This is a genomic window from Sorangium sp. So ce406, from assembly GCF_051474675.1.
GTDB classification, from domain to species: Bacteria; Myxococcota_A; Polyangia; order Polyangiales; family Polyangiaceae; genus Sorangium; species Sorangium cellulosum_G.
This window is the reverse complement of sequence record NZ_CP150340.1, coordinates 1,960,829-2,017,940: the sequence shown is the minus strand read 5'-3', so window position 1 is coordinate 2,017,940 and position 57,112 is coordinate 1,960,829. Positions and strand designations below refer to the sequence as shown.

Sequence of the window (57,112 nt, the reverse complement as noted above, 5' to 3'; positions counted from 1 at the left end):
AGGCTCTCGATGTGCTGGACGTTGACGGTGGTGTAGACGTCGATCCCGGCCTCCAGGAGGTCCAGGACGTCCTGCCAGCGCTTCGGGTGCCTGAGCCCCGGCGCGTTCGTGTGCGCCAGCTCGTCGACGACGAGGAGCTTCGGACGGCGCTTCAGCGCGGCCTCGAGGTCGAAGTCCCGCAGCGTTCTGCCGCGGTGATCGACCTCGATCGCCGGCAGGCGCGGCAGCCGCGGGGGCTCCTCGAGGAGCGCCTCGGTCTCGGCGCGCCCGTGCGTCTCGACCCACCCGACGACGAGGTCGACGCCCTCGTCGCGGAGCGATCGCGCCGCCCTGAGCATCGCGTACGTCTTGCCGACCCCGGGCGCGGCGCCGAAGAAGATCTTGAGCTTGCCCTTCTGCTCGCGCTCCTCCTCCTCGCGTGCCGCGGCGAGCAGCGCCTCGGGATCCGGCCGGTCGTCGCCTGCGTCCACCACCGCGCGCGGCCTCCTCAGCGGGCGCCGTCGAGGGCGAGGTTCAGGAGGAGCACGTTCACGTGTGGCTCGCCGAGGAGCCCGAGCAGCCGCCCCTCGGTGTGCCGCGCGACGAGCCGGCGCACCTCGTCCTCGGGGAGGCCGCGCGCGCGCGCGACGCGCCGCACCTGGTACGCCGCCGCCGCGGGGCTGATGTGCGGATCGAGGCCGCTGCCGGAGGCGGTCACGAGGTCGACCGGCACCGGCGCGGCGCTCCCCGGATCCGCGGCGCGGAGCGCGTCGATCCTCGCCTTGACCGCCCCGGCCAGGGCGGGGTTCGTGGGCCCGAGGTGGCTCCCGGCGGAGGCCTGCCCGGCGTAGGGCACGGGGCTCGTCGCCGAGGGGCGCCCCCAGAAGTAGCGGGGATCGTCGAACGGCTGGCCGAGCAGGCTCGACCCGACCACGTGGCCGTCCTTCCGCACGAGGCTGCCGTTCGCCTGGTGGGGGAACGCGGCCTGGGCGATCGCGGTCGAGAGCAGCGGGTAGACGAACCCCGTGACGCCGGTGAGGGCGAGGAGCAGGACGAGGGCGGGTCGCAGGTGGGCGAGCATGGCGTTCTTTCCCTGGGTGATCAGGCGAGGCCGAGGGCGGAGAGGAGGAGATCGATGAGCTTGATCCCCACGAACGGCGCGAGGAGCCCGCCGAGGCCGTAGACGAGCAGGTTCCTGCGGAGCATGCGCTCCGCGCCGACGGACCGGTATCGGATGCCCCGGAGCGCGAGCGGGATCAGCGCCACGATGACGAGCGCGTTGAAGATCACGGCCGAGAGCACCGCGCGGCGCGGGGTGGAGAGCCCCATCACGTTGAGCCGCCCGAGCGCGGGGTACGTCGAGACGAAGGCCGCCGGGATGATGGCGAAGTACTTGGCCACGTCGTTCGCCAGGCTGAAGGTCGTCAGCGCGCCCCGCGTCATCAGGAGCTGCTTGCCGATCTCGACGATCTCGATGAGCTTGGTCGGGTTCGAGTCGAGATCCACCATGTTCCCGGCCTCCTTCGCGGCCTGGGTGCCCGTGTTCATGGCGACCGCGACGTCCGCCTGCGCCAGCGCGGGGGCGTCGTTCGTCCCGTCGCCGGTCATGGCGACGAGCCGCCCGCCCGCCTGGTACTCGCGGATCAGCGAGAGCTTGGCCTCGGGCGTGGCCTGCGCGAGGAAGTCGTCGACGCCGGCCTCGGCGGCGATGGCCGCGGCCGTGAGCGGGTTGTCGCCCGTGATCATCACGGTCTTGATCCCCATGCGCCGGAGGTCGCCGAAGCGCTCCCGGATGCCGCCCTTCACGATGTCCTTGAGGTGGATGACGCCGAGCACCGCGCCGCCCTCGGCGACCACGAGCGGCGTGCCGCCCTTCCGGGAGATGGCCTCGCTCACCGCGCGCACCGCGGCCGGGACCGCGCCACCCTTTTCCTTGACGTAGGCCTCGATCGCCTCGACGGCGCCCTTCCGGATCTCGCGCGCGCCGTGGTCGACGCCGCTCATCCGGATCTGCGCGGAGAAGGGGACGAAGCGGGCCCCGAGGGCCCCGAGGTCGCGCTCGCGCAGGCCGTGCTTCTCCTTCGCGAGCACGACGACGCTGCGCCCCTCGGGGGTCTCGTCGGCCAGCGACGCGAGCTGCGCGGCGTCGGCGAGCGCCCTCGCCTCGACGCCGTCCGCCGGGATGAGCTCCGTCGCCTGCCGGTTGCCGAGCGTGATCGTGCCGGTCTTGTCGAGCAGCAGCACGTCGACGTCGCCGGCGGCCTCGACGGCGCGGCCCGACGTGGCGATGACGTTCGCCTGGATCATCCGGTCCATGCCGGCGATGCCGATCGCCGAGAGCAGCCCGCCGATCGTGGTCGGGATCAGGCACACGAGCAGCGCCGTGAGCACGGTGATGCTGATCGGGGTCCCCTGCCCCGCCGCCCGGACGCCGTGGATCGAGTACGGCAGCAGCGTCGCGGTCGCGAGGAGGAACACGATGGTGAGCGCGGCGAGGAGGATGTCGAGCGCGATCTCGTTCGGCGTCTTCTTCCGCTTCGCCCCCTCCACCATCGCGATCATCCGGTCGAGGAACGCCTCGCCGGGGTTGGCCGAGACGCGGACGATGAGCCAGTCGGACAGGACGCGCGTCCCGCCGGTGACGGCGCTCCTGTCGCCGCCGCTCTCCCGCACGACGGGGGCGCTCTCGCCGGTGACGGCGCTCTCGTCGACCGACGCGACGCCGACGACGACGTCGCCGTCGCCCGGGATGATCGCGCCTGCCTCCACCAGCACGAGGTCCCCCTTCCGGAGGCTCGACGCGGACACCGTGGTCCGCGCCGCGTCGCGCTCGGGGGAGGCGAGCTTCACGGCCTCGACGTCGCGCCGCGCCTTGCGCAGCGTGTCCGCCTGCGCCTTGCCGCGCCCCTCGGCCACGGCCTCCGCGAAGCTCGCGAAGAGCACGGTGAACCAGAGCCAGAGGGAGATGGCGAGGATGAATCCGGGCGGCTCCTCGCCCTCGCCGAGCAGCGCGTGCACGGACAGGGCCGTGGTGAGGGCGCTCCCGGCGAGGACCACGAACATCACCGGGTTGCGCACCTGATGGCGCGGGTCGAGCTTGCGGAACGCGGCGGCGATCGCCGGCCTGAGGATCGCCGGGTCGAGGAGCGGCCTCGCCGCGGTCTTCTTCCCCTCGACGTCGCGGGACGGGTGGCGCGGCCTCGGCGGCGGCGACAGCGCGGGGGGCGGAGCGGCCGCGCCGCGCCTTTCGATCGCCTCGGCGGCGGCGCGGAGGTTCACGGTCATCGCGTCATCTCCAGGTGCTCGACGATGGGCCCGAGCGCGAGCGCGGGGACGAACGTGAGCGCGCCGACGAGCAGCACGGTGCCGGTCAGGAGCGCGACGAAGAGCGGCGTGTGCGTGGGCAGCGTGCCCGGGCCGGCCGGGACGAGCTTCTTTCGCGCGAGCGAGCCCGCGAGCGCGAGCACGGGGACGATCACCGCGTAGCGGCCGATGAGCATCGCGACGCCGATGGCGGTGTTGTAGAACGGGCTGTTCGCGCCGAGGCCGCCGAAGGCGCTGCCGTTGTTGTTCGCGCCGGAGGAGAACGCGTAGAGCACCTCGCTGAACCCGTGCGGTCCCGGGTTGAAGATGCCCTTCTGCCCTGCCTCGGTCATCACGGCGACGGCGGTGCCGGCGAGGACCGTGATCGCCGGGAAGAGCACGACCAGGGACGCCATCTTCATCTCGAACGCCTCGACCTTCTTGCCGAGGTACTCCGGCGTGCGCCCCACCATCAGGCCGGCCACGAAGACGGCGATGACGACGAACATCAGCATGCCGTAGAGGCCGGAGCCGACGCCGCCGAAGGCGACCTCGCCGAGCTGCATGAGCCAGAGGGGCACGAGCCCGCCGAGGGGCGTGAAGGAGTCGTGCATCGCGTTGACCGAGCCGTTCGAGGCCGCCGTGGTGGCCGTCGCCCAGAGGGCGGAGCTCGTGATGCCGAAGCGCGCCTCCTTGCCTTCCATGTTGCCGCCGGCCTGGAGCGCGCTCGCCGCCTGATCGACGCCCAGGCCGGAGAGCGCGGGGTTGCCCGCCTGCTCCCAGGCGACGCAGGGGACGAGGAGGACCACGAAGATGGCCGTCATCGCGGCGAGCACGGCCCAGCCCTGGCGCCTGTCGCCCACCATCCGGCCGAACGTGTGGCACAGGGCGGCGGGGATGAGCAGTATCGCGAGCATCTCGAGGAAGCTCGAGAGGGCGGTCGGGTTCTCGAAGGGGTGCGCCGAGTTCGCGCCGAAGAACCCGCCGCCGTTGGTCCCGAGCTGCTTGATCGCGATCTGCGAGGCCGCGGGTCCCATCGGGATCACCTGCTGGGCGACCACGTTGCCGCTCGGGTCCTTGACGACCTGGAGCAGCGACGCGCTCTGGTACGCGCCGAAGCCCTGGACGACCCCCTGGGACACGAGGAGGACGGCGAGCACGAGGGAGAGCGGCAGGAGGATGTAGAGGGTGCTCCGGACGAGATCGACCCAGAAGCTCCCGACGGTGTCCGCGGTCTTCCGCGTGATCCCGCGGATCAGCGCCACGAGCACGGCCATGCCGGTGGCGGCGGACACGAAGTTCTGCACCCCGAGCCCAACCATCTGCGTCAGGTAGCTGAGCGTCGACTCGCCGCCGTACGCCTGCCAGTTCGTGTTGGAGGCGAAGCTCGCGGCGGTGTTGAACGCGAGACCGGGCGGGACAGCGGCCATGCCCTCGGGGTTCAGCGGGAGGACGCCCTGGAGCCGCTGGAGGGCATAGAGGACGAGGAGCCCGGCCAGGTTGAACGCGAGCACCGCGAAGGCGTACTCCTGCCAGCGCATCTCCTGATCCGCCCGCACGCCCGCGGCGCGGTAGATGAGCCGCTCGACCGGCCCCAGGACTCTGGTCATGAGGCCACGCTCGCCCTGGTAGACCCGCGCCATGGTTGTGCCGAGCGGGACGGAGAGGCCGAGGAGGACGGCCACGTAGAGCGCTACCTGAAGCGCGCCGCTGGCGGTCATGACAGGCTCTCCGGCCTGAGGAGGGCGAAGATCAGGTAAACCAGGAGACCCAGCGCGATGGCGCCCGAGATCCAGGTGAACGCGGTCATGGCGCTCAGACCCTTTCACAGAGCTCAATGAGCCCTGCAAACAGAGAGAAACAGAGGACCGTCAGTCCCAGGTAGATCACGTCCATGGCGACCTCACCGGGCGCTCTAACGCCCGTGCCGACCGAGCGGGGAAGAGGGTAGTCCCCCTCAGGTCAAGAGGCTGTCAATCCAGAGCGGTGCGGCGTCAAGAAAGCATCAAGGCCGGTCATGGGGTCGGGCGATTCGAACGATCCCCGGCCCGCGCCTACCTCTACCTGTGCCGTCGCGGCCGTAACCAGTCTCTGAGCAGGCAGGGCACGAGGAGCGCGGCGAGCGCGGCCAGCGTGGTCCCGCCGCCGAACGTCTCGCCGCGCGCGACCGCCCCGATCGTCGTGAGCATGCAGGTGAGCCAGGTGAGCAGGAAGACGGGGGCGAGATCCGCGTCAGTCCGGGGGTCGTCCTCCGGGATCCGAGGGTGGTCCTCTGCTGGCACCCTGAAGGGAGCGGCGTCCACGGATCTGCTCGGCGACTTCATGGCGGCGGTCTGCGGATGGCGGTCGATCGGCGATACCGGCAAAAGATAACCCTCGCCGCGTCAAGATCGCCTCAGGGCGTGCCGTCCAGGCGTCAAGATCGCGTATCCCGACGCCCAGGCCCCCTCGACCGCGCCGCGGGGCCGCAGCTTCCGGCCAGCGCACGATCATGGCGCGGGCAACCGACGCGCGCGGCCGCACACAGCCGATGCAGCGCGACCGGGATCGGCGGGACGGGATGATCAGCCATGTGCTGCCGATTACCCGCCGCCGTGGGGCCCCGGGATCACCGGCCCGGGCGCGAGCAGGCGGCTGCCCTCCATCAGCCAGATGGCCATCTGGTTCGTTCCGTCGGCCTGCCACATCGCGTCCGCCATGCTGTCGAAGTTGGCGTCGCCGGCGGTGCGCACGGACCAGCCTTCGCCGAGCGGCCCCGGGATCACCGGCCCCGGCGCGAGCAGCCGGCTGCCATCCATCAGCCAGATGGCCATGAGGCCCTGCTCGGCGTGCGTCCAGAGCACGTCCGCCTCGCCGTCGCCGCTGAAGTCGTTCGCCGTGACAACGATCCAGCCATCGCCGATCGGCCCCGGGATCACCGGCCCGGGCGCGAGAAGCTGGCTTCCCTCCATCAACCAGACGGCCATCAGGTTCTGCTCCGGGTTGTTCCAGACGACATCCCCCATGCCGTCGAAGTTGGTGTCCCCCACCGCGACCGCCTTCCAGCCGTCGCCGGGCGGCCCCGGGATGAACGGCCCCGGCGCGAGGAGCTGGCTCCCCTCCATCAACCAGACGGCCATCAGGTTCTGTTCCGGGTTGTTCCAGACGACATCGACCATGTTGTCGCGATTGAGGTCGAACAGGTTCTGGACGGCGACCCAGCCGTCGCCGATCGGCCCCGGGATGAGCGGGCCCGGCGCGAGCAGCCGGCTGCCAGCCATGAGCCAGATCGACATCAGGTTCAGCTCGGGGCTGTTCCAGAGCACGTCCGCCATGCCGTCATGGTTGAAGTCGGCCGCAGAGGCGGCCACCCAGCCCTCGCCGACCGGCCCGGGGATCACCGGCCCCGGCGCGAGGAGCCGGCTGCCGTCCATCAGCCACACCGCCGCCAGGTTGTGCTCCGCGTGGTTCCAGAGCACATCGGCCATGCCGTCAAAGTTGAAGTCGGCCCCCTGCATGACCTTCCATCCGGCCCCGTTCGCGCGCGGAACCACGGCGCCGAGCGACGTCGCCGGGAGCTCCAGCGCGAGCCCTCCTCGCTCTCGCAGCTCGGCGTCCGCCGCGCAGCCCGAGGGCGCGACGCACCCCACGGCGACGGCACACAGACCCTTCAGCACCTCCACGAGCCTCCTCCTCTGCACGTCTCCTGCACCTGGCGCAGGCGCCGCGGTCACTCGCCGTCGAGGGGCCCCGGGATCACCGGCCCGGGCGCGAGCAGCTCGCTCCCCTCCATCAGCCACACCGCCATCTCGCTCGTCTCGCCCCTTTGCCAGACCACGTCCGCCATGCCGTCGAAGCTCAGATCGCCGGCGGTGCGCGCCACCCAGCCATCGCCGAGCGGCCCCGGGATGAACGGCCCGGGCGCCAGCAGGCGGGTCCCCTCCATCAGCCACACCGCCATCAGGTTCTGCTCCGCGTTGTTCCAGAGCACGTCGGCCATGCCATCGCCGTTGAAGTCGGCGCCCCAGGCGATCGCCCAGCCGTCGCCGATCGGCCCCGGGATGGGCGGCCCCGGCGCCAGCAGGCGAGTTCCCTCCATCAGCCACACCGCCATCAGGTTCTGCTCCGCATGGCGCCAGACCGCGTCCGACATGCCGTCGGCGTTGAAGTCGCCCACGGCGGCGACGTCCCAGCCGTCGCCGATCGGCCCCGGGATGAACGGCCCCGGCGCCAGCAGGCGGGTCCCCTCCATCAACCACACCGCCATCACCCCCTGTTCGCCGTTGCTCCAGAGCACGTCGGCCATGTTGTCGGCGTTGTAGTCGATCGCCCTGGCGAACCAGCCGCCGCCGCCCGGCGCGGGGAGGATCGGCCCGGGCGCCAGCAGGTGGGTTCCCTCCATCAACCACACCGCCATCGCGCCCTGCTCTTCGTGACGCCAGAGCACATCCGCCATGCCGTCGAAGTTGAAGTCGCTCGTCTTGGCGAACCAGCGACCGCCGGGCGGCCCCGGGATGAACGGCCCGGGCGCGAGCAGGCGGGTCCCCTCCATCAACCACACGGCCACAAGACCTCGCTCGGCGTCGTTCCAGAGCACATCGGCCATGCCGTCAGCGTTGAAGTCGAGCGCCTGGGTGATCACCCATCGTGGCTCGCCGAGCCGCTGCCCCGCGGCGCCGATCGACGAGGCCGGAGGCTCCATGGGCGGCGCGTCGCGCTGCGGATCGACGTCTTGCGCACAGGCGGCGGCGGTGAGGATCGCGCAGGCCGCGCTCGCGGCCCTCACGACGGTGGCAGGCTGTCTCATGCTGGCCTCGCTCGCGCGTGGTCATGACGTTCGCTCCGGCGGCGCCGAGCCGCGGCCGTGAGCGCGCCGGTCACGCGCGCGGGGAGAGCGGCAAGCGCCAGTCCATCGAATCATCCTTTGCGCCGGATCTCGGCGCGGCGCCCACATGCGAGCTAAACCTGGCATTCCCCGCTTCTTGCATGCCGGTTCATCGAGCAGGCCTCCTGTGCTCACCGAGGGGATCGCTCTCCAGAGATCCGGACGCGCGCGGCGTTTCATGAGCTGGCGTCCGATCCCGGATCGCCGGTGTCCCGAAAGAGAGGCCTCCCAGGAGACCCGGACGCCGCGGGAGACGGTCCTTCCCCCCCGGAGCCCTCGATGCCTGGCAGCTCAGATCAGCGCGGCACGGACGGCAACCCGAGGTTCACCGATGTTTGCACCCGACAGAAAGATCACGCCTGGCATGGCGATGGTTCTCGTTTCATCGCTCAGCTGCGCGGGCCCACGCGAGGCGCCGGGGCTCCCGGACAGCAGCGGTGTGCACACCGAGACCGGCGAGGCGCGCGGCGCCCTGTGTCACGGTCAGATGATCGCGAATGTGTTCGTCCTCCCGGAGACGTACCACTGGGAGGACGCCGCCCACGTGCTCAGCGTGGCGGAGGGGTTCGGCCCGCGGACGCTGGACATCGCCGTATCGGCGAGCGTCCAGCCCTCCGTGAGCCTCACCGGGACCGCCACCGCCACCGTCACACCCGCGGAATCGCAGCCCGCGACGGGCCTGCCGGGACTACCGGGCCTACCGGGACTACCGCCTTTCTTCGGGGCAGGCTTGCCCCCTTTCGGCGGCGCGCCGGGCATGGGCTTCGGCAACGGGCTGCCGGGGACGCCTGGCGCGCCGTTCGCGCCTGGCCCGGGGGGCACGCCGGGCTCCCGCGCGCCGACGGACTGCCTGCCCCCGTGGAGCATGTCCGACGACTGCAGGCCCTCGAACGGACAGCCATCGTGGAGCGGGAGCGCGCCGGGCAACGGCGCGCCGTCGAACGGACAGCCATCGTGGAGCGGGGGCGCGCCGGGCAACGGCGCGCCGTCGGGGAACGCCCCGCTCGTGGGGCCGGGCAACTGCCCGATATCTCTCTCGGATATCTCGTCGGCGGTCGGGTTCAGCGTGAGCGAGACCATCACGCTTCAAGCCAGCTCGACCTACTTCGTGCCCACGGCAGCTTATGCGCGGATCTCGGCTTATCCGGTGTTCCAGAAGATCACCTGGGACATCGTCAGTCTCGGCGGCTGGGCCTGGGGAGTCGGCCCGGCGGGGGGCGTCGTCGTGGGCTCCGGCTTCGTGCTCAAGCCGATCGGTGTTTATTTTGCGACGTACCGCGCCTATGACCTGGCCGCGATGGGAGGGGGCGTGGTCAGCCCAGGCCCCATCCTGGACCCCCCGGGCGCGGGCGGCGGTCCTGGCGCGGGCGGCGACGATGGCGCGGGCGGCGACGATGGCGAGGGCGGCGACGCTGGCGCGGGCGGTGACGCTGGCGCGGGCGGCGCCGGCGGCGACCCTGGCGCGGGCAGCGGCCCTGGCGCGGGCAGCGGCCCGGGCATCGGCAACCAGGGCACCGGCGGCGCTGGAGCCAGCGGCGGAGGCTGGTGGATCCCCGGAACGGGCGGCGCCGGCGGCTCGGGCGGACCGTGAGGCCGCGCCGCCCGCAGCTCGGCGCGCCGCGTCGGCCGGCGAGCATCGCGGGCCTGCCGCCCCTCGGGCGCCCGGATCAAGGGGTGACGAGATCGAGCGCAGGGAGGGACTCGCACACGGTCTGGCTCAGGACGCTGACGTCGGCGCCGCGCACGGCGAGGGCCACGCAGCGCGCGTGGGCGTAACGGCCTGGCCCCAGGCTTCGCCCGATCGTGACCTTGTATCGCGCTGTGTACCCGCGCCCGGGGAGCGGCATGGCTTCCTCGATCTTCACCACATCCATGCGGTACCGCCAGCCCACGAACTCCACGATGCGCTGGAGGCGATCGAAGCCGAAGAGCGGCGCGTCTCCGAACACGATCCCCCCCGGATCCAGGAGGTAGTCGTGCTGCTCGTTGTTGTCCCAGTACTCGCGCCCGGCGACGATGTACTGGATCGCGAACCGCGCCGGCTCCTGGTATCCGGCAGGATAGATGATCCCGGAGAAGACCCACCGCTCGGGAGAGCCCCAGGGCGGCGCGGAGTCATATCGCGCCGGGACGACGCGCCAGTTGCCGCCCGCGTCCCGGTAATGGACGAGCACCTTCTTCTCGGGGGCGATGTTGTCGACGAGCACCACGCCGGAGATCTCCGACATGGCAGGATCGCCGACGCGCTTGCGCGTCGCATGTTCAAGACGCACGACGTCGTTCGTACGTGTCATGGCCTTTCCGCGCAGCACCAGGCGGGCCGGCTGGTAGGTGGGCACCGCCAACACAAGGACCAGCCCGTCCGCGCTGCATGCTCCGAGGAGCGGCCGGCGCTCCATGCGCAGATAGGCTTCGTCGCGACGGGTCAGCTCACGGAGTACAAGCCGCCCGGCGAGGGCGCCCGCTGAGGGCCGCCCGCCGGGATCCTCCGCCGACCGCGCCTCAGCGCGCCGACCGCGCGACCTCGTCGGCCGCGCGCGCCCGCTCCTCCGCCGCCTGCGCCAGCGGCCCCGTCAGGAGCGCCTGCGCCTCGCGGAACCGCGCGGCCACGTCGGACCAGTAGCTCGCGTCCGCGCCCTGGGGCGCCGCGATCTGCTTGATCAGCGCCGCGTCGTACGCCGCGATGCCCGCGTGGGGCGACGCCGGCTTCACGCGGGCCACCCAGTCGAGCGCCGCGAGGTCGCCCAGGCCGAGCCCCGCGAGCGGCGCCCGCCGCATCATCAGCGCCGCGTCCTCGGGGCCGTTGCGCAGGCCGAGCGCGAGCGCGAGCAGCATCGTCGCCTCGGGCGGGCGCGGCGTCCCCTCGGGCCACGCCGTGAGCAGCGCGGTCGCCTGATCGAAGTCCACGGCCCGCCAGTACAGCCGGCCGAGCTCGATCCGCGCCCGCGCATAGAGCAGCCGCGCCTCGGGCGAGAGCTCGGCCGTACGCAGCGCCGCGCGGTGCTGCAGCGGGACGCCCCGGCCGAGCAGCGCGCGCAGGGTCTCCGGCCGCGCCGCCGCGTCGGCCGGGAGCAGGCGGCCGGCGTAGTACGTCGGCAGGCGGGCCGCGAGCCGCTCGACGGCCGTCGACGGCGTCGCCGCCGGGGGCGGCGGCAGCTCCAGCGCGTCCAGCGCGTCGACGCGCCGGCCGCCGTAGAGGCGGGAGAGCATCGCGCGCGCGCCGTCGACGCGGGCGTCGCGGAGCGCGCCGACCGACGAGAGCTCGCGCAGGCCGACGAGCGCGGCGTCGCGGCCGCGCGTCTTCCAGGGCTCCAGGAGCTGGTCGAGCTCGCCGTAGTAGACGTTGCTGAGCTCCGCGTCCTTCCGCATGGCGTCGGGCAGCGGCGCCGACCGGACCGCCTCGACGAGCCGCATGTCGGCGCGCCCGGACTCCACGGCGACGATGCCCTTCGCGTAGAACGGCAGCGCGACCCCGAGCCGCCCGAGGTCCTCGATCGCGCGGGCCTGATCGGTGACCCACGTGAAGAGCGGCCCCTTGGTGAACGCGACGACGCGCTGGGCGTCGTACGGCGGCCGGAGCGCGGGCGGCTCGGTCGCCGTGCGCGCGAGCCGGGCGGAGAGCGTGAGGCCGAGCAGCACCTGGTAGAGGTCGCCCTTGAGCGTCGCCGGCGGCGCCTCGAGGAACGGCGCGGCGATCGCGTCGCCGCAGGCGACGGGCGCGAGCTCGGCCCGGAGGGCGCGCGCGAGGCCCGCCTCGAGGCCGGCGCACGTCTCGACGCCCGCGAGCCGCGCGTCGCGCTTCGCGGGGTCGTCCTCGGCGAGCGCGGCGTCGAGCGCGTCGAGGGCGCCCTGCGCGTCGCCGCAGGCGCGCGCGGGCGCGGCGGGGGCGCGCCGCGCGAACGCCTCGCAGGCGGCCGGCGGGGCGGGCACCCCGGCCGGCGTCGGGGGGACCAGCGCGGACTTCGGGTCGAAGGGCGCCTGCTTGAGGAGCGGCAGCCACTCGTCCTTGAGCGTCCCGTGGACGGCGAACGCCTCGTTCTCGGGGAGCGGAGGCGGCGGCGGGGTCGCCGCGCGGCCGTCGCCCTGCGGGACGGGCGCTTGCGCCGCGGGCGGAGGAGCTGCAGCGCAGGCCGCGAGGGAGAGCCCCATCGCGGCGGCGAGGGCGGTGAAGACGGAGCGGGGGATCGAGCGCATCAGGTTTCCTTGGACACGGGCGGCCCGCGAAGGTTTCGCCGAAGACCGGCGGGCGGCCGTCGGGACCCGAGCCGGGCGGTCGTGGATACCACCGGAGAGCCGGGCGCGGGGGGACGGCGCTCGTGAGGGGCCGAGGGGAAGCCGCGATCCAGAATCGGCAAAATTTTACATCGATGTTCAGCTCACGACCTGGGGCACCGTGTGCCGACGGGTGGCTGGCTGCGGCATCGGGTATCTTCCGGCACATGCAGTCTGTCCCGACGAACGCCGCACCCGAGGCCGAGCGACCTCGGCCCGGCCACGAGGAGAGCGACCAGCACGTCATCCTCCACGGGATGACGTGGAAGGATTACGAGATCCTCCTCGCCGTGCGGGGAGACCGGGCTGGTGTACGCATGTACTACCTGAACGGAGCGATCGAGCTGATGAGCCCGGCCCGCGATCACGAAAGGGTCAAAACGACCATCGCGCGGCTCCTGGAGGCCTATTGCGATGAGCGCGGCGTCGAGCTCAGCGGGTACGGTGCGTGGACGCTCCGCAATGCTCTGAGGGAGCGCGGTGCCGAGCCCGACGAATGCTACATCGTCGGCGACACGAACAAGGAGATTCCGGATCTGGCGATCGAGGTCGCCTGGACGCACGGCGGCTTCGACAAGCTGGAGATCTACAGGGGCCTCGGCGTCGCCGAGGTCTGGATGTGGGATCGCGAGGAGGGACTCGGCATCTTCGCGCTCTCGGGCGACCGGTACGAGCTCCGGGCGCGAAGCACGCTCCTTCCCGAGCTGGACCCTGCGTGGCTCGCCAGCTTCCTCGATCAGCCGACGCAGAGCCAGGCGGTCCGCGCGCTGCGAGCAGCCCTGCGCTGAGCCCGCGCCGGTGCGCGACTCACAGCCTGCCGGCGATGTCGTCGCAGGTAGAGTCCTCCACGTCCCGGCAATTGGTGACGTCCCAGGGCGTCCAGAAGCATTGATTGGCAACGTTGCCCTCGCACGCTTCCTGCACGGACGAAGAGACCTCCAGATCGCAGAGCTGATGCCGGGACGAGGCCTCCCAGGGCGGATCGGTGTCACACAGCCCGTCGTCGCGAAGGCAGTGCCTCTCGCGGGTCTGCACCAGTCCGGTGCCGTCGCCGAGGACAATGACGAGCGTCTCTGTTTCATCGATGAACGGGCCGGGGGCGTCGAGCGACGTGATGACGCCCGTGCCACCGCCGAGCACGAGCCTGGCCGCACACTCGGTCGCAGCCAGCGGTTCCACGCCGAGATGCCGCACCATCAGATCGCAGCTCGGCTCGAGGTCGCAAGCAAACAGGTCCACCGCGGTCTCGGGCGCGGGCGCGCCGCCGCCTGGTGTGCCGGAGGAGGTGGACTCCTCGGCCTCTGTGCCAGGGTCCGTGTTGCTACCTGAATCCTCGATCGTTGCCGAACACGCGGTGACGAGCGAAACCTGCGCAACGACAAGAAGTACCGCGCCTCGGACGCGTTGCTCTGCTCTCATGATCGTGACCTTTCGAAGGATCGAAAGAACTCCGTACGTGGACATGGGCACAACAAGAGCAAGCAGCGCGCCAGACGCACGCTCCGCGTTCAGCGCGTCGCGGTGACTCGGTGCGTGCGCGAGATCCGCCGCGGCCGCCCATCCAACGATGCGCAGCGGCAGCGGCGGTCGACGGAGCAGGGTGAGCCTCCGGCGCCTCCCGCCGCGCAGATCGGCTCACCGTGGCTCATCGTGACACACACGAACCGATCTCGACGAGAGCGGACAGGTCCGCCGGTCCAGCGCAGGGCTGTCCTGACCTCGGCCCAGGATGAGCCATCCTGCTCTCGTCCTTCCGTGACAGCCACGCGCCGTGGGACCGCGACGTCACCTTCGGAGCGCGGCGCGCGAGACCGGAGCCTGATGCGCGAGGCCCGCGCGCCTCAGTACCACTCTCCGCCGAGCCCGATGGTGAACGTGAACGTCGTGGCCTCGGGCATGAACACCGGGTGGAGCTCCGCGGCGAGGGCGAAGCCGCTGCGCCGCGGGCCGTCGCCGGACAGGCCGCCGAGGATGAGGCCGCCGCGCGCGTGCGCCCCGAAATACCAGCCCGAGGTGCTGGCGCAGCCCGCGTCCGACTCGATGCCCGCGTACTCCGCGGAGCAGCTCGCGACGGCCACGTAGTCCATCGAGGGGCCTGCCCCGAAATCGAGGACGTGGAACAGGGTGAGGCTCGCGAGGAGCGAGTTGTAATCGATGAATCCCGCGTCGAAGCCCGCGCTGTTGGACGTGCTCTCGGGCGTGAGCGTCAGCATCGGGGTGTTCTGGTAGTAGAGCCCGAGCGTGTGGTTGATCTGGAGGCCGACCCTGCCGGTCCACGCGAAGACACCGCCGGTCCCCGTCGGCGACTTGATGATCCCGCCGCCCAGCGTGCTGCCATACCGGAGCCGGACGCCGTCCCGCTCCTCGTCCTCGTCCTCGGGCTTCTCCCGCTCCTGCGCAGGCTCGACCGGCGCAGACGACGCCTCGGGGTCGACCGTCGTCTCCACCGGGCCCCCGATCGGCGGCGGCGCATCGCTCCGCGGCGCCGGCTGGGTCCGGGAAGGAGGCGGCGAGGACGGCGCGCCCGGCGAAGGCCGCGCCGGCGACGCCGGCGGCGCGGGCGCGTAGGGCGGCGCAGGCGACACCGGCGGCGGCGCCGGCGCGTACGGCTGCGCGGGCCGGTACGGCTGCGCCGGCGCGTGGGGCGGCGCAGGCGACACCGGCGGCGCGGGCGCAGCGGGCGGCAGCGGCGGCGGCGCGGGCGCCGGAGGCACGGGCGTGGGCGCCGGCGCCGGCGCGGGCGGCACCGGCGTGGGCGGCGGCGCGGGCGACACGGGCGGCGGCAACGGCGCGGGCGAGGGCGCCGGCGCGGGCGGCACGGGCGGCGGCAACGGCGCGGGCGAGGGCGCCGGCGCGGGCGGCACGGGCGGCGGCAACGGCGCGGGCGAGGGAGGTGGCGCAGGCGGCACAGGCGGCTGCGCCGAGGCCGATGGGATCGGCCCGGAGGGCGGAGGCGGAAGGGGCGCGTCGTCCTGCGCAAGGCCGGTCGCCGGGATCGCAAGGGGAACGGTGATCGCCGCCAGCGCGGCAAGCCAACGAACGATGGTCATCCGGTTTTCCTCGGCGCGCTCGTCGCGGCCGTCAAGCGCGCGGAGGTGCGAGCTGTCAGCCACGGTGCGACGATAGCAGAGGATCCGCCCGCGAGCCGAGGAACGCCAGCCCACGGGCCACCGCGCGACGCACCGCGTATCCCCGCCCTCACTTTCCGTCACGGAACGCGACGGCTCCGGTCACCAGACCCCTCGAGCCATGCGTCGAGACCTCAAAGCCCTTCTCTGCGGCATCAGCCCCCTGCTGGGGCTCCTCCTGTCCGCCGCCTGCATGGGAGAAAGTTTCCACGGAGACGCGATCGGAGACGGTGGCGCCGGAAACGTCCAAGGGACGACCGGTGCGGGCAACGGCGGCAGCGCCAGCACGGGCGACGCCGGCAGCGCCAGCACGGGCGATGGCGGCAGCGACGGTGATGGCGGCAGCGACGGTGACGGCGGCAGCGACGGTGATGGCGGCAGCGACGGTGACGGCGGCAGCGACGGTGACGGCGGCAGCGACGGCGGCGGCGGCGCAGCTCCGGCGGGGCGCTCCTGCAAGCGCGGCATCGCGTACGGCCATCACTCGGTCGCGGACCTCTCGGCCCTCTCGGCCAGCGTCGGCTGGTGGTACAACTGGGCGAGCCTCCCCGACGAGGAGCTCCGGGGCGGCGACCACGTCGCGCTCGGCGTCGAGTTCGTACCGATGGTCTGGGGCGGCCGCTTCGACGCCGACCAGGTGAAGGCGGCGATCCCGGCCGGGGCGAAGTACCTGCTCGCGTTCAACGAGCCGAACTTCTTCTCTCAGGCCAACCTCTCCGCCGCGGAGGCCGCCGCGCTGTGGCCGCAGATCGAGGAGATCGCCGACGAGAAGGGGCTCCAGATCGTCTCGCCGGCCGTGAACTTCTGCGGCGGAGGCTGCCACGAGACCGACCCCTTCGCGTACCTCGACGCCTTCTTCGCCGCCTGCGAGGGCTGCCGCGTCGATTTCATCGCGGCGCACTGGTACGCTTGCGACAGGCCGGCGCTCGAGTGGTACCTCGGCGAGCTCAAACGCTACCGGCGCCCGATCTGGCTGACCGAGTTCTCGTGCGGAGACGGCGCGGATCGGTCGCCCGAAGCGCAGGCCGCCTACATGCGAGAAGCGGTGCCCCTCCTCGAATCGGACCCCGACGTCTTCCGGTACGCGTGGTTCTCCGGGCGGACCGAGGCGATCCCCAACGTGGACCTGCTCGGCGAGAGCGGTGAGCTCACCGCGCTCGGCGCGCTCTACGTCTCGCTCCCCCACGCGGAGAGGTGCAGCCCGTGACCGCCCGCGCGGCGGTCGAACCGTCGATGCCTCCCGCCGGCGGCGCGGCGCCCGCCGTCCCCACGGCCGGCATCCAGGCCGCGCCGCTCGACTTCGCCGAGGTGTACGAGGAGGTCTTTCCCTTCGTCTGGCGGACCGTGCGTCGCCTCGGCGTGGACGCCTCGGCGCACGAGGACGTGTGCCAGGAGGTGTTCGTCGTCGTGCACCGGCGGCTCCCGGAGTTCCAGGGCCGCTCGTCGCTGAAGACGTGGGTCTTCGGGATCGTGGTCAACGTCGTGCAGGCGCACCGGCGGTCGCTGCGCCGCAAGAGCCCGGCCCACCGCGGAACGGGAGAGACCGTGGACCCGGAGCTGCTCGCAGGGCCGAGCAACCTCAGCCCCTACGAGGCCATGACAAGGGCGGAGGCCGCGCGCGTGGCGCACGACCTCCTCGCGTCGCTCGACGAGGAGAAGCGCGTGGTGCTCCTCCTCGCCGAGCTGGAAGAGATGCCGGTGACGGAGATCGCGCAGGGTATCGGGGTGAACATCAACACCGTGTATGCGCGGCTGAGGGCCGCTCGACAGGCGTTTTCCGACGCGGTGCAACGCCACCACGCCAGGATCCGAGGAGGCCGCAATGGATGAGCTGGAGGCTGGCGAGCGGGCGCTCCTGGACGCCCTTCGCGACACGGACGAGCCGACCGACGACGACCGGCGGCGGATGCGCGCGGCCGTGTGGGCGAGGCTCGGCCTCGCCGGGACGGCGGCGACGGCCATGTCCGTGAGCGCCGCCAAGGCCGCGGGAGCCGGGACCGCCGGCTCTGCGGGCGCCGGCGCCGCTGGCTCCGCGAGCGCGGCGGCGGCGGCGCACGCCGTCGGTCCCGCCGCGAGCGTGGCCGCGACCGCGAGCGCGGCGGCGGCGGCGCACGCCGTCGGTCCCGCGGCCGCGGGCGTGGCCGCGACCGCGAGCGCGGCGGTCGCGAAAGGGGCGGCCCTCACGCTGCTCGGCGCCCCGCTGAAGATCGGGCTCGCGACGCTGGTCGTGGGCCTCGCGACGGGCGCGGCGCTCCACTTCCCGGCGTCCGGCGAGGCGCCCGACGCGCCGCGCGCCCAGGAAGCCGCGAGGATCGCGGACCCGATGCCCCGAACGCCGCACGCCGCCGCCCCGGCCGGCGCCTCGCGCGCCCGCGACGACGCGCCTCCTGCGGCCGAGGCGAGCGCCCCCGCCGGGCCCGGGGCCGCCGCCTCCGCCGGGGCCGCTGCCCCCGCCCAGGCCAACGACCCCGCCAGCACCGGCGCCCCCGCCAGGACCAGCGCCGCGCCCGCGACGGCGACCGCGGCGCGCGCGCCGGCTTCGCGCACGCCCGCGCCGGCCGCGGCCGCCGCCGCGAGACCGGGCTCCAAGGGGCTCGACGCGGAGATCGCGCTGCTGCGCGACGCGCAACAGGCGCTGCAGGCGGGCCAGTTCGCGCAGGCGCTCTCGAAGCTCGACGAGCACGCCAGCCGGTACCCGCGGGGCGTGCTCTCGACCGAGCGCGAGGCGTCGCGCGCCATCGCGCTCTGCCGCTCCGGCCGCGCGGCGTCGGGCAGGGCGATCGCGGCGAAGCTGCTCGCGCGGAGCCCGGGCTCGCCGCTCGCGACGCGTGTGCGCGCCGCGTGCGGGCAGGAGGAGTAGAGTGCCCATGTGCACGTCTCCAGGTGGGCCCGGGCCCCGTCGGCCCTGCAGGCGCTGATCGTCGCGGCGGGGGTCCTGCCCGCGAGCGCCCTCGCGGCGCCCGCCGAGCCGCGCATCATCGACCTCCGCTGGGAAGCGCCCGACGGGTGCCCGCCGGTCGACGAGGTCCGGAGCGAGATCGCGCGGCTGCTGGGGGCGTCGGAGCAGCGGCAGCCGATCGAGGTCGAGATCGCCGTCGCCCGCAAGCGCGGCGCGCGCCTCCGGCTCGACCTGCGCATCCGCGCGCCAGCGCCCGGCGAGCGGGTCATCCACGGCCACGACTGCGCGTCCATGTCGCGGGCAGCGGCGCTGATCGTCGCGATGTCGATCGATCCCGACGCGGTCGCGCGGAACGCCGCCGCGCAGCCCGCCCAGCCCGCGCAGCCTGAGGCGGCTGCCGCCCCCGTGCCCAGCGCGCCGCCTCCCGCGCCGGACCGCGCGCCGCGCCGGCCGCCTCCCGCGTCAGCCCAGCCGCCTTCGCCGGCCGAGCGCGATCTGGAGGGGGCGCTCTGGGTGAGCGCGCAGGTCGAGCAGGCGCTCGTGCCGGCGATCGGCGTCGGGCTCGCCGCAGGCGGCGGGATCCGCAGCGGCTGGTTCCGCGCCGACGGGGCGGCCGGCGTGGTGCCGTCGAGCTCGAGCCGCATCGCCGGGACGGCCGCCGGCGCCGAGTTCCGGCTCTGGTTCCTCGAGGTCGACGCGTGCGCGCGCGCCATCGAGCTCGAGCGCCCCTTCGGCGTGTACGTCTGCGCGCTCGGCCGCCAGCACTGGCTGCTCGCCCGGGGACGCGAGGTCGACGAGGCCTTCGCCCGCACCGCGCCGATCTTCGCGGCCGGGCTCGGGACGCTGGCCGAGTGGCGCATCGCCGCTCCGCTGAAGATCGAGGGAGCGCTGCACGTCGTCGCCCCGCTGCGGCGGCCGCGCTTCGTCGTCGAGAACCTCGAGGGGACCGTCTATCGCCCCCCGGCCGCAGGTCTCAGCGCCCGCCTCGGCCTCGCGCTGGCCTTCTGAGCCTCAGGGCCGATCCGGGCCGGCGTTCCACGCGGCCTCGATCGCGCAGCCGGCCAGCGCCTCGCCGTAGATCCGCAGCTCGTCGTAGCGCCCACCGAAGTACGGGTCCGCATCGAACTGGGACCGCCCGAGCCAGTTGTTCACGTCCTGGATCCCCGAGAGCGGAAAGCCGACAGAATCGCTGCCGAGGAGCGCGCCATCCAGGTAGAGGGCCAGGGTCGCCCCCGCGCCGTCGAAGACGACGGCGACCTGATGGACCTCGCCGTCCTCGAGCGTCGGCTCGGCGTGGATCGCCACCTCGCCCGTCACGCCGCTGTCGCTCGCGAGCGCGGAGACACCCCGCACGTCGGCGCCCGTCGAGGGGGTGATCACCAGGTAGGATGTCCCCACACCCCCCTCGCCTTCGACGGGATCTTCGCCTCTGCTGGTGAGGCCGAAATCGACGATGCGCAGGTAGGCGCCTCCGCGGTCGCGGACGACCCAGACCATGACGGTGACGTCGCGCAATCCCGCCAGGAGCCCCGCCGGCAGATCGACGTAATCGTCCACGCCGTCGAGGGTGAGCCCCCCTCCGCCGTCGAGGCTCGCGCCGCCGAGGATCGCGCCGTCCGCACCTCCGATGAGATCGGCGACGACATCTCCCACACCGTCGAACGTGTACCGATGTGTCGGCGACGGCAATACATCACAGGGGACCGCGCCGTTACCCCCTCCACCACCGCTGCCCGCCTCGCCGCCGCTGCCCGCCTCGCCGCCGCTGCCGCTCGCCGCTGACGCGGTATTCATGCGGCCCACCGCGATCTCCACGTCCGCCCCGCACCCGGACAGCCCGAGGAGCAACGCCATCACCGTAGTTTTCTGCGGGCAGGGCACGCCCTGATCTTAATGCCCCCGCGTGGACGATTTGATCACGAAATCGACGCGCTCCGGACACGAGGGGACGACTGCCGAATCCACACGCGGGAGACGACGATGACGTTCAGACGTGACCGAGTGTTCGCGAGCCCGTGGCTCGCCGCCGGGGGATGTCTCCTGGGCATCTCGTGCACTGGCATCCTCGGAAGCCAGGACGATGGAGGCCAGGACGATCCAGAGCAAGGCGCCTCCGTCGCGATAGACGGGATGCCCGTGCACCACATGACAGCGTCGGAGTACAATAACACCGTCGCCCACCTCCTGGGAACGCGCCTGAGGCCCGCGGAGAGCTTCCCCGCCTTCGGCGCGAAGGGCTTCGACGCGAACGTCAACGCGCTCTCGAACCTCTCGCAGGTCCTGGTCCAGGGGTATTACGACGCCGCCAAGGAGCTCGCCGCGGACGCCTTCTCGAACGAGGCGCAGCGCGCCGCGATCCTCGTGTGCGATCCGGCGGAGGGCGCGGACGACGGGTGCGCGCGCGAGATCATCGAGCGCTTCGGGCTGCGCGCCTTCCGCCGCCCGCTCGAGGCGGCGGAGCTCGACCGGTATGCGGCGCAGTACGCCCACGCGCAGACCACCCTCGAGATGTCTCCCGTCGAGGCGGTGCAGCACGTCGTCCGGACCCTGCTCACGTCCCCGAATTTCCTCCTGAGGATCGAGGTGGGACCCGACTCCGAGAGATCGCCGGGCGCCCTCAACGGCCACGAGATCGCGTCGCGCCTCTCGTACCTGCTCTGGAGCTCGCTGCCGGACGAGGCGCTCTTCGACGCGGCGGAGGGCGATGAGCTCGCCACCGAGGACGAGCTCCGGCAGCAGGTCGACCGCATGCTGGATGACCCGAAGAGCGCCGCCTTCTTCCAGAACTTCTTCGGGCAGTGGCTCGGCACACGCACGCTCCCCAGCCACAACGCCGACGCGACCCGGTTCCCGAGCTGGAACGACGAGGTGAAGGGCGCGATGCTCGACCAGGTCAACGCCTACTTCGCGAGCTTCACGACGGGCGGGCGGCCCTGGTCCGAGTTCCTCACGGCGCCCCACCCGGAGAGCCGGCTGCTCGAGCCAGTCTACGAGAACGACCCCGAGGGCGTGCGCGAGGGGTTCCTCACGCTCCCAGCGTTCCTGACGCTGTCGTCCCGCGCGGACCGGACCTCTCCCACCTCCCGCGCGAAGACGATCCTGGAGCAGCTCTTCTGCGTGCCCCTGGTGCCGCCCGCCAACGTGGACATCCCGGAGCTCGGCGCCGCGGGCGGGGACGAGGGCCCCGTCGAGAACGTGCGCCAGGAGCTCGAGAAGCACCGCGCGTCGCCCGACTGCGCGAGCTGCCACGACGTGCTCGACCCGATCGGGCTGAGCCTGGAGATCTTCGACCCGATCGGCGCCTACCGGACCGCGTACCCGAACGGCGACCCGATCGACGCGACGGGGGTGTACGAGGGCGTGGCGTTCGAGGACATCTCCGGCCTCGTGCCGGCGCTCGTGGAGGCCGCCCGGACGGGGACGTGCCCCACCGAGCAGCTCTTCAGCTACGCCGTGCGCCGGCGCCCGAGCGGCGGGGACCGGACCAGGATCAAGGAGATCTCCGCGCGCTGGGACGGCGGGACGATCGCGGATCTGGTGAAGCGCGTGGTGACCAGCGAGGCGTTCCGCCTTCGAGCGAAGGACACGTCGCGGTGAGGCGGCCCGGGTTGTTTCTGCACAGGACCAGGCACGAAGGAGCGATGCGCACATGAAACGCTTGATGACACGCAGGAACCTGTTGCGCGGCGCGGGCGTCTGCCTGGCGCTGCCGTGGCTCGAGAGCCTCGCGCCGCGCGGGGCGCGCGCGGGGGAGCCCGGCACCCCGAAGCGCTTCGTGCTCTGCACCTTCCCGAACGGGGCGCCCCATCACTGGTGGGAGACGGCCCCCGCGTTCGGAAAGACGGTGAAGGGCGCCGACTTCAAGCTGCCGAGGGTGCTCGAGCACTTCGCGCCGGTGAAGTCGAAGATGCTCATGATAAGCCGCCTCGGCAACTACACGTGGAGCACGGAGCAGCACCCCTACATCGAGCCTTCCCACTCGCGGCTCGGCGCGGCGCTCTCGACCTGCGTGGACGCCGATCAGCTCGGGAGGGAGGCGCGCCAGGACCTCGGCGAGTGGGTGGGCAACGGCGTCTCGGTCGACCAGCTCATCGTCCAGAAGGCAGGCCCGGAGCAGGCGACCCGCATCCCGTCGCTGCAGACGGGGCTCGGGGTCAAGCCCGGCTTCTTCGACCAGCGCAGCTACGCCTACAACCAGGTCCTCTCCTGGAAGAGCCCGCGCGAGCCGCTGAAGCGCTCGGTCAACCCGAAGGCGGTGTTCGACGCGCTCGTCGGCGCGGGCGCGGGGTCCGCCGTGCCAGGGCAGAGCGACGAGGAGGCCAGGATCGAGGCGGAGCGCCGCGCGGCGACCGAGAAGAGCGTCATCGACGGCGTGCTCGCGGACGCGAACTCGCTCATGAACCGGGTCGGCTCCCAGGATCGCAAGATCGTCCAGCAGTACCTCGACTCGCTGCGCGAGATCGAGAAGAACGCGACCCACGTACAGTCGACGATGACCCCCCCGGCGGGCCTGGGCTGCAGCCCGATCAGCCAGCCCGGCGTGGTCCCCGAGCCGCCGGGCCAGGCGGAGGGGCTCAACGAGAACGACAACACGGGGGCCGGCCCGTACAAGCACGAAGATCACGCGAAGGTCATGATCGACCTCATCGTCATGGCCATTCAATGCGACGTGACGCGCGTGATCACCCACATGCACGACGACATGCGCTCCGAGTTCGAGTATCGGTGCATCCCGGAGGACGTCCGCGCCAAGGTTGGGCTCGCGTACAGGAGAGAGAGCAGCCTGCACTTCCACTCCTCCCAGCACGCCGCCGGCAACCTGGACCGCGTGACCCAGGACGGCCAGTACAAGATCATCCAGCAGAGCAACCTCGACTACGCGGCGATCAACTGCTGGCTCAACCAGAAGAGCGCGCAGCTCGCGCAGCGGCTCGACGAGATCCCCGAGGGCGACGGCACGGTGCTCGATCACTGCGTGATGGTGCACATGAGCGAGATGCGCTCGCACGATCACGACGGGTACGACCTGCCCATCGTGCTCCTCGGCGGCGACGGCGTCTTCCTGAACGACGCGCACGTCGCCTACGGCGCCCTCGGCAGCGATCGCCAGCTCCGCGATCTGTGGTTCACCATCATGAACCAGTACTACGGCCTTGGCGTCTCGTCGTTCGGCGAAGATCGCCGCGGCGAGCCGAACGCGCTGCTCGAGGAGATCTTGCGGTAGCGCGGGGAACCACGGTCTCGACGGCTGGGCTCACGTCGGAGGTCAAGCGTGATGATCGAACGCCGCTCACGTCGATGGGTGTCCGGGGGTCTCGACGTCGTGCTCGGGCTGCTCGTGACCTGCGCAGCAGGGCCCGGGTGCTCGGGCGACCCGTCGCCGGCGCCTCCCCCGCCGGTATTTCCCTCGCCTGGCGGCGGGGGCGAAGGACCCGGCGCGCCCTGCGCGGAGCCGAGCGATGGGCCGGCGCTGCCGCAGGCGTTCGCGCTGAACTGCGGCGGATGCCATGACGCCCACGGCGGGGCGACCGGCGGGTTTCCCGATCTCTTCGCCTTCGACGGCTCCCTGGAAGAGTTCACGAAGCAGGTGCGCACAGGCACGGATCGCATGCCGGCCTTCGACGAGCAGAAGCTCGCGGCGGACGACATCGAGGCCCTCTACGCCTATTTCTCGTCGGGAGCGCCGCCCGCCGCCACGTGTGGCGGCGGCGAGGTCGCTCCCGGCGAATGCTCCGGCGTGAGCGGCGACATCTCTCCCCTGTTCCCCGCAGCCACGGGAGGCAAGGCGATCACCACGACGGCCGCGGACGGGACGATCACGCTCGAGGCGGCGGGGCGCGTGCGCGGCCGCCACGAGCGAGAGGAAGAGTTCAGCCCGTTCCAGCCGCTGTATTTCGAGAACCGCAGCTACAAGTTCATCGTCGAGGACGCGATCCCGGCGGGCGGCACCACGATCAAGTTCACCTGGCTCCCGAACGCGGACGCGTCGGACAGCCAGATCATCAATTTCCGTTGCTGGTACACGGGCGACGGCAACGTGTTCCACTCGAACAACGGCATGGACCGGATCACGAGCACCCACTGGGAGTTCGTCGTGGACCGCAACGCCAGGGAAGGCAGGGAGATCCGCGAGGGCGATCTGCTCGAGTTCGAGTTCGGGGTGTTCCTCGACCCGAAGACCGTCGAGGGGAGGACCAGCTATTACAGCGACACGTTCCGCTACCGCGTCGGCAGCGGCGAGCTGACGCCCTTCGACGCGCCGAACGAGGCTGCCCTGTCAGGCGGAGACGGGACGATCCCCTACATCCACGAGGAGCCCCACCTCTATTACGAGCAGATGGCGCTGAACATCCAGGAGGGGTCGATCCAGCGCTTCCTCGAGGGGCGTCGCCTGTTCCATACGGACTTCGTCACCGGCGAGCACACCGAGAGCGGCAATCCAGCCCTCGACGAGCACGCCGGCAAGGCGGGGCCGCTCTCGAACCAGACCACGTGCGCGGGTTGCCACATCAACAACGGTCGCGGCGCCCCGCCCGAGCCCGGCGAGGCGATGGAGACAGCCGTCGTGAAGCTGTTCGGCGCCGGGGCGAGCGCGGACGGCAGGCCCACGGCACACCCGAGCTACGGAAGGCAATTGCAGAACATCAAGGCGCTCGACCGGAGCCCCGGCGAGGGCACAGCCACCGTGGCCTACACGGAGCAGCCGGGGCAGTTCCCCGACGGCACGCCGTATGTCCTGCGACAGCCCACGTTCCGCTTCAGCGGGCTCGCCGCGGGGCAGATCACGAGCTACTCGGTCCGCGTCGCCCGACCGGTCGTGGGCATGGGCCTCCTCGAGGCGATCGCAGAGGAAGCGGTGCTCGAGCGCGCGGATGGGATGGACTGCAACCAGGACGGCATCTCGGGCCGCCCGAACCTGATCCCGGATCCGGCGTCAGGGGTGCTGCGGACAGGGCGCTTCGGCTGGAAGGCGGGCAAGGTGAGCGTGCCCCACCAGGTCGCCGACGCGCTGGTCGCGGACATGGGCGTGACGACGAGCCTGTTCCCCGTCGAGGAGTGCGGGGCGATGCAGGCGGGCTGTCAGGAGGGCGCGAGCGGGACGCCAGAGCTCTCCGACGAGGATCTCGACAGGATGGCGGCCTACATGCGCATGCTCGGCGTGCCGCCGCGCCGCGACACGGCGGATCCGGCGGTCCAGCGCGGCGAGGTGCTGTTCAGCCAGGCAGGGTGCGCGAGCTGCCATGTCCCCACGATGAAGACGGGCAGCCACCACCCGTTCGTCGAGCTGCGCGATCAGATCATCCACCCCTACAGCGATCTGCTCCTGCACGACATGGGAGAAGCGCTCGCGGACACGTCGTCGAGCGAAGCCCTGGCGGGGCCGCGCGAGTGGAGGACGCCGCCGCTGTGGGGCATCGGGCTGCTCGAGGCGGTGAACGGACACACCCAGCTGCTGCACGACGGCCGCGCGCGGGATGTCGTCGAGGCGATCCTGTGGCACGGCGGCGAGGCGGACGCCGCGAAGGGGCGCTTCATGGCGCTCCCACGGGAGGACCGCGACGCCGTCGTCGCCTTCCTGCGCTCGCTCTGAGCGCGCGCCCGCTCTGAGCGCGCGCTCGCCCTGGCGCCTGCGGCCTTCCTGGCGGCCCGCTCGGGCGCTCGATCCGCGCGGCGTTCGGGGCGCGGACGGGGCGCGCGCCGCTCAGAGCCCCGAGCGGCGCGCCATGCGCTTCGAGAGCCATCGCGTCGGGCCCGGCGCCACGCGGGCCGCGAGGCTCGCCGCCTTCACGAACACGCTCGTCTCCAGCACCTCGCGGCCCGCCTCGACGGCGCGCACGATGCCCTCGGCGACCTCCTCGGGGCTCTGCGGCTTGTGGCCCGGCGGGCGGTAGCCGACGTTGTCGTCGGTCACCACGGCGTTCGCGCGGAAGGGCGTCGCGACAGGGCCCGGCCGCACGACGAGCACGCGCACGCCGCGCGACGCGACCTCCGCGCGGAGCGACATCGCGAGCGCCTCCAGCGCGAACTTCGACGAGGCGTACGGGCCCATGCGCGGCGTGGAGACGACCCCCGCGACCGACGAGACCATCACGACGGTGCCCTTCGCGGCCGAGAGCGGCTCGATCGCGAGCTGCGCGAGGCGCACCGGGGCGACGACGTTGAGCCGGTAGATCGTCTCGAGCTCGGCAGGGTCGATCTCCAGCGTGGGCGCGTAGTAGCCGCGCCCCGCGTTGTTCACGAGGACGTCGAGCCGACCGTACGCGCCGAGCGCCCGGTCGCAGAGCGCCTTGCGGTCCTCCTCGACGGTGACGTCCCCGACCACGGCGAGCGCGTCGCCGCCCGCCGCGCGCACCTCCGCGGCGACGCGCTCGAGCGCCTCCTGCCCGCGCGCGCTCAGCACCACGCTCGCGCCCCGCTTCGCCCAGGAGAGCGCGAGCGCTCGACCAATCCCGCTGGATGCACCGGTGATGACGACGACGAGGGCCATGTAGGCGAGAGTATACGCTCCTCGGTGGAGCCGAGAGAAATACGCCGCTCGCACCACCGCCGGCCAGCGGCGGCCCCGGCGCGCCCGGCGACCAGAGCGCGCCAGAGCGAGCGCCAGAGCGAGCGCCAGAGAGAGCGCCAGAGGCCGCCAGCGCCGCGCGGGCGTTGTTCGGCGAGGGTGGGATTCGTGCGCGCCGGTGCGTCCCGGCTGCTTCCGATCGCGCGCTTCGCCTAGCATGCAGCGCTCGCTTCGCCGCGCGCAGGGGCGACGACGCCCGGTCCGCGCGGCGACGCGCAGCCCGCTTCACCAGGTGCACATGAAGAAGCTCGCCGGAACGCTGTGGATGGGCTCACTGCTCCTCGCGGGCGCCGCCTGCGGCGGCGGGGCAGCCGGGCCGCCCTCGGGCGCAGGAGGGGACGGCAGCTCGGGCGCGGGCGGGCGTGGAGGTGGGCAGGGAGCAGGGGACAGCGGCGGCGCAGGAGGCCTGCGGTGCGCGGGATCGGACCTCGTGTGCCCCGAGGGCGCGCGGTGCCAGATCGACGTCGAGGGCGAGCCGTCGGGCTGCACCGCGGCGTGCGACGAGGGGCGCGCCTGCGGCGACGCGGCGTGCTGCAGCCCCGGCGCCGCGTGCGTGAACCGCGGCTGCAGGGCGGCCGACCTCGTGCTGGAGCCGGCCGAGCGCGCGGACGCGGTCGACTGGGTCAGCTTCGGCGAGGACGCGTGCGAGGTGCGCCGGGGCTGCGTCGGCGGGAGCGGGCGGCGGGCGCTGCTGCGCTTCCACGTGTCGCTCAGGAACGCCGGCGACGTACCGCTCGATCTCGGCGCGCCGTCCGAGAGCGACGTGTTCGAGCCGAACTTCTGCGAGGACAGCTACGTCGTCCCGCGCCTCTTCCGCGCGGTGCTCCGGCAGGGCGCCGCGACCGTCGCCGAGGCCGAGCTCGACGCGCGCTGCGTCGCGATGCCCGGCGGCAGGTACGACTGCGACGCGCAGGGCCTCGGGCCCGGAGAGCACGTGGAGCAGCCCGGCACCGTCGCGTGCAACGCGCTCGACGTGACCGGGGTGGGGGCCGGGCTCTACGAGCTCGAGATCACCGTCAACCCGGGGAAGACCGTCGCTGAGGCGCGCTTCGACAACAACACGATCGTCCTGCCTGTCGACTACCCGGCCTGCGACGGCACGATCTGCGGCGGCGCGTGCTGCCCGACCGGCCACGCCTGCAGGGCCGACGTCTGCATGGTGCCCGACCTGCGCCCGGACGAGGCGCGCATCGTCGACACGCTCCAGTTCTCGTACCAGACGTTCCCCGCGGACGCGTGCGAGATCCTGGAGGGGTGCATCGGAGGCCCGGGCCGGCGGCACCTCCTCCAGTTCGAGGCGCGCATCGAGAACACAGGGCCAGGCCACCTCGATCCCGGCCCCGAGTTCGACAGCCCGCTCTTCGAGTACGCGCAGTGCCACCAGCACTTCCACTTCCTCGACTTCGCCGATTACCGGCTGCTCGACGGGGACGGCGCGATCATCGCGCAGGGCCACAAGCAGGCGTTCTGCCTGGTCGACATGGAGCCGCTCGATCCAGAGGACCCGGCGCCGCGCGGCTTCCCGAGCGCGGGCGGCGCGGGGTGCAACTTCCTGAGCGCGGGGTGGGCCGACGTCTACGGCGTGGGCACGGCGTGCCAGTGGGTCGACGTGACGGGCGTGCCCGAGGGCGATTACCTCCTCCGCGTCGCGGTGAACCCGCGCGGCGCGATCGCGGAGCGGTCGATCGAGGACAACGTGGTCGAGGTGCCGATCCACGTCCCGGCGTACGCGCCGTGCGTGCCCGAGCCGGAGATCTGCGGGGACCTCATCGACCAGGACTGCGACGAGATCCCCGACAACGGCTGCGCGGGCGCCGGGTGCATCCGCCCGTCGACCGAGCTGTGCGGGAACGACCTCGACGAGAACTGCAACGGGATCCCGGACGACGGGTGCGCGCCGGTCCCGGGCGCCGATGCGTGCGCGACGGCGGCGGAGCTCACGGAGTCGATGGACTACGCCGCGGAGATCACGGCGGGGAACACCTCCGGCGTGGCCCTGCCGTGCGGCGGCGAGGGGGGCGAGGTGTTCTTCCGCTTCACGCTCCCGTCCGAGGAGGTCGTGTACCTCGGCACCCTGGATTCGGAGATCGACACGGCGATCGCGGTGCTGGAGGGCGACGGCTGCGACGGCGCCCCCGTCGGCTGCGCGGCGCGGAGCTGCGGCGAGCTCGCGCCGGGCGCGAACTTCGCGGCCAGGCTCCCGGCGGGGACGTACACGGTGGTGGTCAAGGCCGCGAGCCCCGGCGCCTCCGGCAGGGTGCGCCTCACGTTCGAGCGCGCGTCGTGCCTCGGCGAGGGGGCCGAGATCGTGACGAGCAGCGGGCTGATCCGCGGCGACACCACCGGGAGGCCGATCCCCCCGAGGTCCGCGTGCGGCGCGAGCAGCCCTGAGCAGACGTTCTACGTCCCCGTCTGCCCGGGGAGAGCCTTCATGGTGTCGTCGTGCGGCCTGGCGGACTTCCCGATGACGCTCAGGACGGCGGACGACGCGTGCAATCCGACCGCCGTCCAGTGCTCCAGACCGAGGGACGCGTGCGCGGGCGACCCCGAGGGGGCCAATGCGGTGATCGTCGCGGCGCGGCCGGGAGGGGGCCTCGGGGCGATCACCGTGAGTGGTCGTACGCCGGTGGATTTCGGGCCGTACGAGATTTTCGTCACGCCGTTCTGAGGACCGGAACGCGCCGCCGGAGGTGATCCGCGCGGCGGGGATCCCGCCTCTCCAGGGGCGAAGTTTGCGCTGCGCCTCGGGCGATCTGCGGTAGAACCGCGCCCATGCGAGCCAACCATCCGTCCCAGCGGAGACGCCTCCGGGCGCCCTCGTGCCTGTCCAGCGCGCTCGTCGTCGCGCTCGGCCTGACGTCGCCCACCTACGCCGCGCCACCGGCCGCTGCAGCGGCGCAGCCCGCAGCAGCGGCGCAACCCGCCGCCAAGCCGGCGGCGGCGCAGCCCGCGACCGCGGCGCAGCCCGCGACGGCGGCGCAGCCTGGCGCGAAGCCGGGGGCCGCGGCGCCGGCCTCGGCCAGCGTGAGCGTCATGGTGCCGGTCGAGAAGTACACGCTGCAGAACGGGCTCGAGGTGGTCCTGCACGAGGATCACCGCACGCCCGTCGTGGCCGTCAACGTCTGGTACCACGTGGGCTCCAAGGACGAGCCGAAGGGGAAGAACGGGTTCGCGCACCTCTTCGAGCACCTCATGTTCCAGGGCTCGAAGAACGTCGGCGAGGACATGTTCTTCAAGTACCTGGAGCGGGCCGGCGCGAGCGAGCGCAACGGGACGACCAACGCCGACAGGACCAACTACTTCGAGACCGTCCCGGCCAACGAGCTCGCGCTCGTGCTCTGGCTGGAGAGCGACCGGATGGGGTGGCTGCTCGACCACGCGAACGAGGAGACGTTCGCGAGCCAGCGCAACGTGGTGAAGAACGAGCGCCGCCAGAACTACGAGAACGCGCCTTACGGCCTCGTGCCGCAGTTCCTCCGCGCGGCGATGTTCCCGGCGAACCACCCCTACCACCTGCTGACCATCGGCACGCCCGAGGACCTCGACGCCGCCCGGATGGACGACGTGCGGGCCTTCTTCAAGACGTTCTACGCGCCGAACAACGCGACCCTCGTCATCGCCGGCGACATCGACAGGGACAGGGCGAAGGAGCTCGTCCACAAGTACTTCAGCCCGATCCCGAAGGGCGCCCCGCCGCCCGTGGCGACGAAGCCCGACCCCGGCGACCTCGCGACCGAGAAGCGCCTCGAGATCGAGGCGGACGTGGAGCTGCCCCGCGTGACGATCAGCTGGGTGACGCCGCCGCACTTCGCGCCCGGCGACGCCGAGCTCGACCTCGTCGCCAACGTCCTCTCGTCGGGCAAGACGAGCCGGCTGTACAAGCGGCTGGTCTACGATCTCCAGATCGCGCAGGACGTCTTCGCGGGACAGTCGTCGAGCCAGCTCGCCAGCACGTTCCAGATCACCGCCACCCTGAAGAAGGGCAAGTCGCCCGAGCAGGCCCTGAAGCTGATCGACGCCGAGCTCGAGAAGCTGCGCAAGGCGCCGCCGACGCAGGACGAGCACGAGCGGGCCCGGGCGAAGCTGCTGTCGGACCTTGTCTTCAGCATGGAGCAGGTGACCGCCCGCGCGAACGCGATCAACAACTACAACCAGCTCGCCGGCGATCCGGGGTACTTCCCGAAGGACGTGGCCAGGTACGAGACGGCCACGGCCGCCGACCTGCAGAAGGCGACCGCGGACTTCCTGCCCCAGGGCAGGCGCGTGATCGCCCTCGTCACGCCGACGCCGGGCGCCCCGAAGGCAGGGCGCCTCGTGAAGCAGAGCGAGACGGCGGCGCCGGCCGCGGCGAAGCCCGCGGCGGCGGCGGCGAAGCCCGCGGCGGCGGCGGCGAAGCCCGCGGCGGCGGCGCCGGCGACCGGCAAGCCTGCGACGGCACCGGCAGTCAAGAACCCCGCGGTCGAGAAGCCCGCGGTCGAGAAGCCCGCGGCCGGCACGCCCGCGCCGAAGGGGGGTTGAGCCATGCACATGAAACGAATCTTCTCCGTCTCGCTCGCCGCAGCGGCGCTCGCCGCCTGCGCCTCGAACACGAAGGCGCCGCCCGCCGCCGCGCCGCCGCCCGCCGCCGCGCCGCCTGCCGCCGCGGCGCCGCCCCCGGAGGCGGCGGACGCGTTCCGCAAGTCGCCGCCGCCTCCAGGGCCGGAGGTGGTCTTCGTGCCGCCGCGGATCGAGGAGGCGAAGCTCGCGAACGGGATCCGCGTCCTCATCGTGGAGCGGCACGAGCTGCCGATCGTCGCGGTGGAGGTGACCACCGTCCGGGGCGCCGATCAGGCCGCGCCGGGCGTCGGCGCGTTCGCGGGCGCGATGCTCACGCAGGGCACGAAGACCCGCAGCGCGCTCCAGTTCAGCGACGCGCTCGGCAAGCTCGGCGCGAACTTCTCGTCCGGGGTCAACTTCGACGGCGGCGGCGTGCAGGGCCAGAGCCTGGCGCCGCGGTTCGGCGAGATGCTCACGCTGCTCGGCGACGCGTACATGAACCCGGCGTTCGCGCCGGCCGAGATCGAGCGCGAGCGGTCGCGCCGCATCACCCAGCTCGCCGAGATGAACGACCGGCCCGCGTCGCTCCTCTCCATCGCCCAGAGCATGACCCTCTACCCCGACGGCCACGCGTACAGCGCGCCGCTGCTCGGCACGGAGGCGGCGCTCAAGAAGATCACGGCGGGCGCCCTCGCGAAGTTCCACGGCGCGCAGTTCCGGCCGGAGCTGACGACGGTCTCCATCGCCGGGAACATCACCAAGGCCGACGCGGTGAAGGAGGTGGAGCGGGTCTTCGGCGCGTGGAAGGGCCCGGTCGGCGCGCCGCCCGTGCCGGCGAAGGCGGAGCTCCCCGCGGATCCGCCGGCGCTCGACGCGGGCGCGCCGCGCGTCGTGATCGTCGACAGGCCCGGGCTCACGCAGTCGACCGTGACGGTGACGTTGCCCGGCGTGCCGCGCGCGACGAAGGACTACGACGCGCTGCTCGTGATGAACACCCTCCTCGGCGGGCAGTTCTCGAGCCGGCTCAACCTGAACCTGCGCGAGAAGCACGCCTACACGTATGGCGCGCGCTCCGGCTTCGAGATGCGCCATGGGCCCGGCCCGTTCTCCGCGGGCGGCGCGGTGGTGCGGGAGAACACCGGGCCGGCGGTGCGGGAGATCTTCGCGGAGATCGACCGGATGCGGAAGGAGCCCGTCACCCTCGAGGAGCTCGCGGACGCCAAGGCGAACCTCATCCGCCAGCTCCCGGCCCGCTTCGAGACAGCCGGCGCGACTGCGTCGACGGTCGCAGGCCTCGCGGTCTACGATCTGCCGCTCGACGAGTTCGGGACGCGGCCGGCGCGGATCCAGCGGATCACGCCTGCGGATGTGCAGCGGGTCGCGCAGAAGTACCTCGTGCCCGAGCAGCTCCGGATCGTGCTGGTGGGCGACGCCAGCGCCGTCGGAGAGCAGCTCTCGGCGCTGCAGCTCGGTCCGGTGACCGTCCAGAAGGCGCCCGGCGTGACGGCTGGACAGCCGGCTGCCGGCAAGCCCGGGGCGGCGCAGGCCGCCAAGCCGGCGGCGCCCGCCGCGCCCGCGCAGGCCGCCAAGCCGGCGGCGCCCCAGGCGACGCCGCCCCCCGCGAAGAAGCCGTGAGATACACCGCGCCGCTCGCCTGCGTGTGCGCGCTGGCGTGGAGCACGCCCGCCGCCGCGCAGGCGGGACCGGCGGCCCCGGACTGGGCGTTCGGGGCGCCGGCGGGCGAGGTGGCCGTCGTCGCGGCCTGCACCGCCTCGCTGGCGACGTACCTGCTGCCTCAGCGCCGCTCGGCGTGGGGCGCAGCCTCCAGCGAGGAGCGCAACGAGACCCTCGGCCTCGCCAGCGACATCACCGGCGCCACCGTGGGCACGCTGCTCCAGCTCGGCAGCGGGTACGCCCTCGAGGGCAGCTACCTCGCAGGCACCGGCGTCCCCCACCCCTTCTCCCGGGCGCTCAGGACGTCGCTGATCGAGCTCGAGGCGGCGGCGCTGTCGACAGGCCTCTCGAGCATGATCAAGCGCCTGTCGGGCCGGTGCCGGCCGCGTTCGTGGCGGACGGATCGGTGCGGCGAGACCGATCTCGATTTCGACGCCTTCCCATCGGGCCACACGACCCCGGTCGCGGCGATCGCGGGCGTGCGCCTGAACCTCGCGCTGCGCACGACCGGCGCCGCCGCGCCGCGCCTGGGCGCGCTCGCCCTCGCCGAGGCGGCCACCGTGGTGACGATGGCGCTGCGGATCGGCGCGGGCGCGCACTCGTGGCAGGACGTCGGCGCCGGCATGATCCTGGGCCACGTGACGGGCTTCGCGCTCGCGGCCATCCATCCGATCGCGCCGAACGAGACGCGGTTTGCGGCAGGTCCGCTGCCCGGCCCGATGCCGGAGCCCGCGGCGGTCACCTGGTCCTGGACGTTCTGATCTCGCGATGAGGGGCCGCCGGGCGGCGCGCGGTCGCCTATGAGGCGGCGACGGCGCACGCGGGCGCGCCGGCAGGCCGCGATCCATGCTCGCGCCATGCCCATCTTCGAGAAGCGCACGCGCATCGCCGCGCCCCCCGAGCGGGTCTTCGCCTTCCACGAGGAGCCCGACGCCCTAGAGCGCCTCACGCCCCCCTGGGAGCACGCGCGCGTCCTGGAGAAGACCGGCGGGATCCTCGTCGGCGCGCGCGTGGTCATGGAGACGCGCGTCGGCCCTGTCCCGCTGCGCTGGGTCGCCGAGCACACGCAGTACGAGCAGGGCCGGATGTTCCAGGACACGCAGCGCAGCGGGCCGTTCAAGCGATGGGTCCACACGCACCGCACGGACCCTGACGGCGCGGGCGGCTGCTACCTCACCGATCACGTGGAGTACGAGCTCCCGCTCGGCGCGCTCGGACAGCTCGGCGGCGCCCGCTTCGTCCGGCGCAAGCTGGAGCGGATGTTCGACTACCGCCACGAGGTGACGCGGCGGGCCTGCGAGGCGCCGCCGCAGTAACAGGCTCACCTGGCACCACGGCGCGCGCGCCGCGCGCCTTCACCTGCCGCTGCGGCCCCGGCGCCCGCCCTTCAGCCCGCCTTCAGCGGCGCGGATCGCCCTCGGGGCGCCCGCCCGGGTGCTCCGGATCGAACTGCGCCGGCCGATCGTTCTGCGGTCCGTCTGCCGTGTATCCCCGCTGCGACGCGCCCTGCTGTCGGGCGATCTGCTCGACATCGCTCGAGCCCTGCGTGCTCTCGTCGTTCAACTGCCGCGTCGGCGCCCCCGGCTCCTGCTGCTCGCCGCCGATCTGCCGCTCAGCCTGCTCGCTCGGTCCTGCGTGCTCTTTCGTAGGTTCCATGGTTTGACCCTGGAGCCCGATCGGTGACTGTAAAGCCCCCGTTGCCAAGACGGGCGCCGGATCCAAGATCTTCGCAATGCCGCGGCACGCGGCGACGCCAGGGAGAAGGAGCATGGCTATCTACCGTTGCGGCCGCTGCGGATCCATCAACCGGGTCGCGGACCAGCGGGTCAAGGATCGGCCCCGTTGCGGCCGCTGCAAGGATCCTCTCGACACGACGGGTGTCCCGCAATCCGTGGACGGGGCCGCGCTGGAGCAGGCGATCGCGAGCGCGCCCGTGCCCGTCCTGGTCGACTACTGGGCCACCTGGTGCGGCCCGTGCCGGGTCGCGGCGCCGATCCTCGACGAGCTGGGCCGCAGGAACGCAGGCGAGGTGCTGGTCTTGAAGCTCGACACGGACGCCGACCCGGCGGAGGCCGGGCGCCGACGCATCCAGGGGGTGCCGACATTCGTGCTCTTCCACGGCGGACGAGAGCTCGACCGCCGCAGCGGCGTGGCATCGCGCGCCGATCTGGAGCGCTGGATCGCCAGCCATTCCGGACAGCCCCAGACGCGCGCAAGCCACGCCTGAGCCGCGCCGCAGGCCGCGACGGGCGCCGTGAGACGGGGCGACACGTCACATCTGCACGCAACATCGGGTCAACAACGCTGGCGTTCTCACCGGGACTGGCGTCCTTGCATTCAAGTGCACCGAGGGCCGGTGGGCACGGTGCCACGGTGAACCCATGGTCTATTACGAGCAGGCCAATTCGCCCATTTCGAACTCCGCATGGCCATTGAACACATGCGGGCATCCGAGCTGACCGAGCGGCTACCGCGCGCGTTGCGACGGGCCCAGCAGCGTGCGATCCTTTCCGTGCTCAGCGAGCGAATGCTGGAGCTCCTCAGGGAGGCCTCGATGAACCCCGACAAGATCCCGGAGACACCCGCCGCCAGGAAGCTGCGCCTCTTCCTCGAAGCACAGGGGCGGAAGAAGGGACGGGCAGAGGGCGAGGCCAAGGGACGGGCAGAGGGACGGCAAGACGCGCTGATCACGCTGCTGCGGGCGCGCGGCCTCTCGCCCTCGCAGGACGATGAGGCGCGCATCCGCGCCTGCGCCGACGCAGCGAAGCTCGACCGCTGGATCGCGCGCGCCGCCACGGCCACGACGCTCCGCGAGGCCCTCGGGGGGACGAGACCCCCGGGCGCGAGGGCTCGCCCCCGCGCGCCGGGGCGCTCCCGGCCGACGCCCGCGTCGCGCTCCTGAGCCGCGCCGGCCTCACCCGCAGCGGCGCCCAGCCCAGCGCAGCCCCGCCGGCGCGCCCCCTCAGCTCGTGCCCGGAACGCGCGACGACTCGACCGGCTCCCCCCGCCCGAACACCGCGGCGGCCGCCCCGCCGCGCGCCGCGCGGTAGCGCGCCAGCTCGCCGAACTGCGCGAGCCGGGCGCGCACGATGTTCCTGCTGATGCCGAGCAGCCGCGCCGTCTGGAGCTGATTGCGATCGCAATACCGGTACGCCGTCCGGATGATCGTCTCCTCGATCTGCTCGTGCAGGTTCGGCAGGTTCTGCTCGAACAGCGCGAGCAACGCGCCCTCCAGCGATGTCGCCTGCGGCGCCGGCCCGACCTGAGACGCGACGTCCGCCGCCCCCCGGTCGACCCCCCGCTCCGAAGGAGGCGGGCTCGTCGCCGCCTTCGGCTGGAGCGCCGTGAGCCGCAGATCCGCCACGGCGATCTGGTGGCCTTTGCAGACCAGGAGCGCGTGGTGCATCGCGTTCTCGAGCTCCCGGATGTTCCCGGGCCACGGGTGCTCCAGGAGCCTCGCCGCCGCCTCCGCCGTGAGCGCGGCCGGCCCCGAGCCGAGCCGGTGCGCGTAGAGATCGAGGAAGTAGCGCGCCAGCGGGAGGATGTCGCCCGGCCGCTCGCGCAGCGGCGGGAGCGCCAGCGTCGCCACGTTGAGCCGGTAGAACAGGTCCTCGCGGAACTTCCGCGCGGTCACCGCCTCCTCCAGATCCACGTTGGTCGCCGCGATGAGCCGCACGTCGATCGGGATCGGCTGGCGCGATCCGAGCCGCACCACCTCGCGCTCCTGCAGCACGCGGAGCAGCTTCACCTGGAGCGGCAACGACAGATCCCCGATCTCGTCGAGGAACAGCGTGCCGCCGTCCGCGGCCTCGAACCACCCGGCCTTCGCGGTCGTCGCCCCGGTGAAGGCGCCCTTCTCGTGGCCGAACAGCTCGCTCTCGACCAGCGACTCCGACCAGGCTCCGCAGTTGACCGCGACGAACGGCCGCCCCCGACGATGGCTCAACGCATGGATGTGGCGCGCGACCAGCTCCTTGCCCGTGCCGGTCTCCCCCGTCACGAGCAGCGTCGCGTCGCTCGGCGAGAGCTGCCGGATCCGATCGAGGATCGCCTGCGACCGGGGATCCTCGAAGACAAGCGCCTTGGCCCGCAGAGAGAGAGCCAGCGCGCCAGGGTTGGGAAGCGTGAGCAAGGGCATCGTCATCGGGCGTCACTCACCATGATAGCGGATGGTTCGTCCATTATAACGGACACCACGGACGTGCGCCAGGATCTTCTGCGGGCGGCGCCTTAGGGCGGCCCCGTCCCCCCCGAGCCGCGCGGCGCGCTACGCCTCGAGGAGGTAGCCGCGGACCTCGTCGGTGAGGACCTTGATGTCGTGATCGGTGCGGGACCGGGGGCGCGGCACGTCGACGGGGACGACGCGCTTGATCCGCCCGGGCCGCGGCTCGAGCACGACGACCCGGTCGCCCAGGAACACGGCCTCCTCGACGTCGTGCGTGACGAGGATCATCGTGATCTGCTCCGTCTGCCAGATGCGCTGGAGCTCCTGCTGCAGCTTCGTGCGGGTCAGCGCGTCGAGCGCGCCGAACGGCTCGTCGAGGAGCAGGATGCCAGGCCGGTTGACCAGCCCGCGCGCGATCGCCGCCCGCTGCGCCATCCCGCCGGAGAGCTGGTGCGGGTAGGCCCGCTTGAACGCCGACAGACCGACGAGCTCCAGGTGTTCGTCGACGGCGCGGGCCTTCTCGGCCGCTGTCCATGTCGAGTTCTCGAGGCCGAGCGCGACGTTCTGCTCGATGGTGAGCCAGGGGAAGAGCCGGTGCTCCTGGAAGACGATCCCCCGGTCGAGGCTCGTCCCCTCGACGCGCGCGCCGCCGACGAGGATGTCGCCCTGGTAGTCGCTGTCCAGCCCGACGAGGAGCCGGAGGAGCGTCGACTTGCCGCAACCGCTCGTGCCCACGACGCTGATGAACTCGCCGGGGTGAATGGTCAGGCCGATCCCCTGGAGTACCTGCAGGGACTCGTCCTTGACCACGTACTTCTTGCTGACATCGCGAATGTTGATGACTCCGGGCGAGCTCATGTTCTCTCCTTCCAACGTTTCACACGCCGCGGACGCGCCATCGCAGCAGGCGCTCCTCCGCGGCCGTAGCCAGCGCGTTCAGGCCGAAGCCCACGAGGCCGGACACGAAAAGCCCGACCAGCACGACATCCATGGCGAAGCGCTCGCGCCCGTCGACCATCAGGCTGCCGACGCCGGGGGCGGGCTCGAGCAGGTACTCGGCCCCGATCGTGCCGAGCCACGCGTAGATGAGCCCCTGATGGACGCCGGCGAAGAGCGACGGCGCGGCCGACGGCAGGACGACCTTGCGCAGCACCTGCCATCGCGAGAAGCGGAGGACGCGGGCCACCTCGATGTGCTCGACAGCGACGCTCCGCACGCCTTCATAGGTGTTCACGACGACCGGGTAGAAGGCGGAGAGCGCGATGAACGCGACCTTCGCCTCCTCGCCGACGCCGAGCCACACGGACATGAGCGGGATCCACGCGAACAGCGCGACCTGCTTCGCGGCGTGGAAGCTCGGCGACAGCAGCCGGTCGGCGACGCGCGAGAGGGCGAGGAGGCCGCCGACGGCGGTGCCCGCCGCGACGCCGAGCGACAGCCCGAGCAGATCCCGGAGCAGGCTGGCCCGGAGGTGGCCCCAGAGCTCCCCGCTCTCGTGCAGCCCTCGCGCGGCCTCCCAGACCGCGAGCGGCGGGACGAGGATGCGGGTGTTGGTGAGCTCGTAGCGGCAGACCACGATCCACGCGACGACGAGGAAGATGGGCAGGACAAGGCCGCGCCGGAGCCGCGGCGCTGTCAGAGCATGGGTGATGGCGCTCATCGTTGTTGTTCCTGTCGAGGTGCGCGAGGTGCGGGAGGTCAGAGAGCGGCGCGCCGCCAGCGGAGGAGGCGGGCCTCGATCGTCTCGAGCCCCTTGTCGAGCGCGAGCCCGAGGATCCCCACGACGAGGATCGCCGCGAGCACCACGTCGAGCTGGAAGAGCTGGCGGCCCCAGACGATCAGGAACCCGACGCCCTCGGAGGACGCCAGGAGCTCGACCGTGACGAGCGACAGCCACGCTTGCGTGAGCCCATAGCGGATCCCCACGGCGATCGAGGGGACGGCCGAGGGGAGCACGACCTTCCGGAGGAGCTGGACGTTGCTGAACCGGAAGACCCGGGCGACCTCGATGTACGACCGGGGGACGTTCTTGATGCCCTGGAGCGTGTTCAGCGCCACCGGGATGAGGCTCGCCTGCGCGATGAGGATCAGCTTGAGCGACTCGCCGATGCCCACCACCATCATGAACAGCGGCAGCCACGCGAGGACGGGCACCTGCGCGAGCGCCCGGAAGAGCGGGTGAACGTACTCCTCGATGCGCCGCGAGAGGCCCATGGCGACGCCGAGCAGCAGGCCGGCCGCGCCGCCGAGGGCGAAGCCGCCGAAGACGCGCCCGAGGCTGATGGCGATGTTCGAGTGCAGGTCTCCCGAGCTGGCGAGCTCGGTCAGCGTCTGCACCACCAGCCCCGGCGCCGGCAGGATCTGCGGCGGGATCAGCTCGCGCTGCGAGGCGTAGCCCCACGCGAGGAGGAGCGCCGCCGGGAAGATGAGCCCCACGGCGACGTTGCCCACCCGCCGCGACAGGAGCGGCGCGGCGCCGCCCGCGGGCAGCGCCACCTGAGGCGCCGCGAGCTCGTAGGCGGCCTGGGTCTGGCTTTCTTGGATTCCCTGCTGCGTCATCGTCATTGCCTTTCTATCGTGGTAGGCCGCCCTGCCCGCGCGCGGCGCGGACGCCGCCGCGCTCCGCCCTCCGCCCTCATGGCCTGCCGGGGTGCTTGACCTTCCCGTTCGCGTCGAACTCGGGCCAGTAGCCCTCGAGGTTCAGCTCCTTGAGCGCCGCGTTCAGGAACCTCAGGTCGATCCAGGAGTCGACGTCGAACGTGTTCCTGATGAGGCCGAAGCGCTTCGCGTCAGCCGCCGCCGCCTTGTAGCGGGAGATCAGGTATTCATCGAACAGCGGGCTCGCGCGCACCTTGAGCGAGTCGCCCGCCTGGTCGGCCTTGTAGTTCGAGTACGGCACGCCCGATTTGGACCAGAGCTGGTAGATGGGCGCCGGGTTGGCCTCGTTCTGCGCGATCCAGTGGGCGGCTTGCACGACGACCTTGACGACGCGCTTGGTGATGTCCGGGTACTTGTTCGCGAAATCCTCGGTGACGATCAGGTGGGCGTGGCGCAGGTACGTCGGCGAGTCGTTCTTCGTCGAGTAGACGATCTTCGCGATCCCCTGATCCTGGAGCGTGTAGAGGTCGGACCCGCCGAACGCCGCGTCGATGTCCCGGGTGGCGAGCGCCGCCTTGGCGGTCGCCGTATCCATGTTGAGGATCCGGAGGTCGCGCTCCGACAGCCCGCTCCCCGCGAGGATCTTGTTCACGGCGAGCTGGAGGTTCGTGCCCTTGAACAGGGCGACCTTCTTCCCCTTGAGGTCCGCGAGCGACGAGATCGACGAGTCCGAAGGGACCGCCAGGTAGGTGTGCTGGCGCGTCGACACCCCGGCGAGGAGCTTCGTCTTGAGCCCCCCTGCCCTGCCGATGCTCGACGGCAGGTCTCCCTGGAGCGCGAAATCGAGGAGGCCGTTCGCGTACGCCTCGTTGACGGCGGGGCCAGCGCCCTTGAAGAAGGACCACTGGATCTTGATGTTGTCCTTCTTGAACTCCTCCTCGAGGAGCCCGCGCGCGTGCACCACGCTGAGGCTGCTGCCGCCCACGAAAGGCCGGTTGCCGATCCCCACCCCGGCGAACGCCACGCGGATGACGGTCGGCGCGTCCGCCCGCGCCACGTGCGAGGACAAGGTCAAGATGGCCGCGATGAAGATCTGCAAGATGATAAGAGCGCGTCTCATGGTTTCCTCTCTCGATTCGTTGCTCTAGAAGCCGCCCTGGAGCTGGGCGAGCAGCTCGTGCTGGGCGCCTTGCGTGTTCGTGCGGTCGTCACGACGATTGAAGTTGAGCTGGAACTTCGTCGTCTCCGCGAAGAAGAGGTTGAAGCCGAGCGTGTAGACGTCGACCCGGTTCTCCAGCACCTCGGTGCTCGGATCGAAGAGGTCGACCCGGATGAACGGCTGGTAGGTCTTCGGCCACCAGTCGTCGTATCGGCCCTGGTTACGATAGCCCCTCAGGAACTGCTCGCCCCAGTTGTAGAAGACGGTGGCCACGTGCGACAGGCTCGAGAGCCTCGTCTTCTGCGGGTCTTCCGGCGTGGTCCCGAGCGTCACGTCGTCCTGACCGTAGATGAACTCGTAGGTGAGGCCGATCGGGTAGTGGTTGTAGTAGATATCGCCGCCGTAGCGGCGCTTGGCGCCCTTCCCGGACAGCGTCTTCTTCTCGTCCTTGAGGAACGTGTTCTGCCAGCCGATGTACACGCTCCCGCCGAGCGTGATCTGCCGGAGGAGGGAGTTGTAGTCGGAGGGAACGGTGAACGCCAGGCGACCGATGATGTCCTTCTCGCTGTTGTCGTCGGGCGTGTTCGGCCCGCTCCCGTTGACGAGGCCGACGGCGTACGCGAGGACGGGCGCGCGGTAGTTGTAGCCGTAGTCCACCTGCGGCAGCACGTCGCCCCGGATGATGAGCCCGAGCTCGCGCCGGTTCAGCCCGAGCCTCGTCGTGAACTGCGCGTTGGTGATCACCGGCTTGAGCTCCTCGCTCGCCGGGACCTCGAGCCCGAACGGCAAGAGCTGCTGGCCGAGGGTGATTTGCAGGACCCAGTCCTCGGGGGCGAGGGTGGGGAGCACGGAGTACGAGAGCTGGGCGTCCAGCAGGTTGAGGAAGCTGTTGTTGCTCGCCTGCTGGGGCGAGGCGCCGAAGCGCAGCGAGTAGGTGAGGTTGCGCCCTTCCTCGTAGTCCTTGAAGAGGATGCCGTTGAACGAGAGGAGCGCGGCGCCCGTGTCGAACGTCACCTTGCGGTCGTTCGACGTCGCCGTGTTCACCGGCTGCTCTGTCCATCCGATGCGCGTCTGGATGACGCCGCCGATGAGGAGCGAGCGGGTCGAGATGGCGGTGTGGAGATCGCGCTCGCGCTGCCACTGGAACTTGAAGTTCTCGAGATCGGTGACGAGCCCTTGCAGATCGTCGCGGGTCACGGCGTTGGGGTCGGGCTCGACGAAGGCCTCGGCGGTCGCGTCCCCCGCGGGCGAGGTGACGGGCGACGGCACGCCCGGGGCCGTCGGCCCGGCAGCCGCGGTACCTGGCGTGGTGGCCGGGGCCGCGCCGGCAGCGGCCGGAGCCGCTCCAGCAGGGCCCGGGGCCGCACCGGCGGGCGCAGCAGGCGCCGGCGCTGCGCCTGCGGGCGCCGCACCGGCGGGCGCAGCAGGCGCCGGCGCCGCGCCGGCAGGAGCCGCGCCAGCGGGCGCGCGGGCCGGCGCTGCACCCGCGGGGGCCGGCGCCGCGCCAGCAGGCGCGGGGCGCTCCCCCTGGGCTCTTCCGGGCTGGTTCTGCGCGCTCGCGTGGCTCACGCAAAGGACGACGCTCGCCGCAAGGATCGTGGAGATGGCTGTTCTTGAACGGTCAAGCAAACGCATGAATGGATCCAGGGAGGTTCGTTTTCTCGAAATCACGCAGCGCGGGGCTGCTCTCGTCAGCCCCGCGCGGCGCATGTCCGTCAGGCAGCCTTGCTCTTCGGCAGCTTCTGCTCGACCGCGGTTCCCGCGAAGAAGCCGGGGTTCTTGCCGGCGAAGAAGTTGTAAGGATGGGTGAACACGAGGTCGCGGAAGTTCGCCTCCGTGAGCGCCCCCCGCTCGACGAGGCTCCACGTGTCCGCGAGGACCTCGGTCAGATCCGGCACGTCCCAGTGGCCGCTGTCCGACGCCCAGAAGGCGTTGAGCTGCACGCCGAGCGGGTTGACCTTCGTGTTGAACGCGTAGGCGATCGTCGGGTCGTCCGCCTCCGAGCCGAAGTAGAAGTTCGGCACGTACCGGTCGCGGATGTCCTCGATCCGCTCGATGCCGGCCGCCGCGAAGTCGTCGAGCGCGCCCGGGTCCTGCGGCTGGCGTCGCGAGTTGTTCGACACGCCGAGCGCCCCGCCGAGGACGGCGTTGATGTCGCCGAGCCGCGCCTCGACCTCCTGGCCGCCGTACTGCTGGTAGAGCGCGTAGAGCAGCTTCGCGTCGATGAGGTCAGGGTTGTAGTTCTGGACGGCCTTGCCGTTGCGCTTCTCCCAGTGGCCGACGAGATCGGCGAAGAGCGTCGCGCCCCACGCCGCCCCACCCTCGAGGAAGCCGACGCGGAGGTCGGGGAACCGCCGGGTCACGCCGCTGAAGAAGAGCGACTTCGCGAGCGCCTCGGAGGCGGAGGCGAAGTGGCCGATGTGGTTGTACATGTAATTCGACACCGAGCTGCGGCTCGTCCACCCCATCCCGGCAGAGTGGGTGGTCAGCACCGTCTTCAGCTCGACCGCCTTGGCCCAGAACGGGTCGTAGTTGTATTCGCTGTCCACGCCGAACGTGTCGAGCCAGTTCGCGTGTCGCGCGACGTCCGGATGGTGGCGGGACGGGTACTTCTCGGCCACCGACCGGACGGGCCGCCGGAGATTGCCCGGGATGAGCGCGACCTTCAGGCCGAGCTCGCGCACGGCGAACTCGAGCTCCTCGACCCCCTCCTCCGGCGTGTGCAGCGGAATGGCGGCGACGGGCGTCAGCCGGTCGGCGTACGGCCGGTACGCGTCGGCGTGGTAGGCGTTGACCGCGCGGATGAGCACCCTGCGCAGATCCTCCTTGCCGACGTGGGTCGCGAACGTGGAGACGTTCGGGAACAGGACCGCGTAATCGGTCCCCGACTCGCCGAGCCGCTCGTGCAGCAGCCTGGGCAGCGACACCGTGGCGAGATCGAGGGTGTTCTTGGTCGGCAGGGCCCACCACGGCGGCCGCCCCGAGCGCTGCGCGGCGCGCTGCTCGGGCGTGAGCTCGTACCACTCGTTGCTCAGGTAACCGAACCCCCGGTTGATCGCCTGGCGGAACTCGTCGACGTACTTCGCGCCGCCGTACTTCGCGATGTAATCCTCGAGGATCGGGGCGAACTCGATCGTGTGCAGATCGGTGTCGATGACCGGGTAATCCAGCTTGTCGCGCACCGCCCGCGAGCGAGAGGTCTTCTTGCCGTCCTTCAGCGAGAGGTGAGAGAATGAGATGCTCATTGACGATGTCTCCATGGTTCGGTCGCGCGCTCGCGCAGCCGCAGCGGCGCTGCGCGCCCGCGATCGAGGCGCTCGGGCGGCGGGCCCCGCCGGGCGCCCGCTGCTGTCCTGAAATCGTGAGAGGCCTTCGAGCTAGAGCGCCGCGAGCGCGGCGCTCGGACAGCGCGTGGCGGTCCATCGCTCGACGCCGAGCGGCATGACGGCAGGATCGCCCGCGTGGGCGTTCGTCATGGTCGTGCTGGTGAGGACGAGTGAAATCGCGGCGAGGGCGACCACTGGAGTTTTCATAACGGCCTTCAGGTGAGCTGTCGCCCTGACGCGTTGCACTGAGCGGACCAGGCCCTCGCGGCGGCAGGCGCCGCGCACCCTGTCAACAGAGCAAATCGACGAACGTTGCTCCATCGACGCTTTGCACGGCGCGTACCAGCCTTATGTCCGCTGTGCAAGACGCCGATCCGCTATACCGGAGGCCCCCCTGCTGCTCCAGCAGCAGGCGCGATGCTGCGGAGGTGCTGCTGGAGCAGCAGGCGGCCGCCTCGCGCGCCCAGAGCGCATCGGTCTGCCCGGGTGAGCGTCGCGCGGGGAGGTCTCGCGTTGACGTGCTGCTCCGATCCCGCCCATACTTCCATCATGCGGTGTTCCGTAATGCGTGCAGTACGGTGTACGACGCCGAGGGCTGCTGTCAAGCTCGCGGGACCGGGAGCGGCTCGATGAAGAAGAGCCCCGCGAAGCCGGCGAGGAAGCGCGCGCAGCGCGAGGTGGAGGCGCGGGCGCCCGATCCGGCGCGGACCCTCGCGCTGCTCTGGGGCTCTCACGGCAAGCCTGGGCGGTCGGGGCTGACGGTGCGCGCCATCGTGTCGGCCGCCATCGAGCTCGCCGACGCGGGAGGGCTGGATGCAGTCTCCATGCGTCAGCTCGCGGACCAGCTCAACGTCGGCACCATGTCGCTCTACACGCACGTCCCCGGCAAGGCCGAGCTGACCGATCTCATGGTCGACACCGTCTGTGGCCAGCTCTACGACGACGTGGACGCGCCGTCGCGGCAGCCGGGGGGGTGGCGCGAGTCGCTCCGGTACATCGCCCAGCGCAACTGGGACCTGTACCAGGCGCACCCGTGGCTGCTCGAGATCGTCACGGCGCGCCCGGTGCTCGGCCCCAACATCTCGCTCAAGTACGAGGCCGAGCTGCGGCCGCTCGACGGCCTCGGCCTCACCGACGTGGAGATGGATTCGGTGCTCACCCTCCTCCTCACGCACGTCGAGGGCACGGCGAGGGCGCTGGCGAACGCGAAGCGCACCCTCCAGGAGAGCGGCATGACGGACGTGGAGTGGTGGGTCGCGACCGCCCCGCTGCTCGACAAGGTCATCGACGCGAAGCGGTTCCCCGTCGCGACGCGCGTCGGGCAATCGGCCGGTCACGCATACCAGGGCGTGTCGAGCCCCGAGCACGCTTTCCGCTTCGGCCTGGAGCGCATCCTCGACGCCGTCTCGCTCCTGATCTCGGAGCGACAACTCAACACTACTTAAGATCAATTAACATTCACGATTCACGCGTGGATGGCCTGAGCACCGCGACCGTGTGAGCTTGACAGCACACGGGGTTATTCCTATCGAGACTGCGCCGGAGGAGCGGACTCGCGCCCCGGCCACTTCGTTCGAGGAGGAATCGAATGCGAACTCTGGTTGCACCGGCGGCGGTCTGGTTGAGCGTCCTCATGTCCGCTTGCTCCGCGGAGGAGACCGCCTCTTGCGACGACTGCGGTGAGGCCGCCGCGGCGCTCAGCGCCGAGGCGGCCTCGGCGCTCGGGTTCGAGACGCTGAGCGGCTGGACGGCCAGCGCGGGCTCGCTGTCGCTGAGCGCCACGCGGAGCGAGGGAGAGCGCGCGCTCTCGGTCGCGAACGTCGGTTACACGGTGATCCAGCGCGCGCCGCTCGCGATCGGCGACCCGATCAAGAGCGCGGTCTCGCTCGACGTCCGCGTCCCCGAGCAGCAGCCGAACCCCTGGTGGGCCGGCGAGATCTCCCTGGCGATACAGGTCCCCTCGAGGGGCGTATCGCAGACCCTGGGGACGAGATCGCTGACCGGCCTCGCGCAGGGCACCTTCCATCGGCTCACGTTCGCGGTCCCGCCGGCGGTCCAGCAGGCGCTGTCCGCCAGCGGCGCGCCCGCCCCCCTCTGGTCGTTCTCCATCACCCTCAACGTGCCGTCCGGCAGCGGGCCGCACCTCCTCGATCGGCTCGACGTCGTCGACGCCGGCCCGCCGGTCGCCGCCGCGCCGTTGCCGCCGTGGCTGGAGTACTGCGACACCGGCCCCTGCGCGACGGTCGCGCCGCCGGTCGTCTACCTTTGCCCCGAGAGCAACCCGCTCTGCACGCCGGTCCGGAAGACCACCGTCGTTCCGAACGTGGACGGCAGGCCGATCAGCGGCGTGTTCCTGCCGATGACGCTGCCGGAAGGGGCGTCGCTGCGCCTCGTGTCCGGCTCCGCGACCGTGAACTACAACACGGTGACCACCTCGTATTCACCGGGCTTCGTCCTGCACTCGGATCTCGACGTGCTGCTCAGCTACTACGACGTGGCGCCGGTCTGGAACGGGACGACCCCGCTCACGTTCGAGAGCTCGCGGCAGAGCTCCGGGATCATGGACAGCGTGTTCTATCGCCACCCCTCGTACGACACGGGGACCGCCGCGGCGGATCTGCACGCGCAGGGGCTCGACGCCGTCTCGATCGAGCGCTCGATGACCGGCCTCACCTCCGAGAAGCTCGATGCGTTCTTCATGCCTTCCGAGCTGGGCGGGGTCATGGGGGAGGGCAACTGGTCGTACGGAGACGGGACGATCACGATCAACTACGGCAATCCGCCGTTCATCGCGCACAAGGGGGGCATCCCGAACGCGGCGATGCCGCGGTTCGCCCACGAGAACGCGCACGAGCTGTACGACGAGATCAGCGCCTCGATCTCCGGCGACGATTCGTGCCTCAACGAGGGCATCGCCGACGCGCTGGCGTTCCTGACCGGGTACTTGCCGGTCGAGGACTTCGGCCCCCTCGGCCTGACCGGGATCGACTTCGACACGGGGTGCACCGAGCTCACGAGGACGCACGACATCGGCAACTGCTATTTCTGGCACGTGAAGAACGCCGGGCTGCTCACCGAGAGCTTCATGCACGGGATCTTCCACCCGCAGCACCCGTATGACTTCAATAGCTGCACGCAGAACGTGGAGCAGACGGGCAACAGCATCCTCGTCTACTTCACGGAGGCCGCGGGCGGCGCCGACATGGTGCCGGTGCTCGACGCGATGGAGATCCCCCACGCCGGGTCGTACCAGGCCGCCAGGCTGGCGCTCGGGCTCTGAGCCTCTCCCGCTGCGCGGCGGCCTCGCCGCGACGACCGTCCGGCGGCGTCACCTCCGCGCCGCGCGGCGCGCACAGACCGCCTCGTACGCCGCCTGCAGCCGCTCGCCGACGGTGGGCCCCTCGCGCCTCGCCGGCACGCCGAGGTGGGCCTCGCGCAGCTCGGCCATGAACTGATCCCACATGGCCGGACCGCCCTCCTCCAGGAGCTGCGCGCGAATGCTGAGCTCCTCGCTCACCGGCATGTACCGGCGGCCCCAGGCGCCCAGGTGCGCGAAGATGGGGACCAGGGCGATCGCCTTCTCCGTCAGGCTGTAGACCGCCTTCTGCTTGTGCGTGGGGTCGTCGGCCTTCGTGATCATCCCCGCCTCCTGGAGCGACTTCAGGCGATCGGCGAGGATGTTGGAGGAGATCCCCTCCTCCGACCGGGTGAGCAGCTCACGAAAGTGGCGGCGGCCGCCGAACATCATGTCGCGCAGGATGATCAGGCTCCAGCGGTCCCCGAATACCTCGAGCGAGAGGTTGATCGGGCAGCCCGACCTGTACGTGGCGCTCATCCGTGGCTCCTCGGAAAACTGGTTGCACTTTCGCACCGGAGATCCTATCCTGCAACCAGTTGCTAAACGCAACCGGTACCAGATTCATATCAGAGCGGCTGATGTGGGCTGAAGGCCGAGGCGCGACGTCGGGATGCGTCGATCGCCGTCGCGTGCTGGCGGGGATCGCTGCGCTGGTGGCCGCAGGGATGGGGGGCGCCTGTCGCCCCGAAGAGGAGGAGCGAGCGATGGGCGAGCGCGGGTTTTCCGAGGCGGGGCTGGAGCGGATGCGCGCGGCGATGGCGGCGCACGTGGAGCGGGGCGATCTGCCTGGCATCGTCACGCTGGTCAGCTGCGGTGGCGAGACGCACGCGGACGCGATCGGCAAGACGGGCTTCGGCGACGCCGGGCCGGTGCAGCGCGACACGCTCTTCCGGATCGCCTCGCTCACGAAGCCCATCGCGGGCGCAGCGGCGATGATGCTGGTCGAGGACGGGACGCTCCGGCTCGATGAGCCGGTGGACTCGCTGCTCCCGGAGCTCGCGAATCGAAGGGTCCTGCGGGCGCTGGACGGCCCCGTGGAGGACACCGAGCCAGCGCGGCGCCCGATCCTGGTCAGCGACCTCCTCACCCTGCGCATGGGCGTCGGCGCGATCATGGCGCCGGGCGACCATCCCATCGTGCAGGCCATGATGGACAAGGGCGTGGCGGTCGGGCCGCAGCTCCCGGACGCGCCGAGCCCCGACGCCTGGCTGCAGAACCTCGGCTCGCTGCCGCTGATGCATCACCCGGGCGAAGCATGGATGTACGACACGTCCCTCATCGTGCTGGGCGCGCTGATCGCCAGGGCCTCCGGCCTGCCGCTGGAGGACTTCCTGCGCGAGCGCGTCTTCGAGCCGCTCGGGATGAAGGACACCGGCTTCAGCGTGCCCGCGGACAAGCTCCATCGCCTGCCGGTCTGCTACGTGCGCAACCCTCGAACAGGGCAGTTCGAGGTCTTCGATCCCGCCGGCCGCGAGAGCCGGTTCAGCCGCGCCCCCGGCTTTCCGTCCGCCGCCGGCGGCCTCGTCTCGACCGCGGACGACGTCCTCGCGTTCGCCAGGATGATGCTCAACAGGGGCGAGCACGGGGGCAAGCGGCTCCTCTCCGCGCGCTCGGTCGAGCTCATGACCACCGACCACATCACCCCGGCGCAGAAGGCGATCTCGCCGTTCAGCCCCGGCTTCTGGGAGAGCCGCGGCTGGGGTTATGCGTTATCCATCGTCACGAGGCCGACGCCGGGCGAGCCGCGCGGCCTCGGCTGGGACGGCGGATACGGCACGTCCTGCTACTGGGATCCGGAGACGGGCGTGATCGGCGTGCTGATGACCCAGCGCCTGATGGACTCGCCCAGCGCGCCGCCGGCATTCGTGGATTTCTGGCGCTCGACCTACGAGGCGGCGGGGGCGTGAGGGCAGCAGGGTCGCCGCCTCGCGGTGGGGCCGGCGTGCTGCTCAGGGCAGCGCAGCGGTGCGGCTGCCCGGTCCCGGGCAGCGCGACGCGCCTCTCGGTCCCTGGGCAGCGCGAGGGGCCTCGCGGTCCTGGGCAGCGACCCGTCAGCGGCCGAGGAAGTTCATGAGCCAGGTCATGGCCGGCCGCATGGTGCCGCTCGGCTGCTGGAGGCCGGTGTTGTCTCTCCAGGTTGAGCCGACGATGTAACCCCAGAGGGTGATGCCTTTGACGGAGGGGTGGTTCCAGAACATCGTGAACTGCTCCTCCATCACCCGCTTTTGCTGGTTGTCGTCCGCGATGCCGATGTCGTACTCGGTGATGTGGACGGGCTTACCCAGCGAGGCGAGCTTGTCGATGTACCCCTTCACCGTGGTGGTGTTGATCTTGTACGCGTCGTGCGCCTGCGCGCCGAGGGCGTCGACCGGGGCGCCCGCGTTGATCACCGCCCGCGCGATCTTCATGAAATTCTGGTGATCGCCCTCGTACTCGATGTTGTTGTAGTCGTTGAGGATCAGCACCGCGTTCGGGCAGTACTCGCGAGCCCACTTGAACGAGTTGACGATCCAGTCGTAGCCGCTGGCGCCGTCGCCGCCGATGCCGTTCTTGTAGCTGGGCGTCGTGTGGGGCGGCGGCTCGTTGACCACGTCGATGTACTTCGTGTCCGGGTAGCGCGCGCAGAACGACCGCATCCAGTCCTTCACGGCCGCCTGCTGCTCCGACCCGGAGAGCCCCGCGAGCCAGCTCGGCTGCTGGGCGCCCCACACGAACACGTGCTGCTTGAAGATGATGTTGTTCGACTTCGCGTAGTTGTAGATCCGGTCGAGCGCGGCCCAGTTCTTGTTGCCGCGGGACGACTCGACGGAGCCCCACTTGCCCTCGTTCTCCGGCGTGATCTGGTTCCAGTACCGCGCGAAGCCGTCGCGCACGGCGCCGTTCGTCGTGATGTTGCCGACGAACTTCGCGCCGGAGCCGCCGCCGCCCCCACCGCCGGAGCCGCCCGCGCCGCCGGAGCCACCCGCACCGCCCGCGCCGCCGGAGCCACCCGCACCGCCGGCGCCGCTGCTCGAAGACGAGCTCGAGCTGCTGCTGGAGCTCGAGCTGCTGCTGGAGCTCGAGCTGCTGCTCGACGAAGAGCTCGAGCTGCTGCCCGAGCCTCCACCGCCGTTGACCGACACGAGCGAAGGCCGCCCGGCGCCGTTCGCGCAGAACCCGAACGCCACCGACTTGCCTGCGTCCACCGCCGCGTTCCAGCCCACAGGGGTGGCGGTGACGTTCCCGCCCGAAGGCGCCGAGACGGTCGCGTTCCACGAGCTGTTGATCGTGGAGCCGTTGAGCGCGACGACCACCCCCCAGGACGTGGTCCTCGGGGACACGGTCCTGTTCGTGATCGTCACGTCGGCGCAGTACCCGCTCCCCCACTCCGTCTGAAGCTTGATGTCCGCCGACATCGAACCGTCTGCGCTGTTCAAGGCAGAGTCCAGAATATCGGTATCGCTGTACTCGTCGTCGACAGGCTCAACGGTACAGGCAAGCAAGCAGCAAGCGACCGAAGCAGAGAAGCAGCCAAGCAAGCTAGCAATACGCATGAAGTTCCTCCGTGACTGGACCGACCCAGCCGCAGGATTCACTGAAGATGGACAAGTGAATCATGGCAAGGATCTATGATCAGGCGCTCCAAAGATTCGAGCCCCCGAGACTCTCACTTAGCACGATTTCCTCGCGACCGTGTCCGCAAACGACCACCTCACGCGTTCGCGCGCTCTAACCGGCGCAATGGGCCGGCGCAATGGGCCGGCGCAATGGGCCGGCGCAATGGGCCGGCGCAATGGGCGACGACCCCGTGGGTGCCACTGTCATCCTCGCACACAGAGCGTCCGCCCCGGCGAGCGTTCGCCCGCTGGCTGAGATGAACATGTGAAGAATTCCACCGATACCCCGAAGCGGCAGGGGCGTCCGCAAGGGGATTCCAGAGAAAAATTCAATGCAAGTGCGCAGAAACGCAGAGGCACAACGAAGGACAGACCCCCTGCACGTTTGCGCCCTCGAGCCCCTGGGTCTTTGCGTCGACCCATGCTCGGCTGTGCGAAGCAGGTGACTGGCAGGCTCTCTGACGCGCGGAGCTAGAAGCCCTGGTCGTCGTTCTTCATCTGATCGTACGGAGCGATCATGTCCGCGATGACGTCGCCGTCGGGCTCGAAGATGCGCTCGTGGTACTCGGTCCGCTATCGCAGCGTTCCTGTCCCCTCCGGTGAGCGCTACCAGACCCCAGCTCTCGCCGAGAGCTTGCACGTGGCTTCCCACAGGCCGTTGAGGTAGACGAGGCCCAGCGCGCGGTCGTACAGCCCGTACCCCGGCTTGCCGGTCTCGCCCCAGATCATGCGGCCGTGGTCCGGACGCACGTAGCCGTCGAACCCGACGTCATGATACGCCTTCACGATGGCGGCCATGTCGAGCGAGCCCTCGCAGGACAGATGGGCCGACTCGAAGAAGGTGCCGTCTTCCTGGACCGCCACGTTGCGCAGGTGGCCAAACGGAATGCGGCCCATGCCGCCGAACTCGCGCACGAGCGACACGATGCTGTTGCAGAGGTCGGCGCCCAGCGAGCCCGAGCACAGCGTGATGCCGTTGGCCGGGGAGTCGACGGTCTTCACCAGGCGCATCAGGTCGTCGCGGTTCTTGACGATGCGCGGCAGGCCGAAGATCGGCCGGGGTGGATCGTCCGGATGCATGGCCATGCGGACGCCGACCTCCTCGGCCACCGGGATGATGCGCTCGAGGAAGTGCTCCAGGTGCTCCCACAGCGCCTCTTCACCGATGCTCTTGTACTCCTCGAGGATGGCGCGGAGCTGCTCCGGCCTGTAGCTCGTGTCCCAGCCGGGCAGCGCGATGCCTTGCTCCGGGTCGATCTCCGCGACCGCCTGGGCGTCGAAGGCCAGGGTCAGCGAGCCGTCGGCGAGCTCCTTCGCCATCTCCGTGCGGGTCCAGTCGAAGACCGGCATGAAGTTGTAGCAGATCACCTTGACGCCGACGGCGGCGCAGTTGCGGATGTTCTGGCAGAAATTGTCGATCAGCCTGTCGCGGGTCGGCTTGCCGAGCTTGATGTCCTCGTGCACCGGCACGCTCTCCACGACCTCGAACTTGAGGCCGGCGCCCTCGATGCGCGCCCTGAGCGCCTGCAGCTTCTCGACCGGCCACACCTCGCCCACCGGCACATCGTAGATCGCCGAGACGATGCCGTAGATGCCCGGAATCTGGCGGATGTACTCGAGCCGCACGGGGTCATTCTCGCCGTACCAGCGAAAGGTCATCTTCATCGTCGGGATCTCCTCAGGCGATCACGGGCGCGCTCCCGATGGTAGCTCCGGCCCCTCGCCGCATCAACCGTTCCCCGCTGAAACAGCCGCCGGCCTCAGCCTCTCTCCCGCCCCGGGAGACGGGACTCGCCCCCTCGAGGCAGCGCCCGCCAGGCGCTCAAATGACGAGAGCCCGCCGCACACGAGGTGCGCGGCGGGCTCCCTGGTCGTCTACGGAGGGTTCTCGACTATTCCAGTCCCTTGCCCATCCAGTAGCTCTCCGGCGGACCGAGGTAGCTCTCCTTCACGCCGCCGGCGTCCACCACGATCTTCTGCACGATGACGCCCGGATGAACCATCCAGAGCTTCAGGACGTGCTCGCCCGGCGCGCTGATCGTGTGCTTCGTGCGCATGATGTTGGCGTTGTCCGAGGTGTGCCGCTCCCAGATCTTGTTGCCGTTGCCGTCGAGGTCGATCGCGTAGGTCGTGTTGACCGTCTGGATCTCCCCATCGTCGATCGACACGCCGTACTGCAGCCCCTCGGGCCACTTCTGGAAGTTGTTCCTGGGCGAGACGTACACCCAGACCGTCACCTCACCGCTGCTGAACAGGTGCATGTCGTACTCGAGGCGGGGCGAGGCGCCGCCGGGCTCCTGGGTCTCCGCCGTCACCGGGAACGGCGTCATGCCCGCGCCGGTGCGGCCGATGTCCGGGAGCCGCTTCCACCAGATGTCGTCCGTGTCGACCGCGCGGCTGTAGTGCTCCGCCTCCATCGACACATAGCCGTTGGCCTCGATGTAGCGGTTGGCCTTCCAGCCGATCTTCCGCGGGTCCTCGACGCGCGCCGTGACCACCACCGAGCTCCCATCCGAGCCCTGGACCGTGATCGGGATCTCGAGCGGGAACTCGAGGGGCAGCCACTGCGACGGGTTCGCCGGGTCGGGGTACGTCGTCGGAGCGAGCGTCCAGTCCACCCTCACCGTCGCGCGCACCTCCTTGTCGACGGTGCCGTGGCTCGGATAGACGGTCAGCCACGGCGGGCACACGGTGTTCGCGGCCCAGCCCTGCGGGCACGCGACCGGGAGCTCGGCCTCGATCGTGTACTCGAGCGGCTCGCTGCCGCGGTTGAACACCTCGATGTACTGCTCGGGCTGGGTCTGGTACGGGCTGAACGCCGGCAGCACGGGCAGCTCGCTGCTCTCGTCGCCCGCCCCGGCCGCCGTCCAGTAGTTGCTCGATCCGTCGATCGCCACGCCGAGCTCGGCCCCCGCGGGGACGTCGATCGACACGAGCTCGGGCCAGATGAACTCCTGGATGTTGTTGTACTGGTGCTCGGGCTGCTGCCAGGACGGGTTGCCCGGCGCGCCGTAGCCGATGTGCGGCTGCGTCTGGAAGCCCTCCCACTTGCCGTCGGCGAGCTCGTGATTGTAGTAGTAGGAGAGCGCCAGATCGTCCTGGAGCCGCTCCTCCGCGAGGACCGCCATGTCGTTGGTGGCGGCGCGCCCCTGCTGCGCGTAGAGCCGGTTCTTGAACCCGGCCAGGCGCAGCGCATACAGGTTGGCGGTCGCCTTCACCTGGTAGAGCACGAGCTGGAAATACGCGTCCTGCGCCTCGTGCGGCAGGAGGTTGGCGACGAACTCCGCCTGCGTGGCCAGCGCCTCCCACTCCTCCACGACGCTCTCGAGCTCGCGGTAATTCGTGAGGCTGAACGGGCTCGCGCTGTCGTCGTACGTGACGGCCGCGGTGTCGGGATCCGGGACGGTGGCCGACGGCTGACTGAACAGGACATCGTAATCGACGGTGATCTTCCGGTTCGTCAGCTCCGGCTTGCGGTCCGACTGCAGCAGCGAATAGCTGTGCAGGATGTCGGCGATGATGTCCGAGTGCTCCGAGCCGAACTGCTGCTCGGTCCACTGCCGCTCCCACTCGCCGAGCTTCTCGACCGGCCAGCGATCCGGGTTCCAGGCGTAGTCGAGGAAGAACTGGAGCGGGAGCTCCTCGTTCTTGAAGTCGCCGACGTTGACCACCCAGAGCCGATCCACGCCGTAGCTGTAGGCGAGGTGGAGCTGCTCCCAGATGTTGGGCAGGAGGTTGGTGTCGACCCACTTGTAGTTGCGGCCGCCGCCGACGTAGTCGAAGTGGTAGTAGAGGCCGTAGCCGCCCGCCCGCTGCTCACCGGGCTTCGGCAGGCGCTTCATGTTGCCCCAGTTGTCGTCGGCCCAGACGACGGTGACGTCGTCCGGCACGCGGATGCCGGCGTCCCAGTACCCCTGGATCTCCTTGTAGAGCGTCCAGACCTGGGGGATGGTCGTCACGTCCTGGCCCGTCACGTCGGCGAGGATCGCGCGCTGCGAGGCGATGATGTTCTCCATCAGCGGGATGCCGTCCTCCGGCGCCAGGCTGACGTCGCCGGGGCCGCGCATGCCGAGGGTGACGACGCCCTCGATGTTCTGGTCGACCATCCGCTGGATACCCTTGGTCCAGTGCTTCTTCAGCGCCTCGGCGTTCACCGAGAAGCGCCAGTCGCCCGTGCCGCCGTACGGATCGGTCTTCGGCGTGACGACGGTGCCGGCGGCGTCCTTGACCTCCGGGACCACGTGGCGATTCCACTCCTCGATGCCCTGCATCATCGGGGCCTCGTGGGAGGTGCCCATCACGATGCCGTAGCGCGTGGCGGTCTTGTGGTTCTCGGGATCGTCCTCGCCGAACGCCCGGCCCCACACGGCCGGCCAGATGTAGTTCGCCTTCATGCGGAGCGCGGCCTCGAAGACCTTCTCCCAGTAGAGGTGGTTGAGCCCGCCCGGGAAGCCCGGCGCCTTGCCCGGCCCGAACATCTTGGCCGCCCAGTTGCCCGTCGCGGGGTTCTCGTCGTTGACGAAGAAGCCGCGGAACCTCACCGCGGGCTCACCCTGGGTGTGGAGCCCGGGCAGCACGTACAGCGCCTGCTTCTTCTGGGGCGGGACGTCGTCCCACCAGTAGACGGGCGACACGCCGATCTGCGAGGAGAGATCGTACGCGCCGAAGATGGCGCCGCGCTGGTCGCTGCCCGCGATCACGAGCGCGCGCTCCACGCCCTCCATCGGGGCCTCGACGATCTGCGTGACGAAGGTCTCCCACTTGCCGGTGACCCCCGAGACGTCGAGCTTCCCGTCCTCCTCGAGCTGATCGATGAGCGGGCTCTTGCCCAGCGTTCCGATCAGGACCACCTCGGTCGCCGCCTCCGGGACCTCGTCCTGGAAGATCTCCGGCTTGACCTCGGTCACCCGCTCGATGTCCGCCGCGAGATCGCCCGCGACGCGGATCACGCCGTCGTAGTCGTCGGAGCTGACGACCAGCGGAGCCGCCTTGCCGCCCACGGCCAGGGGAAAACGCCCCGCTCCACCCTCGGTCGAAACGTACTTGGGCTGGGGGCCTGCGGCCTCCGCGGCCGGCTCGCCCGGCTCGCCCGGCTCACCCGGCTCGCCGTCCGCTCCCGGCGACCCCGGCTCCCCCGGCTCGCCCTTCGGGCCCGGCGGCCCCTGCTCGCCCGGCTCCCCCGGCGCGCCATTCACGCCATCCGACCCGCAGGCGGTCAACGTGGCGAGCGACAGGGGAAGCAACAAGCAGAGTAGCGAGGGTCCGATCCGACCCTTCCTGATGGTAATGCGTGCGTAGCTCATGACGGTGTTTTCCTCGTTGTTGCGGCTGACCGGCGTCGTCGGCTCGCCTGCGCTGCGCGCTGGCCGCGACATCCGGCTCTGAGGCCGGCCGCTCTGATGCAATTGTCCAAGTCCTTTTAAGACGTGCGCCTGCGGAGATCCGGTTCGTGGTGGTCGACGAAGCCGCGGGCCTTCGTTGTCGACCATGGCTAAAAAATTCTTCCAGGAGTGTCGACACTCGAGCCCGTCAGAACGAATGCGGTCGGCGAGTTCTGAGCGGTGCAATATTCCCGCGGAGAGCCGATCTGATCACACAACCAACCATTCCGACACAGGTTGTAATCCGCGCAACTCCATTGCGACAACGAGAAGACACCACGGCTGGCTCACTCGACGACGCATGAGGA

General features: G+C 71.2%; 47 protein-coding genes and 1 pseudogene (1 of these 48 only partly in view). 20 read left to right on the top strand and 28 right to left on the bottom strand.

Translation table 11 applies throughout. The features are described from left to right. The 8 genes from WME96_RS07445 to WME96_RS07410 form a co-directional block, all read right to left on the bottom strand. Positions 1-473, bottom strand: the beginning of a protein-coding gene (locus WME96_RS07445) for a DUF4118 domain-containing protein (RefSeq protein ID WP_437289470.1). The gene continues 2,260 nt to the left of window position 1, outside the view; 473 of the gene's 2,733 nt are visible here — the first part of the coding sequence; it begins with the start codon at positions 471-473; its stop codon lies off the left edge, out of view. Positions 474-487: 14 nt separating this feature from the next. Then, the gene (gene kdpC / locus WME96_RS07440) at positions 488-1,060 is read right to left on the bottom strand and encodes a potassium-transporting ATPase subunit KdpC (protein WP_437289469.1); all 573 of its coding nucleotides are present in this window, start codon (positions 1,058-1,060) and stop codon (positions 488-490) included. A 20-nt stretch (positions 1,061-1,080) separates the two neighbouring features. After that, complete coding sequence (gene kdpB / locus WME96_RS07435; RefSeq protein ID WP_437289468.1) at positions 1,081-3,264, bottom strand: potassium-transporting ATPase subunit KdpB; 2,184 nt, start codon at positions 3,262-3,264, stop codon at positions 1,081-1,083. Then, entirely contained in the window at positions 3,261-5,003 is a 1,743-nt protein-coding gene (kdpA, locus tag WME96_RS07430) for a potassium-transporting ATPase subunit KdpA (protein WP_437289467.1), read from the bottom strand. The genes kdpB and kdpA overlap by 4 nt, the downstream gene beginning before the upstream one ends. Beyond that, positions 5,000-5,092: a K(+)-transporting ATPase subunit F gene (gene kdpF / locus WME96_RS07425; RefSeq protein WP_063826956.1), complete on the bottom strand. Its 93-nt coding sequence runs from the start codon at positions 5,090-5,092 to the stop codon at positions 5,000-5,002. Before kdpF ends, kdpA begins: the two co-directional genes overlap by 4 nt. A 250-nt stretch (positions 5,093-5,342) precedes the next feature. Continuing rightward, complete coding sequence (locus tag WME96_RS07420; protein WP_437289466.1) at positions 5,343-5,585, bottom strand: hypothetical protein; 243 nt, start codon at positions 5,583-5,585, stop codon at positions 5,343-5,345. 279 nt (positions 5,586-5,864) lie between these two features. Beyond that, positions 5,865-6,962: an FG-GAP repeat domain-containing protein gene (locus WME96_RS07415; protein ID WP_437289465.1), complete on the bottom strand. Its 1,098-nt coding sequence runs from the start codon at positions 6,960-6,962 to the stop codon at positions 5,865-5,867. Positions 6,963-6,991: 29 nt separating this feature from the next. Then, complete coding sequence (locus tag WME96_RS07410; RefSeq protein WP_437289464.1) at positions 6,992-8,068, bottom strand: FG-GAP repeat domain-containing protein; 1,077 nt, start codon at positions 8,066-8,068, stop codon at positions 6,992-6,994. 442 nt (positions 8,069-8,510) lie between these two features. Here WME96_RS07410 and WME96_RS07405 point away from each other — a divergent pair, with 442 nt between their 5' ends. Then, positions 8,511-9,737: a hypothetical protein gene (locus tag WME96_RS07405; RefSeq protein WP_437289463.1), complete on the top strand. Its 1,227-nt coding sequence runs from the start codon at positions 8,511-8,513 to the stop codon at positions 9,735-9,737. A gap of 76 nt (positions 9,738-9,813) precedes the next feature. Here WME96_RS07405 and WME96_RS07400 read toward each other — a convergent pair whose 3' ends face one another. Together WME96_RS07400 and WME96_RS07395 are read right to left on the bottom strand one after the other, a co-directional pair. Then, complete coding sequence (locus WME96_RS07400; protein WP_437289462.1) at positions 9,814-10,440, bottom strand: hypothetical protein; 627 nt, start codon at positions 10,438-10,440, stop codon at positions 9,814-9,816. Between the two features lie 208 nt (positions 10,441-10,648). Beyond that, positions 10,649-12,340, bottom strand: a complete 1,692-nt coding sequence (locus WME96_RS07395) for a hypothetical protein (RefSeq protein ID WP_437289461.1) — start codon at positions 12,338-12,340, stop codon at positions 10,649-10,651. A gap of 245 nt (positions 12,341-12,585) precedes the next feature. Here WME96_RS07395 and WME96_RS07390 point away from each other — a divergent pair, with 245 nt between their 5' ends. After that, positions 12,586-13,206: a Uma2 family endonuclease gene (locus WME96_RS07390; RefSeq protein WP_437289460.1), complete on the top strand. Its 621-nt coding sequence runs from the start codon at positions 12,586-12,588 to the stop codon at positions 13,204-13,206. A gap of 19 nt (positions 13,207-13,225) precedes the next feature. Here the strand turns inward: WME96_RS07390 and WME96_RS07385 are convergent, their stop codons facing one another. Together WME96_RS07385 and WME96_RS07380 are read right to left on the bottom strand one after the other, a co-directional pair. Beyond that, positions 13,226-13,837, bottom strand: coding sequence for a hypothetical protein (locus WME96_RS07385; protein WP_437289459.1), 612 nt, complete (start codon positions 13,835-13,837; stop codon positions 13,226-13,228). Between the two features lie 422 nt (positions 13,838-14,259). Beyond that, entirely contained in the window at positions 14,260-15,468 is a 1,209-nt protein-coding gene (locus tag WME96_RS07380; protein WP_437289458.1) for a hypothetical protein, read from the bottom strand. Positions 15,469-15,739: 271 nt separating this feature from the next. Here WME96_RS07380 and WME96_RS07375 point away from each other — a divergent pair, with 271 nt between their 5' ends. From WME96_RS07375 to WME96_RS07360, 4 genes are read left to right on the top strand one after another with little or no spacing between them, the layout of a single operon-like run. Then, entirely contained in the window at positions 15,740-16,753 is a 1,014-nt protein-coding gene (locus WME96_RS07375; RefSeq protein ID WP_437289457.1) for a glycoside hydrolase family protein, read from the top strand. Further along, positions 16,750-17,376: an RNA polymerase sigma factor gene (locus WME96_RS07370; RefSeq protein ID WP_437289456.1), complete on the top strand. Its 627-nt coding sequence runs from the start codon at positions 16,750-16,752 to the stop codon at positions 17,374-17,376. Before WME96_RS07375 ends, WME96_RS07370 begins: the two co-directional genes overlap by 4 nt. Beyond that, positions 17,369-18,406 carry a hypothetical protein gene (locus WME96_RS07365; RefSeq protein ID WP_437289455.1) on the top strand — a complete coding sequence of 346 codons (1,038 nt, stop codon included), beginning with the start codon at positions 17,369-17,371 and terminating at the stop codon, positions 18,404-18,406. Before WME96_RS07370 ends, WME96_RS07365 begins: the two co-directional genes overlap by 8 nt. Positions 18,407-18,415: 9 nt before the next feature. Then, entirely contained in the window at positions 18,416-19,453 is a 1,038-nt protein-coding gene (locus WME96_RS07360; RefSeq protein WP_437289454.1) for a hypothetical protein, read from the top strand. A gap of 3 nt (positions 19,454-19,456) precedes the next feature. On the opposite strand, the gene WME96_RS07355 is transcribed toward WME96_RS07360, so the two are convergent. Continuing rightward, entirely contained in the window at positions 19,457-20,299 is an 843-nt protein-coding gene (locus tag WME96_RS07355; RefSeq protein WP_437289453.1) for a LamG domain-containing protein, read from the bottom strand. Between the two features lie 126 nt (positions 20,300-20,425). On the opposite strand from WME96_RS07355, the gene WME96_RS07350 reads away from it, so the two are divergent. Genes WME96_RS07350 through WME96_RS07340 form a run of 3 tightly spaced genes read left to right on the top strand, consistent with a single transcriptional unit; the run spans position 20,426 to position 26,036 of the window. Continuing rightward, a complete protein-coding gene (locus WME96_RS07350; protein ID WP_437289452.1) occupies positions 20,426-22,042 on the top strand; it encodes a DUF1592 domain-containing protein in 1,617 nt (538 codons plus the stop codon). A gap of 52 nt (positions 22,043-22,094) precedes the next feature. Next, positions 22,095-23,669, top strand: coding sequence for a DUF1552 domain-containing protein (locus WME96_RS07345; RefSeq protein ID WP_437289451.1), 1,575 nt, complete (start codon positions 22,095-22,097; stop codon positions 23,667-23,669). Positions 23,670-23,720: 51 nt separating this feature from the next. Further along, on the top strand, positions 23,721-26,036 hold the full coding sequence (locus tag WME96_RS07340) for a di-heme oxidoredictase family protein (protein WP_437289450.1): 2,316 nt from the start codon (positions 23,721-23,723) through the stop codon (positions 26,034-26,036). A gap of 111 nt (positions 26,037-26,147) precedes the next feature. Here the strand turns inward: WME96_RS07340 and WME96_RS07335 are convergent, their stop codons facing one another. Continuing rightward, positions 26,148-26,933, bottom strand: coding sequence for an SDR family NAD(P)-dependent oxidoreductase (locus tag WME96_RS07335; protein ID WP_437289449.1), 786 nt, complete (start codon positions 26,931-26,933; stop codon positions 26,148-26,150). A 316-nt stretch (positions 26,934-27,249) separates the two neighbouring features. Here WME96_RS07335 and WME96_RS07330 point away from each other — a divergent pair, with 316 nt between their 5' ends. From WME96_RS07330 to WME96_RS07310, 5 genes are all read left to right on the top strand, one after another. Next, positions 27,250-29,679 carry a lysyl oxidase family protein gene (locus WME96_RS07330; protein WP_437289448.1) on the top strand — a complete coding sequence of 810 codons (2,430 nt, stop codon included), beginning with the start codon at positions 27,250-27,252 and terminating at the stop codon, positions 29,677-29,679. A 104-nt stretch (positions 29,680-29,783) separates the two neighbouring features. Next, entirely contained in the window at positions 29,784-31,529 is a 1,746-nt protein-coding gene (locus tag WME96_RS07325; protein ID WP_437289447.1) for a M16 family metallopeptidase, read from the top strand. Positions 31,530-31,532: 3 nt separating this feature from the next. Then, positions 31,533-33,182, top strand: coding sequence for a M16 family metallopeptidase (locus WME96_RS07320; RefSeq protein WP_437289446.1), 1,650 nt, complete (start codon positions 31,533-31,535; stop codon positions 33,180-33,182). Further along, positions 33,179-33,982, top strand: coding sequence for a phosphatase PAP2 family protein (locus WME96_RS07315; RefSeq protein WP_437289445.1), 804 nt, complete (start codon positions 33,179-33,181; stop codon positions 33,980-33,982). Before WME96_RS07320 ends, WME96_RS07315 begins: the two co-directional genes overlap by 4 nt. A gap of 96 nt (positions 33,983-34,078) precedes the next feature. Continuing rightward, positions 34,079-34,537 (top strand): SRPBCC family protein, encoded by a 459-nt coding sequence (locus WME96_RS07310; RefSeq protein WP_437289444.1) that lies wholly within the window; start codon positions 34,079-34,081, stop codon positions 34,535-34,537. An 82-nt stretch (positions 34,538-34,619) separates the two neighbouring features. Here the strand turns inward: WME96_RS07310 and WME96_RS07305 are convergent, their stop codons facing one another. Continuing rightward, the gene (locus WME96_RS07305; protein WP_437289443.1) at positions 34,620-34,877 is read right to left on the bottom strand and encodes a hypothetical protein; all 258 of its coding nucleotides are present in this window, start codon (positions 34,875-34,877) and stop codon (positions 34,620-34,622) included. Between the two features lie 112 nt (positions 34,878-34,989). Here WME96_RS07305 and WME96_RS07300 point away from each other — a divergent pair, with 112 nt between their 5' ends. Then, positions 34,990-35,448: a thioredoxin family protein gene (locus tag WME96_RS07300; RefSeq protein WP_437289442.1), complete on the top strand. Its 459-nt coding sequence runs from the start codon at positions 34,990-34,992 to the stop codon at positions 35,446-35,448. 285 nt (positions 35,449-35,733) lie between these two features. Further along, positions 35,734-36,123 (top strand): hypothetical protein, encoded by a 390-nt coding sequence (locus WME96_RS07295; protein WP_437289441.1) that lies wholly within the window; start codon positions 35,734-35,736, stop codon positions 36,121-36,123. 60 nt (positions 36,124-36,183) lie between these two features. Here WME96_RS07295 and WME96_RS07290 read toward each other — a convergent pair whose 3' ends face one another. The 8 genes from WME96_RS07290 to WME96_RS07255 form a co-directional block, all read right to left on the bottom strand. Next, positions 36,184-37,359 carry a sigma-54 interaction domain-containing protein gene (locus WME96_RS07290; protein WP_437292285.1) on the bottom strand — a complete coding sequence of 392 codons (1,176 nt, stop codon included), beginning with the start codon at positions 37,357-37,359 and terminating at the stop codon, positions 36,184-36,186. A 129-nt stretch (positions 37,360-37,488) separates the two neighbouring features. Then, entirely contained in the window at positions 37,489-38,244 is a 756-nt protein-coding gene (locus tag WME96_RS07285) for an ABC transporter ATP-binding protein (RefSeq protein WP_437289440.1), read from the bottom strand. Between the two features lie 19 nt (positions 38,245-38,263). Then, entirely contained in the window at positions 38,264-39,046 is a 783-nt protein-coding gene (locus WME96_RS07280) for an ABC transporter permease (protein WP_437289439.1), read from the bottom strand. A gap of 38 nt (positions 39,047-39,084) precedes the next feature. After that, positions 39,085-39,945, bottom strand: a complete 861-nt coding sequence (locus WME96_RS07275) for an ABC transporter permease (RefSeq protein ID WP_437289438.1) — start codon at positions 39,943-39,945, stop codon at positions 39,085-39,087. A gap of 76 nt (positions 39,946-40,021) precedes the next feature. Continuing rightward, the gene (locus WME96_RS07270; protein WP_437289437.1) at positions 40,022-41,104 is read right to left on the bottom strand and encodes an ABC transporter substrate-binding protein; all 1,083 of its coding nucleotides are present in this window, start codon (positions 41,102-41,104) and stop codon (positions 40,022-40,024) included. Positions 41,105-41,128: 24 nt separating this feature from the next. Then, positions 41,129-42,412, bottom strand: a complete 1,284-nt coding sequence (locus WME96_RS07265) for a hypothetical protein (RefSeq protein ID WP_437289436.1) — start codon at positions 42,410-42,412, stop codon at positions 41,129-41,131. A gap of 446 nt (positions 42,413-42,858) precedes the next feature. Then, positions 42,859-44,388, bottom strand: coding sequence for an amidohydrolase family protein (locus WME96_RS07260; protein ID WP_437289435.1), 1,530 nt, complete (start codon positions 44,386-44,388; stop codon positions 42,859-42,861). Positions 44,389-44,520: 132 nt separating this feature from the next. Continuing rightward, positions 44,521-44,676, bottom strand: coding sequence for a hypothetical protein (locus tag WME96_RS07255; protein WP_437289434.1), 156 nt, complete (start codon positions 44,674-44,676; stop codon positions 44,521-44,523). A 422-nt stretch (positions 44,677-45,098) separates the two neighbouring features. On the opposite strand from WME96_RS07255, the gene WME96_RS07250 reads away from it, so the two are divergent. After that, positions 45,099-45,914 (top strand): TetR/AcrR family transcriptional regulator, encoded by an 816-nt coding sequence (locus tag WME96_RS07250; protein WP_437289433.1) that lies wholly within the window; start codon positions 45,099-45,101, stop codon positions 45,912-45,914. 143 nt (positions 45,915-46,057) lie between these two features. Then, complete coding sequence (locus tag WME96_RS07245) at positions 46,058-47,749, top strand: hypothetical protein (protein WP_437289432.1); 1,692 nt, start codon at positions 46,058-46,060, stop codon at positions 47,747-47,749. A gap of 48 nt (positions 47,750-47,797) precedes the next feature. On the opposite strand, the gene WME96_RS07240 is transcribed toward WME96_RS07245, so the two are convergent. After that, on the bottom strand, positions 47,798-48,304 hold the full coding sequence (locus WME96_RS07240) for a winged helix-turn-helix transcriptional regulator (protein WP_437289431.1): 507 nt from the start codon (positions 48,302-48,304) through the stop codon (positions 47,798-47,800). A gap of 227 nt (positions 48,305-48,531) precedes the next feature. On the opposite strand from WME96_RS07240, the gene WME96_RS07235 reads away from it, so the two are divergent. Then, on the top strand, positions 48,532-49,734 hold the full coding sequence (locus WME96_RS07235) for a serine hydrolase domain-containing protein (protein ID WP_437289430.1): 1,203 nt from the start codon (positions 48,532-48,534) through the stop codon (positions 49,732-49,734). 144 nt (positions 49,735-49,878) lie between these two features. On the opposite strand, the gene WME96_RS07230 is transcribed toward WME96_RS07235, so the two are convergent. Together WME96_RS07230 and WME96_RS07225 are read right to left on the bottom strand one after the other, a co-directional pair. Next, on the bottom strand, positions 49,879-50,700 hold the full coding sequence (locus WME96_RS07230; protein WP_437292284.1) for an endo-1,4-beta-xylanase: 822 nt from the start codon (positions 50,698-50,700) through the stop codon (positions 49,879-49,881). 294 nt (positions 50,701-50,994) lie between these two features. Then, positions 50,995-51,222: pseudogene (locus WME96_RS07225) on the bottom strand (cellulose binding domain-containing protein); the annotation flags it as partial. Between WME96_RS07225 and WME96_RS07220 the strand changes: the two are divergent. Further along, positions 51,209-51,439 (top strand): hypothetical protein, encoded by a 231-nt coding sequence (locus WME96_RS07220; protein ID WP_437292449.1) that lies wholly within the window; start codon positions 51,209-51,211, stop codon positions 51,437-51,439. The pseudogene WME96_RS07225 and the gene WME96_RS07220 sit on opposite strands and share 14 nt — an antisense overlap. 590 nt (positions 51,440-52,029) lie before the next feature. On the opposite strand, the gene uxuA is transcribed toward WME96_RS07220, so the two are convergent. Then, positions 52,030-53,088 (bottom strand): mannonate dehydratase, encoded by a 1,059-nt coding sequence (gene uxuA / locus WME96_RS07215; protein WP_437289429.1) that lies wholly within the window; start codon positions 53,086-53,088, stop codon positions 52,030-52,032. A gap of 227 nt (positions 53,089-53,315) precedes the next feature. Continuing rightward, positions 53,316-56,669 carry a glycosyl hydrolase 115 family protein gene (locus WME96_RS07210; RefSeq protein ID WP_437289428.1) on the bottom strand — a complete coding sequence of 1,118 codons (3,354 nt, stop codon included), beginning with the start codon at positions 56,667-56,669 and terminating at the stop codon, positions 53,316-53,318. Between the last annotated feature and the right edge of the window lie 443 nt (positions 56,670-57,112).

What these genes read in the sequence shown, in the direction of transcription:
- kdpC (WP_437289469.1), bottom strand. Translation starts at nt 1,060, where the DNA reads ATGCTCGCCCACCTGCGACCCGCCCTCGTCCTGCTCCTCGCCCTCACC.
- kdpB (WP_437289468.1), bottom strand. Translation starts at nt 3,264, where the DNA reads ATGACCGTGAACCTCCGCGCCGCCGCCGAGGCGATCGAAAGGCGCGGC.
- kdpA (WP_437289467.1), bottom strand. Translation starts at nt 5,003, where the DNA reads ATGACCGCCAGCGGCGCGCTTCAGGTAGCGCTCTACGTGGCCGTCCTC.
- kdpF (WP_063826956.1), bottom strand. Translation starts at nt 5,092, where the DNA reads ATGACCGCGTTCACCTGGATCTCGGGCGCCATCGCGCTGGGTCTCCTG.
- WME96_RS07410 (WP_437289464.1), bottom strand. Translation starts at nt 8,068, where the DNA reads ATGAGACAGCCTGCCACCGTCGTGAGGGCCGCGAGCGCGGCCTGCGCG.
- WME96_RS07405 (WP_437289463.1), top strand. Translation starts at nt 8,511, where the DNA reads ATGGCGATGGTTCTCGTTTCATCGCTCAGCTGCGCGGGCCCACGCGAG.
- WME96_RS07400 (WP_437289462.1), bottom strand. Translation starts at nt 10,440, where the DNA reads ATGACACGTACGAACGACGTCGTGCGTCTTGAACATGCGACGCGCAAG.
- WME96_RS07395 (WP_437289461.1), bottom strand. Translation starts at nt 12,340, where the DNA reads ATGCGCTCGATCCCCCGCTCCGTCTTCACCGCCCTCGCCGCCGCGATG.
- WME96_RS07390 (WP_437289460.1), top strand. Translation starts at nt 12,586, where the DNA reads ATGCAGTCTGTCCCGACGAACGCCGCACCCGAGGCCGAGCGACCTCGG.
- WME96_RS07385 (WP_437289459.1), bottom strand. Translation starts at nt 13,837, where the DNA reads ATGAGAGCAGAGCAACGCGTCCGAGGCGCGGTACTTCTTGTCGTTGCG.
- WME96_RS07380 (WP_437289458.1), bottom strand. Translation starts at nt 15,468, where the DNA reads ATGACCATCGTTCGTTGGCTTGCCGCGCTGGCGGCGATCACCGTTCCC.
- WME96_RS07375 (WP_437289457.1), top strand. Translation starts at nt 15,740, where the DNA reads ATGGGAGAAAGTTTCCACGGAGACGCGATCGGAGACGGTGGCGCCGGA.
- WME96_RS07365 (WP_437289455.1), top strand. Translation starts at nt 17,369, where the DNA reads ATGGATGAGCTGGAGGCTGGCGAGCGGGCGCTCCTGGACGCCCTTCGC.
- WME96_RS07355 (WP_437289453.1), bottom strand. Translation starts at nt 20,299, where the DNA reads ATGGCGTTGCTCCTCGGGCTGTCCGGGTGCGGGGCGGACGTGGAGATC.
- WME96_RS07350 (WP_437289452.1), top strand. Translation starts at nt 20,426, where the DNA reads ATGACGTTCAGACGTGACCGAGTGTTCGCGAGCCCGTGGCTCGCCGCC.
- WME96_RS07345 (WP_437289451.1), top strand. Translation starts at nt 22,095, where the DNA reads ATGAAACGCTTGATGACACGCAGGAACCTGTTGCGCGGCGCGGGCGTC.
- WME96_RS07340 (WP_437289450.1), top strand. Translation starts at nt 23,721, where the DNA reads ATGATCGAACGCCGCTCACGTCGATGGGTGTCCGGGGGTCTCGACGTC.
- WME96_RS07335 (WP_437289449.1), bottom strand. Translation starts at nt 26,933, where the DNA reads ATGGCCCTCGTCGTCGTCATCACCGGTGCATCCAGCGGGATTGGTCGA.
- WME96_RS07330 (WP_437289448.1), top strand. Translation starts at nt 27,250, where the DNA reads ATGAAGAAGCTCGCCGGAACGCTGTGGATGGGCTCACTGCTCCTCGCG.
- WME96_RS07325 (WP_437289447.1), top strand. Translation starts at nt 29,784, where the DNA reads ATGCGAGCCAACCATCCGTCCCAGCGGAGACGCCTCCGGGCGCCCTCG.
- WME96_RS07320 (WP_437289446.1), top strand. Translation starts at nt 31,533, where the DNA reads ATGCACATGAAACGAATCTTCTCCGTCTCGCTCGCCGCAGCGGCGCTC.
- WME96_RS07310 (WP_437289444.1), top strand. Translation starts at nt 34,079, where the DNA reads ATGCCCATCTTCGAGAAGCGCACGCGCATCGCCGCGCCCCCCGAGCGG.
- WME96_RS07305 (WP_437289443.1), bottom strand. Translation starts at nt 34,877, where the DNA reads ATGGAACCTACGAAAGAGCACGCAGGACCGAGCGAGCAGGCTGAGCGG.
- WME96_RS07300 (WP_437289442.1), top strand. Translation starts at nt 34,990, where the DNA reads ATGGCTATCTACCGTTGCGGCCGCTGCGGATCCATCAACCGGGTCGCG.
- WME96_RS07290 (WP_437292285.1), bottom strand. Translation starts at nt 37,359, where the DNA reads ATGCCCTTGCTCACGCTTCCCAACCCTGGCGCGCTGGCTCTCTCTCTG.
- WME96_RS07285 (WP_437289440.1), bottom strand. Translation starts at nt 38,244, where the DNA reads ATGAGCTCGCCCGGAGTCATCAACATTCGCGATGTCAGCAAGAAGTAC.
- WME96_RS07280 (WP_437289439.1), bottom strand. Translation starts at nt 39,046, where the DNA reads ATGAGCGCCATCACCCATGCTCTGACAGCGCCGCGGCTCCGGCGCGGC.
- WME96_RS07275 (WP_437289438.1), bottom strand. Translation starts at nt 39,945, where the DNA reads ATGACGCAGCAGGGAATCCAAGAAAGCCAGACCCAGGCCGCCTACGAG.
- WME96_RS07270 (WP_437289437.1), bottom strand. Translation starts at nt 41,104, where the DNA reads ATGAGACGCGCTCTTATCATCTTGCAGATCTTCATCGCGGCCATCTTG.
- WME96_RS07260 (WP_437289435.1), bottom strand. Translation starts at nt 44,388, where the DNA reads ATGAGCATCTCATTCTCTCACCTCTCGCTGAAGGACGGCAAGAAGACC.
- WME96_RS07255 (WP_437289434.1), bottom strand. Translation starts at nt 44,676, where the DNA reads ATGAAAACTCCAGTGGTCGCCCTCGCCGCGATTTCACTCGTCCTCACC.
- WME96_RS07250 (WP_437289433.1), top strand. Translation starts at nt 45,099, where the DNA reads ATGAAGAAGAGCCCCGCGAAGCCGGCGAGGAAGCGCGCGCAGCGCGAG.
- WME96_RS07245 (WP_437289432.1), top strand. Translation starts at nt 46,058, where the DNA reads ATGCGAACTCTGGTTGCACCGGCGGCGGTCTGGTTGAGCGTCCTCATG.
- WME96_RS07240 (WP_437289431.1), bottom strand. Translation starts at nt 48,304, where the DNA reads ATGAGCGCCACGTACAGGTCGGGCTGCCCGATCAACCTCTCGCTCGAG.
- WME96_RS07235 (WP_437289430.1), top strand. Translation starts at nt 48,532, where the DNA reads ATGGGCGAGCGCGGGTTTTCCGAGGCGGGGCTGGAGCGGATGCGCGCG.
- WME96_RS07220 (WP_437292449.1), top strand. Translation starts at nt 51,209, where the DNA reads ATGTCCGCCGACATCGAACCGTCTGCGCTGTTCAAGGCAGAGTCCAGA.
- uxuA (WP_437289429.1), bottom strand. Translation starts at nt 53,088, where the DNA reads ATGAAGATGACCTTTCGCTGGTACGGCGAGAATGACCCCGTGCGGCTC.